The organism is Fibrella rubiginis, from assembly GCF_017353185.1.
Taxonomy (GTDB): Bacteria; Bacteroidota; Bacteroidia; order Cytophagales; family Spirosomataceae; genus Fibrella; species Fibrella rubiginis.
Genome location: NZ_JAFMYV010000007.1, coordinates 172,118 through 229,788 on the forward strand (window position 1 = coordinate 172,118; position 57,671 = coordinate 229,788).

Here is a 57,671-nt window from a genome sequence, read left to right on the forward strand (position 1 = left end):
TCAATTAAATAAATACCCTCAACTCAGAAATGAAAAGATAGGACATGGATATTCATTTGAAGATGATTTAGATTCTTGCATCAAGCTATTTAAGGATCTTATTACAGTTATCGAAGAACAGAATTATATGTTTTTTACAAATGAAAAGACGGATATTATACATGTCAAGGGTATTAGAGATAACCAGTATTACGGAATAAATTATAAAGCCGAAGGTTTTGATTATACCGTATGGCATTGTTCAAAAGAGGTTGATACATTTGAAATAGATTCTCTATATCTTTACGCAACAGACATGAATTATACTAAAATAGGTCCGTTCGTTTTGATTGAAGACGAAGATAATTTCTACACATTCTCTAACGTGCAGGATAAACTTACAGGACGATCCAAATTTAATAAACTCATAAAAACGGGTGTAACTTACAAAGATATATCAAGCTTTAGAAATCTTAATGTATTGAGCGATGGAATAAAAAAGCGTGCTTTAAACGGTACAGTCATTAATAACTTTTCCAACAATTTCAAAAGATATATTGATGTAGGAATAAAAGGTAAAATAAAGAATTTCCTGACAACTAACAAATCCTCAGTTTTTGCAACTCTCTGGGGCCACGGTGGTGTTGGTAAGACCGCGTCGATCCAAAGCCTCTGTGAAGACCTATCGAATCAAGACAAGAAGATATTTGACTACATCATTTTTTTATCAGCAAAAGATAGATACTATAACTATTACAAAGGCGTAGTTGAAAATATCGACGAAAAAAATATCTCTACTTTTGAAGAGATAATAATGTACATTAATAATGTTTTATTTTCAAATAAAACATTTGATCTTGAAGCAATTGTAAATTTCGAAGGATACATACTGCTCATTATAGATGATTTTGAAACTTTCGCAAAAGAGGAAAATCGTAAGATTAGCAAGTTCATTAGCTCACTCGATATAAACAGGCATAAGGTACTAATAACTACAAGAGCTGCTACGCTTATATCTGGTGAAGAGATCTCCACTAATGAGTTATCTGAAGATGAGACAGTTGTGTTTTTGAAAGAAGCAATTGGCATTGAGGTTCCGTCTTTTGTTATTGAAACAATATTGCCACAATTAACTAAAAGCACCGTAAAGACTAAGTTACATCAAGTAACGGGTGGAAGACCTTTATTTATTTTTCAATTTGCAATATTATTGGGTCAGAAAGGGAATTTAATGGATTCTCTTGAGCATGACATCAAGGGTAGTCAAGGAGCTAATGTATTTCTGTACGATAGATTGTATGATTACTTATCTCTAGATGCAAAGAATATGTTTTTAGCTGCAAGTTTATTAGTATCAGAAGATGATCTTTCGAATTTAGTGAGTAAGCTGAGATTTATTTTAAATAAAGAGGGGAAAGAAGCTGAGTTCAGAAATGCTCTTAACGAACTAATAAAATTAAAGATAATTGAAATAGAAGATAAAGACTTTTTTAAAGTATACTCGGTTGATATTTTGCGTATCATGAAAAAATATTATGATACAAAAGGTGAGGAGTACGATGGAAGTATTACAAGTAGATTTAACCTTGTCACGATTGATAAAAAGCTAAGTACTGATACTGCTTTGTTGGCTAACGCGGATGCAAGTAGACCTGTAAATACTGAGGCAGAGGTAGAAGGAAAGTATAGACACATATTAAACAGAGAAAAGTCTCCAACTGATGTTAAGTTAAGGGCAGCATTAAATTTTGGCGAATATCTTTTTTCAAACGCAGGAAAAATTGACAAAGCTCTAGACTTTTTAAAAGCTTACAACCATCTCTTTAGTAAAGAATGGCGCTATGTTATAATGTACGCTAGATACAGCTGGTCTGAAGGATCTAAAGAAAATCGTTTATATGCTATCAATTTGTTGCAAGATTCGATAACGCAAAAATTAGACATTACAGATGAAGCTAGAATTGAAATTTTGGGGACATTAATGGTATACGTAACAATACAAATAACAGACGAAAGGTACGAACTTAAAGAACAAAGGACTTATGGTGAGGTTACAGAATCTCAGTTCAGGGCTATATATCATACTCAAAAAGAACGTTTTGAAAAAATATATAAATTTCCAGGAAAGAAGCTTTACGATATAGCTAAATCTAGTGATCTAATGTTAATGAAACCTAGCGTAAGAAGTTACCTCATTGATGGAATAAATCAATTTGTCGAGGTATGTATTAGGATAAATAATTTTAACATGGCAAAGAGCGTTTGCACTTACATCATTAATACATTGCCACAAAATTTTCATGGAGCTTTTAAAAATAAAATGAATAGGATTAATAGAATACATAGTGACAAGAATAGAGTTAAGAAAAGTGACAAATTAGGTTTTAGCTCGCAAGATTCAGATCTGGCTATTAGACTTAAAGAAGCCATGAAAAATAATAAGGTATAATAACTCATCTGTCGATATAACCTGTTAATAATATGCATGATGCCATTCAATCCGCGTAAGACTATTGTGTAATTAGCGGAGATGACATCTCTGGCAACCCAGTTCGTCATGACTTGCGTAATCAGATCCTTGCGTTCAAAGCACTGTTTGACGGTTAGTCAATATGTAGCTTATCGTTTATGCGGCTACTATTACTCTGCAAGGATGCTATATAATTCCCGGTTGATGTAGTAATGGTTGCCGCCTACTGTTTTGCGTTCTAGTACGCCGATCTCGACTAGTTTATTGAGGTAATCACGGGCTGTGTTTTCGGCGTAGGTGCGGTCTTCGGTCAGGTGCCGGACGCGGGTGATGGGTTGGGTGAAGATTTTTTGTGTCAACTGATCGGGCCGACGAATGCGCTGCTGTTCTGCAATTACTTCGCCGATAGCGTTGCGGGCGGTCAGGATGCGGTTGATCTTTTCGTAGGTCAGACTAGCCGTTTCGGCTACCGCCCGTAGCATATAGAGCAGCCAATTTTGCCAGTCGCCGCGTTGGGTAACTGCCGCCAATGTGCTGTAGTACTCCTCTTTGTGTTCCAGGATATAACGGCTGAGGTATAGGATTGGGTAATCTAGCAATCCTTTTTGGGTTAGCACATGAATGTTGATCACCCGCCCCGTTCGGCCGTTGCCGTCGCGGAAAGGGTGAATCGCCTCGAACTGCGCATGACCGATAGCCATTTTCAACAATGGGTCAACGGGGTAAGTCTGATCGTCGTTCAGGAAGCTGGCCAGGTTCGTCAACTTGGCTTCCAGCACACCCGGCCCCCGGGGTGGTGTGTACACAGGCTTACCCGCGTTGGGGCCACTACCACCTTGCCGGATATAGACCTGAGAGAAAGCCGGGCGAATGCCTTCAGGTGACGACTGCTTGATTTCCTGAAAAAGTTGCACAAAATAATCTACGCTAAACTGCTGTTGCTCAGCCAGGTAATTGAATCCCTTCCACAACGCCTCCCTATATCGAAGTACTTCCTTAGTCGGTTCACTAGCCTGTTCAGTCGTTTGTTCGCTAAACGCTTTGTAGAGTTCATCGTCGGTCGTAAAAATGTTCTCGATGGCACTCGATGCTTTCGCCTCCTGAAGACTAATGGAATTGATCAATAAGGCCGGGTTGGGAATAGCTACACTCCGTCCCTGCAACCGCCCAAGTGCTTCTTTGGCATAAGCCAATTGCTCATAAACCGCCACAGACCGGTATAGATCGGGGTGAATAGGCAAGTCAGGCAGACCATTCCACGGCTTGTTCCGGTCTGGATTAATCGTGTATAGGGCGGTTTGAGGCATTAAAAACGCTGTGTTTTAAGGTTAGATTAATGTGATGGCCTCAAATATAGGTTGGTTTTCATAGCTAACCTTAAAATCAACTTGTTTTAAGGTCAGCTATGAAAACCAACCTTAAAACGGTCCTCTATCGTTTTGGCTGGTGGGTGAAATGGGTACGAAATAGGGCATGGTTGTCTTTACCACGTACCTAAACTTCTGCCTTCCTATGAACCACCTAGCTGCCGCAGATTATGCGGTATTCCTGACCTATTTCATCATCGTTGTCGGCTACGGCTACTGGATTTATCGCTCCCGGCGGGCGGGGGAGACCGATACCAAAGATTTTTTTCTGGCCGAAGGGTCGCTGACGTGGTGGGCCATCGGGGCCTCGCTGATTGCGTCGAATATCTCGGCTGAACACTTTATCGGCATGGCTGGGTCGGGGTTTGCCATGGGGCTGGCGATTTCGTCGTATGAATGGATCGCGGCGGCGACGCTGGTCATCGTAGCCGTGTTTTTCATCCCCATCTACCTCAAAAACCGCATCTCGACCATGCCGCAGTTTCTGGCGCAACGGTATTCCGACACCGTCAGCACGATTCTGGCCATTTTCTGGCTCGTAGTCTACGTGCTCGTCAACCTTACGTCGATTCTGTATCTGGGAGCCATCGCCATCGAGTCGCTGGCGGGGATTTCGTTTACCACCTGCACCATCGGGCTGGCCGTTTTTGCCATTTTCATTACCCTCGGTGGCATGAAAGTCATTGGCTATACCGACGTAATTCAGGTGGTGGTGCTCATCGTCGGTGGGCTGGTGGTAACCTACCTGGCCCTGCAACTCGTGGCCGACAAATCGGGGGTCGGTCCCGCGTCCGGGAACGGCGTCTGGAATGGGCTGCTGGCCCTCCGCACCCGCGCCGACGATCATTTTCATATGTTCTTCGCCGAAGGGCAACCGCACTACCAGGCCCTGCCGGGGATGTCGCTGGTGCTGGGCGGCATGTGGATCAACAACCTCTATTACTGGGGCTGCAACCAATACATTGTGCAGCGCGCACTCGGCGCCGACCTCAAGACCGCCCGTAGCGGCATCCTGTTTGCGGCGTTCCTGAAACTGCTGATCCCGCTGATCGTGGTCATTCCGGGCATCGCGGCCTATGTGCTCTATAAAGAAGGTACGTTCCAGGCGGCAATGACGGCGGGCGGGGTCGTGCGGCCCGACAATGCCTACCCCACACTGATGAACCTGCTGCCCACGGGCATGAAAGGCCTGGCTTTCGCGGCCCTGACGGCGGCGGTAGTAGCCTCATTAGCAGGCAAGTGCAACAGTATCTCCACGATTTTCACGCTGGATATTTACCGGAAGTTCGTCGACAAGAACGCGTCGGAACAGAAGCTGGTGAACGTAGGGCGCTGGGCGGTGGTGGTGTCGTTTGTGGTGGCCATTATCATCGCGCCCATGTTGCGGTCGTTCGATCAGGTGTATCAGTACATTCAGGAGTACACCAATTTCCTGACGCCCGGTGTGTTTTCCATTTTCGTGCTGGGCTTTTTCTGGAAACGTGCCACCAACCGCGCTGCCCTGACCGTGGCTATCCTGACGATTCCGCTCTCGATCCTGTTCAAATTCTGGCCCGAGATCAGCCACGTATTTGGTGGTCAGGCCGCCGAAATACCCTTCCTGCACCGCACCACCTGGGTTTTTGGCATCGACATGGCCCTGATGGTACTTGTATCGCTGACGGACCCGGCGAGTGTACAGAACCCCAAAGGCTTGGCTATTGACCAATCCATGTTCCGGGTGTCGCGGTCGTTTTTGGTAGGGTCAGTCGTAATCGCGGCGATTTTGATTGGGTTGTATGCGAAGTTTTGGTAGCGATTTAGGGTAATTGTTTCAGGGCGAGGGTCTACCCCACCCCCGGCCCCTCCCCTGAAAGGCAGGGGCCGGGGGTGGGGGTGGGGTAGACTCTCGCCCTGAAACAACTACGCCACAGAAACCACCTCCCGCTGCAAAATTGCCTCTCGCGCCTGTGCGGTGAGTTCAAATGAACGGAGCCGGGCGGCGTGGTCGAAAATTTGGGCGGTGATCATCAGCTCATCGGCCTGGGTTTGGTCGATGAAGTTGGTAAGGCCCTGTTGTACCGTTTCGGACGAACCAACGACGGCGTACCGGAGCATCTGGCCCGCACCCGTCTGCCGGAGGGCATAATCGAGCAATTCGGGTTGATCGACGGGGGGAGGCAATTGGCCCGGATTGCCGCTTCGGAGGTTGATAAACTGCTGTTGCGCCGAGGTAAATAGCCGTTTGGCTTCCTCGTCGGTATCGGCCGCCACGACGTTTACGCCCAGCATCACGTAGGGTTTCTTTAGCGTTTCTGACGGCTGAAACTGGGTGCGATACGTGTGCAGGGCCTGCATGAGCGCGTCGGGGGCAAAGTGCGAGGCAAAGGCGTAGGGCAACCCCAGCATGGCGGCTAGCTGCGCTCCAAACAGGCTGGAGCCTAGTATCCAGATAGGTACGTTCAGGCCCGCCCCCGGCATAGCCCGTACCGCCTGCCCCGGCTCGGCGGGTTGGAAATAGTGTTGCAACTCAACCACATCCTGTGGAAACGTATCTGGCCCGGTCAGGTTGCGGCGCATGGCGCGGGCCGTAACCTGATCAGAACCCGGCGCACGACCTACACCCAGGTCAATCCGACCGGGATACAGCGATGCCAACGTGCCAAACTGTTCGGCAATGACCAGCGGTGAGTGGTTGGGCAGCATAATACCCCCCGACCCCACGCGGATCGTGTTGGTGCCACCCGCAATGTAGCCGATCACCACCGACGTAGCAGCGCTGGCCACGCCGGTCATATTGTGGTGTTCGGCCAGCCAATAGCGGTTGTAACCCCATGTTTCGGCGTGTTGGGCCAGGTCAAGGGCATTGTTAAGTGACTGTTTGACGGTGTTCCCGGCGGCAACGGGCACCAGATCGAGTATAGAAAATGGAACGTTGTTCATGGCGTTGGAAAAGATAGCAGCCCAACCGAGTTGCTTACTGCATTACTTCTTCCCGTAACAAATTGGTCTGCTGAATAATTGCCCGGACAAAGTAGGGAGGTGCTGTCTGGCAGCTTTCTCAAATCGGAGTAATTATTGATGCCATCGCTCCAAGCGATGACATCAATGATCGATTGTCCAAAATCCAGCATCCAACATCCAGTATCTTAAAGCTTTACCCGTACTTTTGTTGGTCTATCGCGTTTATTCTTAAAGCATTATGCAGCAGCAAACACTTACTCAGCAGGAAACCAACCCCCTTGCCAGCCTTGAGCAGTGGGAAGACGACGTTTTGCTGCGCTATCCCGAGCCGGGCTGCGCTCAGCCGACGCACAAGGCGAAGGAAGCCTACCGCAACTACGACAGTCCGGAGCGCGATACTGTGCGGGAGTTTTACCGCCTCAATCACCGCTACCAGACGTTCGACTTTGTTCGGGAAAAGGAAAGCGAGTTTCTGAAGTTCGACAAGAAGGAAATGCCCGTCTGGAACGCGATGGAGTTTCTGAATACTCTCGTCGACGATTCAGACCCCGATACCGACCTCGATCAGCTACAGCACCTGTTGCAAACCGCCGAGGCTATCCGCGCCGACGGTCACCCCGACTGGTTTGTGCTGACGGGCTTTTTGCACGACATGGGTAAAGTGCTTTGCCTCTTCGGCGAACCGCAGTGGGCCGTGGTGGGCGACACCTTCCCCGTGGGTTGCGCGCATTCCGACAAGATCGTCTACCCCGAATATTTCGCTGCCAACCCGGATAGCTATGATGAGCGGTATAACACCAAATACGGCGTTTACAGCCACCATTGTGGCCTGAAGAACGTGCATATGTCGTGGGGGCATGACGAGTATCTGTATCAGATCACGAAAAATTACCTGCCCGAGCCGGCCTTGTACATGATCCGGTATCACTCGTTCTACTCGCAGCACCGCGAAAAGGCCTATGATCATTTGCTGGACGACCACGACCGGGCGATGTTCCCGTGGGTTGACAAATTCAACCCGTATGATCTGTATTCGAAAAGCCCAAAACCACCCGTGGTGAGCGAATTGAAGCCGTATTACGAAGACCTCATCGCCAAATATTTGCCTGCAACGGTTCGGCTGTAAGAATCTGACCCACAACTATAAGGGACTGTTGGAGTTTCAAAACGGGTTTCCTATCTTTGCGCTCCCGTTGAGAAAATCACATAGCCATGGCTAAGAAAGGTAATAGAATTCAGGTAATTTTGGAATGCACCGAGCAAAGGGCAGCGGGTGTTCCGGGTATTTCGCGGTACATCACTACCAAGAACCGTAAAAACACCCCTGCGCGTATCGAGCGCAAGAAGTACAACCCCTTCATGAAGAAGGTAACGTTGCACAAAGAGATTAAGTAATCAACTCATCAATGGCGGAACCCGTAGCGTAACAGCACCGAGGCACACGTCGAAACGTACACAGCACAATGGCTAAGAAGGTAGTTGCAACCCTGAAGACAAAAGATAACGGTAAGGCTTTCGCTAAAGTTATCCGCGCCGTGAAATCTCCCAAAACGGGCGCTTACACGTTCAAAGAAGAAATGGTGCCGGTTGATGAAGTGCAGAACGCGTTTAAAGCGTAATTGCCCGCCAACTAACACACATTACAATGAAGTCCCGATGAGGGACTTTTTTTGTATCAAACATAATCGTAAGTCGTAGCTTTTCAGACCTGCGACTTTCCGGACTTATGACTCACAGACTTACGACTTAATAGCCCATGGCCTTCTTCGGATTATTTGGTAAAGAGAAAAAAGAGTCGCTCGACAAGGGGCTGGAAAAAAGCAAAGACAGCTTCTTTTCCAAGCTTGGTCGGGCTGTAGTGGGCAAAACCACCATTGATGAGGAAGTCCTCGACGAACTCGAAGACGTGCTGATCTCCTCAGATGTGGGGGTAGAGACCACCGTAAAGATCATCAAGCGCATCGAAGCCCGCGTGGCCCGCGACAAGTACATGGGCACCGACGAGCTGGACAAAATCCTGCGCGAAGAGATAGCCAGCCTACTCTCCGACAGTGTCGGCACGGCCATTACACAACGCGCTGATTTTGAGCTGCCTGCTGATAAAAAGCCGTACGTCATTATGGTTGTCGGGGTGAACGGCGTAGGCAAAACCACCACGATTGGTAAGCTGGCATCACAGTTTCATAAGCGGGGCAAGAAAGTAGTGCTCGGCGCGGGCGACACCTTCCGGGCGGCAGCCGTAGACCAGCTCAAGCTATGGGGTGAGCGTGTAGGGGTACCCGTCATTTCGCACGGCATGAACACCGACCCTTCGGCGGTGGCCTATGACGCCGTGAAAAAGGCCACCGAAATGGGCGCCGACGTGGTCATCATCGACACCGCCGGACGGTTGCATACGAAGGTGAACCTGATGAATGAGCTATCGAAGATTAAGCGCGTGATGCAGAAATTTATCCCCGACGCCCCCCACGAAGTGCTGCTCGTGCTGGACGGATCTACGGGCCAAAATGCGTTTATTCAGGCTACCGAATTTACCCGCGTAACAGACGTTACAGCCCTGGCCATCACCAAGTTAGATGGTACGGCCAAAGGCGGCGTGGTCATCGGTATCTCCGATCAGTTCCGCATTCCGGTGAAGTATATCGGCGTCGGCGAAAAGATCGACGATCTGCAAACGTTTGATAAAATGGAGTTCGTGGATTCGTTTTTCAAGAAATGATTGGCCCTTCTACTATGCGATTCATCTTACTCTTACTCACTCTCCTGACAACCACCGCTGTAGCTCAACATCGTAAAAAAAGCGTAAGCAACAAGCAGGGTATCTGTGGTGTAGTGGTGGAACGGAAGGGTAATCAGATGCCCGGTCCGGGTGCCGGGCCATCACAAGGAGAACCCGTTTCGCGGGAGGTGCTGGTGTATCCGGCGCTGATGATGGATGCTGTGGAAGGCATGGAAGAAGGATTCATTACCTCGACTAAAGGCGTAGAGCCGATCCAGAAAGTGCAGTCAGGTAAGGACGGAACGTATTGCCTCTACGGCCTCCCCGCTGGCACGTATACTGTGCTGGTCCGTGAGCCTAAAGGGTTGTACGCCAGCTTGTTCGATATAAATGGGCGGCTTAATCCAGTGACGGTCCAGAAGCAAAAAGTGGCCAAGCACAACATTCAGATCACGTATCAGGCAGCGTTTTAAATGGGCCAGCTTTGGCGTACGTATCCGTATAGTTTCGCGCTCCAGGGGCTGACGCATAGCCCTTCGACAGGCTCAGGGTGACAGCCCATCTAAAGCAAATCAGGTAACTTGAATCTAGTTCCCTGTCACCCTGAGCCTGTCGAAGGGCAACCAGCGCGAAGCTACAGTTACCCGTTTAAAGACATCCCGTTCAACTGATCAATCATATTGCTTGAGCCAATAAACAGCGGGCTTCGCTGATGGAGGGATGTAGGGGCTACGTCCAGAATGCGTTGCTCACCATCGCAGGCGCGGCCGCCGGCTTGCTCGGCAATGAAGGCCATCGGGTAGCATTCGTAGAGCAGGCGTAGTTTTCCCTGTGGAGATCGGGCCGTTGGCGGATAGAGGTAAATGCCCCCCTTGATGAGATTTCGGTGAAAGTCGGCCACCAGCGAGCCAATGTAGCGGCCCGTCATGCGCTGCTGTTTGCAACGTTGCAAATAGGTCTGCACGGGGGCGGGGTAGTCGGCTACATTGCCGTCGTTGCACGAAAAGATCTGGCCTGTAGGAGGTTGTTTCAGGCTAGGCTGCGACAGGATGTATTCACCCAGTGATGTATCGTAGGTGAAGCCGCTCACGCCCTCGCCGGTGGTCAGTACCAGGATTGTGGAGGAGCCGTATAGGATATAGCCTGCCGCCACCTGCTGATCGCCACCCTGCAGAAAATCGGCCAGCGTAGCCTTGCTACCCACGGGTGTAACGCGGCGATAAATGCTGAAAATAGTGCCTATCGACACGTTGACGTCAATATTCGACGAGCCGTCGAGGGGGTCGATGGCCACCACATATTTGGCGTTGACGTTGCCGGTGTGGATGATGTCTTCGTCTTCTTCCGAAATAATGGCGCACACTTCGCCGCCGTTTTTCAAGGCTCGGATGAACCGGATGTTGGCCACCACGTCCAGTTTCTGCTGCGTCTCGCCCTGCACATTATCTGACCCCGCCGACCCGGTAATGTCCATCAGGCCCGCCCGGTTGATTTCGCGGTTGATGATCTTGCTGGCCAGCGCCATATCACGCAGCAACTGTGATAGTTCGCCAGTGGCGTAGGGAAACGCCGTTTGCCGCTGCATAATATACCGGTCGAGCGTGATGCCGACGGGCAGGGCCAGGTTTGCCAGCGCCATTGGTGGAATTGGAGACAGGGTGTTCATAATCAGCCTATTTCCTGCCGTTTTGCCTCGAAAAGTGACCAGACGTGGGCAGCTTGCTTATCATAGGCGACTGAGTCGGTCCAGGTGTCGCGCGGGTTGAGCAACGTAGCCGGAACCGCCGAACAACTGGTTGGCATGGCGAGACCGAAAATAGGATGACGCTGGTAGGGCACCACGTCGGGGTCGAGGGCACCCGTGAGCGCTGCCCGAATGAGCGCGCGGGTGTGCGTCAGGCTGATACGCTTACCAATGCCAAAGCCGCCGCCTGTCCAACCCGTGTTGACGAGCCATACTTCGGTGTTGTGTTCCCGGATTTTTTCACCCAGCAGGGCTGCGTATTGGGTAGGGTGGAGGGGCATGAACGCCGCACCGAAACAAGCCGAAAACGTAGCCTGTGGCTCAGTAACGCCCATTTCGGTGCCGGCCACCTTCGCCGTATAACCCAGCAAAAAGTAATCCATGGCTTGTTCGGGTGTGAGGCGCGAAATGGGTGGCAGCACTCCGAAGGCATCGCAGGTTAGGAAGAAGATCGTGTTCGGATGGCCCCCCACCGACGGTTCCTGCGCGTTGTCGATGAAGTGAATCGGGTACGACGTGCGCGTGTTTTCGGTCAGCGTGGTATCCGCGTAGTTCACCTGACTAGTGCCCGGAATGAAGCGCGTATTCTCTACGATAGCCCCGTAGCGGATAGCATCGAAAATCTGTGGTTCATGCTCATGGGTGAGATCAACGACTTTAGCGTAACAACCCCCTTCGAAGTTGAAAATACCCTCGTCGCTCCAGCCGTGCTCATCGTCGCCAATCAGACAGCGTTCGGGATCGGCAGAAAGTGTTGTCTTGCCTGTACCCGACAAACCGAAGAAAACCGCTACGTCGGGTTTGCCGTCGGGGCGGGCGTGACCAATATTGGCTGAACAGTGCATGGGCAGCACGTTTTGCTGCGGCAGCAGGAAATTGAGTGCCGAAAAGATGCCCTTTTTTATTTCGCCCGCGTATCCCGTACCACCGATGAGCAGTATCCGCTTCGACAGATTCAGGATGGCAAAATTTCCGTTTCGAGTGCCGTCTTCACCCGGGTTAGCCACAAAATCGGGCACGGCCAGAATCGTGAAATTGGGTTCAAACGTGCTTAATTCTTTGCCTGGCACCCGCAGGAACATGTTGTAGCAGAACAAGTTTTGCCAGGCCGACGTGGTCAGGATACACAGATTGAGTTGATGGTGTGGGTCAGCGCCGGCGCGGGCATAGCGCACGTAGGCCGTCTGGTATTCCAGAAAGTTCAGCATCCGCCGGTGCAGCCGGTCGAATTGCGCTTCAGCGAACGGGATGTTCACACGCCCCCAATCGACGGTGTCGGCAGTCAGGGCGTCATGAACAATGTACCGGTCCTTTGGCGACCGGCCCGTAAACCGGCCCGTAGCGCACATCAGCGCGCCGGTATCGGTCAGTTGCCCCTCACTCCGCAACACGGCATGTTCGATTAGCGTTGACGGCGAAAGCTGGAAAAATAACTCGGCGGGGTCGCGGAGTTGCAAAAAATCAATCGCCCTATCGGCGGGTGACTGAAGCCCAACGAGTTGGGCGAATGGCTGTCCCTGTTCAATGACCATGCGCGTGTATTGGTTTGTGCCACACTGATAGCACAAACCTACAGCGATTATTTTATAAATAGCGAACGTTCGCTGAAAATATTTAAAACGCTGATTTAATGGGATAAACTATCTTTGGCCGCATGACCACAGATCGGGAAAAAGTACGCCTCATTTTTGGCTTCAAACTAAAGCAACTCCGGCAGGAGCGTGGCCTGTCGACCTACGATCTGGCCGACAAAACAGGCTTGTCGCCGTCGTACCTCAACGAGATCGAAAAAGGCAAGAAGTACCCCAAAACGGAGAAGATCTTTGCCATTGCCAAAGCCCTCGAAACAGACTACGATGCGCTGGTATCACTGAAGGTAAGCAAGCAGCTGGAGGCCGTAGCTGAACTACTTAACTCAAACATTCTCAATGAGTTGCCATTAGAGTTGTTTGGCATTGAACCGGGCTATTTTTTGGAAATGATGGCCGCAGCACCTGCCAAACTGAGTGCCTTTATCAACACCCTGATCGAAATTGGCCGGAACTATGACCTGCGCGTGGAACAGTTTTATTACTCGGTGTTGCGCACGTATCAGGCCATGCACGACGCTTATTTCGACGATATCGAGCAACAGGCCGACCTCTTTCTGGCCAATCACCCCCTGCCCACCGCCCCCGTTGAGAGTCCGGCCTATTTGACGCAGGTGCTGGCAAGCGAGTACGGCTGTGGCCTTGTAACCTATGATGAAACAAGTTTGCCCGCCCTGGCTACACTACGTTCGGTGTTCATTCCCGAAACAAACAAGCTGCTGATTAATAAAGGGTTATCTGTAGGGCAGACAGCGTTTACGCTGGGGCGCGAGGTGGGCTACCGGCAGTTGGGCCTGACGCAGCGGCCACTGGAATCGTCGATGCTGGCAGCGGCATCGTTTGAGGAAGTGCTGAACAATTTCCGGGCATCCTATTTCGCGCGGGCTATCCTCATACCCCGCACACAGGTGCTGCCCATGCTGACCGACATCCTGGCGCAACCCACCTGGCGGCCCGACCGAATGTTGGCGGCGATGGCCTCCTTTGCCGTTACGCCGGAAATGTTTTTGTCACGGGTGATGAACCTGTTTGCCAGCCACTTCGGCCTGAAAGATCTGTTCTTTATCCGGTTTGATCAACCTACTGATCAACAGCGGTTTGTGATATCAAAAGAGCTGCATCTGAGCCGCCTTCATGCTCCTCACGGTGTTGCCCGCGACGAGCATTATTGCCGTAGGCAAGTGGCGCTGACCATGCTCAACGACATGCGTACGCAGCAAGCTGAAGGGCGCTGGAACGGGCAACCTTTTTGTCAGGCGCAGATCACGACCTATGCTCCCAATGGACAAGCGTATCTCGTACTGTCCATTGCCAAATCGTCGCCGCCCTCTACCACCAATAGTAGCATCAACATTGGCTTACCCATCACCGATGATCTTCGCCACGTCATCGCCTTTCTGGACGACCCCGCCATTCCCCGCACCGACGTCGGCGATACCTGCGAACGCTGCCCCATCACCGACTGCACCGTCCGCGCCGCCCCAGCCACGGTGTTGGCTAAAGGTGAGCAGGTTGAGCGTGTAAAATTGGCGATTGATGGGTTAAGAGAGAAAGGACTGGACAATGCACAATGAAGCATGCATAATGGTTGTCGAGGCGAACGTACCACGGACTTTAGTCCGTAAATAGTGTGTAGCACATACGGACTAAAGTCCGTGGTACGTTCGCCTCGACAACCATTATGCATGCTTCATTGTGCATTGTCCAGTCCTTTCTCCCGAACTTTGCTACCCAAAACCCTCGTTACCCTCTAGCGACGCTTACAACCGCGACTTGTTTTGAAAACCAAAGGCTTACTTAAGAATAAAATCAATATTGTCACGCTGGGCTGCTCGAAGAATCTGGTCGATTCGGAGACATTGTATACCCAATTGCGGGGCAACGGCATGGCCGTCACGCACGAGTCGAAGAAGGATGATGCCAACATTGTGGTGATCAATACCTGCGGCTTCATCGACAATGCCAAAGAAGAATCCATCAATACGATCCTGCGCTATGTCGATGCCAAAGAAGCGGGGGTGGTGGATAAAGTATACGTAACAGGTTGTTTGTCACACCGGTACAAGGATGAACTGGAAGTGGAAATGCCCACTGTCGATGCGTGGTTTGGTACCAACGAACTGCCCCGATTACTAAAAACCCTCCGCGCCGATTACAAGCATGAGCTAGTGGGCGAACGGCTGCTGACCACCCCGGCGCACTACGCGTATTTGAAGATCGCCGAAGGTTGCGACCGCCCCTGTTCGTTCTGCGCCATCCCACTCATGCGCGGTCATCACGTCTCGCGCCCCATGGACGAGCTGGTGATGGAAGCCAGATCACTGGCCCGGCGTGGCACCAAAGAACTGATTCTCATTGCCCAGGATCTGACCTATTATGGCCTCGATCTGGATAAAAAACGCAGCCTCGCCACCCTCGTAGACCGCCTTGCCGACGTGGAGGGCATCGACTGGATACGGTTGCAATATGCCTACCCGTCGGGTTTTCCGCTCGATGTGCTCGACGTCATGCGCGACCGGCCCAACGTCTGTAATTACCTCGACATGCCCCTGCAAACGGGGTCTACGGAGTTGCTGAAGCTGATGCGTCGGGGCATTACGCGCCAAAAAACGGAGGAACTGGTCCACACGATTCGCGAGAAAGTGCCGGGTATTCACCTGCGCACCACGCTCATTGTGGGCCACCCCGGCGAAACTGACGCGCTCTTTGAGGAAACCCTTGACTTCGTCGACCGGATGCGCTTCGACCGGCTGGGCACGTTTACCTACTCGCACGAAGATCAGACGCACTCATACTCCATGCCCGACGATATCCCTGCCGAGGTGAAACAGGAACGCGCCGATGCCATTATGGCCGTGCAGGAGGGTATTTCGCACGAAAAGAACCTTGCCAAAATCGGCCAAACCTACAACGTATTGTTTGACCGGAAGGAAGGCGGCTACTTCATCGGCCGCACTGAGTTCGACTCACCGGAAGTAGACAACGAAGTGCTGGTGCCCATCACCAAAAGCACCTACGTCCGCCTCGGCGACTTCGCCCCCGTCCGCATCACCGATGCACAGCCGTTTGATTTATACGGGGAATTAGCCGTCTAACGGAGTGGGGCGCATAGCCCGATTTGCTCCGTTAGACTATTCGCTCACCTAATGCCTCAAACAGCGGGTGTTCATTGGCCGGGGCCTTGCTACTGATCGGCCCTAGCAGCCTGCAGCAACTCGCGCTCAAGATCGGCTACGCTCGGTAATGTACCCCGCAGGTCGGTGGGAATGCTCTCTGTGAGGCGATACTCGGCAACACCGATGGGCTTGTTAATGTCTTTCAACGCATATTCGGCAACGACTTTGTCCTTGTCCTGACAAATTAACAGACCCACGCTGGGTTGGTCAGCGTCTGTTTTTAGCTGGTCATCCACAACCGACAGGTAAAAGTTTAGCTTACCGGCAAACTCAGGCTGGAACTTGCCCCGTTTCAACTCGACTACCACGTAGCAGCGCAGTTTCAAGTGGTAAAACAGCAAATCAAGGTAAAAATCCTGATCGCCTACTTCGAGGTGGTACTGCTTACCAACGAAGGCGAATCCGGCACCCAGTTCAAGCAAAAACTTGGTGATATGGCTGGTTAGCGCGTTTTCGAGATCCTTCTCCTGATAATCGTCCTGCAACGTCAAAAAATCAAACAGGTAGGGATCTTTAGTTAACTGCTGGGCAAGGTCTGACTGTAGAGCCAGCAAGCGATTATCGAAATTAGTGATCGCTTTACCTTGCCGTTCATGCAGCCCCGACTTGATTTGCAGACTGAGTATATCGCGTGACCAACCATTTTCGAGTGCTTTGGCAACGTAGAAGTCGCGCACTTCAGCAGACTTTACTTTGTCGAGCAGGATGACATGGTGTGCCCACGGCAATTGGGCAACGGGTCGTTGCCCAATTAAAAAGTCGGGATAAGTTGCCGCAAACTGCTTCATGTATTTAATGTTGCGGTGCGACAGGCCTTTCATTACAGGAAACTCCCGTTGTAAATCCGCTGCTAATTGAGCTGTCACCTTATCACCCCATTGCGCGGCTTGCTGTCGCTCAAGAATGGCTTTTCCTATGTGCCAGTAGAGGCGCAACAACTCTGTGTTGGCTACTACAATGGCCCGCAGGCGGGTTTGGCGGATGGTAGCTTTGAGGTCAGCCAGTAGTTGGCCGTATTCATCGGGTAGTGTTTGTGTCATGGCCACGCAATATAGGGCGTGCTAATCCTGGCTACTACTCCTCTACGCCACTTGCCCCCAGTGCCTCAAACAGCGTATGCCAGTACCGGGTGATGGTAGGCTTGTTCTCTTTAGCTGAGGCGGTGGCGGAAAAGGGTAATACCAGCCGGACGGCGGGCGAGCCAATGGGGTATTGTTCGCCCAAGAGCTTGGCGTCGGTTTTAGCCCATTCGTCGGCCTGGGCGGTGGTGGCGGGGGGTGTTTTATGAAAATCACGTCTGCCGGGGCCGGTCATGCTTTCGACCATATCGCTCAGATAATACGCCCACACCGTTCGGCCCGATTCGTTTGCCTGGGCCAGTACGTCGAGGCTACCCCACAGGTCGGTGTGCTGGTTGGAGGAGCCGGAATTGGGCTGGTCGAGTTTGGCGAGAACTTGCCGTTGCAGCGTGGCCTGTTCGCGGGTGAGTTGCAGTTCGTAGTCAGTTTGGGCAGCGTCGCGGTCGGTGGGGCTGGCTCCTTCCAGGTCGGGCAGCGGCGTCCGGGCGGTCAGCGATAAGGCGCGGGCTTTGGCGGTGTTATCGTGGACAAAATAGACCGCTACCCGATCTCCTTTCTGATGCACATGTTGAGTAATCGCCTCACGGATAACGCGTTCGTACCTGGCGTGCGCTTCGGTATCAGCCCCGCCGGGCTGGTTGCTCAGGCTTTTGTCGATGAAAAAAACGGTGTAGCTCGGTTCATCGGCGGCTACAGGGCGGTCTTTTTTGGACGAACAGGCGGTAAGCAGGACGAGCAGGAAAAGCAGAGGACGGGACATGCCGCAAAGGTAAGTTTCTCGCTGTAGCGCTGAACCTATAGAGTCTTGGAGACCTTGTATGTTTTTGTTTTTTCGCCCCCCCGCAAAAAGCGGAGTGCCGCCAGGAAACCCAGCGCACTGAAGCCAAAATTCACCAGCGTGATGATCGCGTGCGAAAACGTGGCCCAGACCGTACCGGCTACCAGCGACATGCCATAGGCAACCAATCCCCGGCTGGCCAGGAAATGGTACGAGCCAATATTGGCCTGCGTAGGAATGGTGAGGCTACCGAGCGAGGTAAGCGCAAAAACGGTCAACGCCGCCGAATCGGGCAGGTTTTCGGTGATGGGTAATGCCCGGAACAGCGACGCCAGCACCACCAGCGACAGGCCGTGAATGCAAAACGTGGTGAGCCAGTAGAGGCTGGGCCGTTCCACACTCCGGATGCTCATCAGCCCCCGGCGGAACCCGTCTACCCGTTCACGCAATCGAATTCGCTGAGCCAGGCGTTGTACCGATTGCCATCGAAATACACTCCGTAAGCCGATGATTGTCAAGGTTATACAAACTAAAAGGCCCGCTGCCAAGCCCGCCCAATGACCACCCGACATAGCTGAAAACCAGTCTGGTAGCTGCATGTATTGTTGCACATAGGTTAGCAGTCGCCCCGATTCGAGCAACAGCGTAAGTGACAGAAAAACAGCCGTAGCCAGCAGGTCGACCAGCCGTTCGGTGATGATGGAGCCGACACTTTCGGTAATGGGCACGTTGTCGCTTCGCTGGAGCAACGTACAGCGCAGCAATTCGCCCGAACCGGGAATAATGACACTGGAGGCACTACCCGCCAGCATCGCCGACAGGGCACGCCCCGCCGAGGGTGTGTGGCCTAGCCCCTGCAACAGCATCCGCCAGCGTACGGCCCGCAAAATGGTCTGGATGCCCATGACCAGAGCCGTAACGGCGATCCACCCGCGCGATGCTTTCTGAAACTGGTCGAGCAAACTAGCCAGCGGCATACCGCGCAACGCGTAGGCAAGCAGCGCAAAAGCCAGCAACACGGGGATGACCTGTTTCAGTAATTTCTTCATGGATGTGTTACTTCCTTTGCCTAAAACGGTGGTGCAAAATACGCAACCAGAGTATCAGGGGAGCTTTTTTGCTGTTCAAGTGCCAGGCTAAGGTCATTTCGCGGAGGCCCCGAAGTACACTTTGCCAGCCGTTGTTTGAGGCCCCGCCCGCCCGCATACGGACCAAAACCTCAGGGATGTAACGGGGCGTAAAGCCGGGTATGTGCAAGACGCGGAACATCAGTTCGTAGTCGGCGGCGAGGGTGAGTTCAGTGCGGAAGCCACCTGTTTGCAGAAGCAATTCGCGGCGAACAAAAAAGGCGGGATGGGCGGGCGCATGGCCCTGGTCAAAAAAACGGCTCGAAAACGGCCGCACCTGCCAGTACCGAGTTACCCGGTCCTGTGCATCGACGTAGACCAGGTCACCATAAACTGCCCCCACGGTAGGGTTAGCAAACTGAGCGACTACCTGCGCCAGCACTCGGTCATGGGCATAGATGTCATCGGCGTTGAGGAAAGCAACTACGTCGCCGGTGGCGCGGCCGACGCCTTTATTCATGGCGTCATAAATACCCTGGTCCGGCTCCGATGTCCAGCCCGACAGTTGGTTGTCATACCGCTTGAGCAAGTCGACGGTGCCGTCGGTAGAGCCGCCGTCCAGAACAAGATACTCCAGGTCGACATCTCGTTGCGCCAGTACCGATTGCAGGGTGCGTTCCAGTACAGATGCGGCATTGTAGGCGACGGTGATGACGGTAATTTTCATCAACAGCCGCTACGCCTGGTTCAGGGGCTTGGCCTGATTCAGCGTCATGTTGCGGATGATTTCGGTTTGGGTGCGTTCAATCCGCCTAATTTTTGAATAGAAGACGACCATCCCGATAAAGAATACAACCCCGCCAATGTAAATGACCAGGTCAACACCACGGCCAACACCTACCGCGACGGCAATCTGCGTCGACAGTTCGGGGAAGAGTACCAGTGCTACGCCCGCCAGGGCCACCACAATCAGCGAGAGGCGGTAGAAGGTCTGGTTTTGTAAACGGGTCAGAAATAGCAACACCAGCGCCAGCAAGGGCAGGGCAAGCAGAATTTTTATGGGCGTCATAACAGTAACTTCTTCAGAATGAGGTCGATCAGAATATTAAAGGCGTTCAGCGCACTTTGTCCTTTCTGTTTCGAATAGTCTGTATAGATAATGTGCACCGGCACTTCCCGGTAGCGCAGCCGATGTTGCCGAATCAGCGACAGAATTTCGGTGGCGTGGGCCATGCGGTTTTCCGTAATCTGAATGGCGGCAAGGGCGCGGCGGTTCATGGCCCGGAACCCATTGTGGGCGTCGGTGAGCCACAGGCCGGTAGTTACGCCATTAACGATGGTGGCTACTTTTAACAAGGCCCGGCGAAGCACCGGTACAGCTTCAACGTCGTTGGCCCGTTGAAACCGAGACCCCAGGGCAATGTCAGCCTCACCTACCTTCACGGGGGCGAGCAGGGTCTGAATTTCGCGGTGATCATGTTGCCCGTCGGCGTCGAAATGAACGACGTATTCGGCCCCCTGTAGTAGGGCATAGCGCATACCCGTTTGCAGGGCCGCTCCCTGACCCAGATTGATAGGGTGGCGGAGATAATGCAGGCTCAAATCCTGGATAGTGTCGAGCGTATTGTCGGCAGAACAGTCATCGATCACGACTACCGAATACCCCTCGTAGACCAGCGGCAGCAGCGTTTGGCGCAGTGCGGCGGCTTCGTTGTAGGTGGGCACGACCACAAAAGTAGAGGCATTTGACGTGGGCATACGGTAGGGGCGGCGGGGCGCGTTAGGGTCTTACGCCAAGCCTTACCAAAGATAATGCCAAAACAGACGTTTTGCCCCTTCCAGGACCACAAGACCGTAATTCTGGCATGGTATTCGTACTCAGCCAACGAAACTATTTTATCATTTTAACCTAGCCTACGTGCGTAAGACTGTAGTTTTATGGTGTAAACTCACCTGAGCGAACGTCTGATTGATTACCCATGTCAAAGAAAAAGCGGCCTGCTAACCCGGCAACCCCGGCGGCCCCCCCTAGCCCCAGAACCGTAAACGTATTGGCCGCAAACCCTGTTCAGGCCAGCAAACCACAGCCCGTTGCCCCCATTCTTCCCAAACCCGCCGACCCCAACGAACTGATTCGTTTCGACCGGCGCACCAACTGGACACTGGGCATCATCACGGGCCTGTTTCTGCTCATGGTGCTCGGTAAGATGCACTACGTGTCGCTCCCCATCTGGAACACGCTTATCCCCGACGGCTCACCGACTACGCGCGGGCTGGTATCGGGCACACCGAAACAGATCCGGATGGACGATTATGCGGTGGGGGCGCCCTGGATTATCTCGAATGTAAACAACGGCATGACCGACACCAACGAGGGGCTTGGCGGCTTAAAAACGCCGCTGCTGGTAGCACCCGTCAAGCATATCGTCACCATTTTCAAACCGGGCAACTGGGGCTACATGCTGCTTGATGCCGAACGAGGTTATGCCTGGGGCTACGACTTCAGTCCGTATGTGTTACTAATGGGGTCATTCCTGTTTTTCATGCTCATCACCCGAAGTCAGTACCTGCTTTCGCTGACGGGAGCGTTGGCCTTACTACTGTCGTCGGGTACGGTGTGGTGGTCATTCATCCCGTCTGGCATGGTCGGCTATTGTGGTTTAACGGCGGTAACGGCGGTGTATCTGATGCGCGAAAAAACGCCCTGGAAAATGGCTCTGCTGGCGTTCGGACTGGTGTATTTGGCCATCGTTTATTTGCTGCTGTTGTATCCGCCCTATCAGGTGCCCATGTCATACCTGTACATGCTGGTGCTGGGTGGGTTCATGTATAATGAGCGGAAACGACTGTTTCCTTTGCCGTTCTGGGCCATCAAGCTGGGCCTGCTCGTCGTGGCCCTAGCCATTTGTGGGGCATTGCTCTACCCGTTCTATAAAGACGTACAGGAAACGCTGGTTGCCGCCAGCAAAACAGTTTACCCCGGTCAGCGCAGCGAATCGGGCGGGTCAGGTTTTATAGCAAACTGGTATTCAGAATATTATAGCTGGATTACCAACTACCAGTCGTACCCCAAGAGCTGGCTGAACATCTGCGAAATGTCGCATTACCTGACCTTTGCCCCCGTGATTCTGCCCCTGACCGTCGTGCTGTTTGTTCAGCGGAAACGCATCGACTGGATGCTGGCAGGTGCGGCTCTGTTTACGGTGGCAATGGCCATTTATGTAGAATATGGCTGGCCGAAATGGCTGGCCGAAAAAACGCTGGTGAGCATGTCGCCCAGCCGCCGGGCGCAGATTCCGCTGGGAGTGGGCAGCATCCTGCTTACGGTGGTGTACCTCAATGCCATTCGCGACTACGTAAGGCAGGTGCCGGTTTGGGTTAACGCGGCGGCTATTGCAGCCATCCTGGGCTTCATGATTTACACGGCCTGGGTGAACGTCAACGATTCGGAGGGTATTATCACCTCGTCGCAGACGTTTTTGCCGGTACTGTTTTTCGCGGCCATGAATGCGCTGTTGCTGTTCACCATCCAGTCGAAATATAGGATTACCCTGTTTTGTATCGGACTGATTCTCTTTCTGTTACCCAACCTCGGCGCCAACCCACTCTCGAAAGGGCTGACGCCCATCACCGACCATTTGCTTTATCGGGCGGTGAAGCCTCTGGTAGATCAAAACCCTGATGCCCGCTGGATTGTTAATGGCAGTCAGTATGTGACTTACCTGGTCACCGCTACGGGTGCCAAGCAGATTACGGGTGTGAAATACCTGCCCGAGCGTAAGCAGGTTTTTAAGGTGCTGGACCCAACCATGAAGCGCGATTCGGCCTATAACCGTTACGCTCACGTCACGTTCCAGACGTATATCAATCCGCAGCAACCCGACACCACTATTCTGGCGCAACAGTTCGAGGACGGCTACATCATTGCCGGTGATCCCTGTTCGCCGAAGTTCAAGAAGCTGAACGTGAAGTATATGCTTTACGACCATGCCCCGCAGATTCCTTATGAAGTACGCTGCATGAAAAAAGCCGTTGAACTGGGGTCGATGACGATCTACGAACGGGTTGATTAACTCACCTCTTCTACCACGCCGCTAAACACCTTGTGGGTCAAAGCCCAGTTGAATTGGGCGGCGTGGTTGATGGCTCCGGCAGAAAGGCGTTGCCAGAGGGCTTCGTCGGTGAACAGACGCTGCAATTGATCAGCAAGGGATTGGTCTGATTCGTAATTGAAATATAAGCCCGACACCCCGTTAGTGACTGTTTCGGCGGTGCCACCCGTGCCGGTTACTACGGCGGGTGTGCCGCAGGCCATCGCCTCAATAGGCGACAAACCAAACGGCTCGTTATGCGCAGCGTGAACAAAGACCTGACTGCTACAGAGCAGGTTAGCTAGTTGCGTGGTATCGTAAAACGCGTCGATAAGATCTACTGCGTCAGTAAGTTGCAGCGACGTGGCCAGTTGTTGTAGTCGGTCTTTTTCTACCCCCCTGCCCTTAATCAGCAGCCTGACATCGCCACAGCCGGGTTGCTGCCGAAGCAACGCCAACGCCCGGATAACGGTATCGACCCGTTTAAATTTGTTGAGCGTACACACCATCACGATCTGTCGCTGACGAACCACATGGGGGCGGGGGTAAAACGTGTCGTGATCAATGCCGCAGTACACCAGCCGGAGCCGGGCCGGGTCGAGGCGCGGAAACGTTTGTGCAATGGTCCGTTCTGAATACTGCGAATTAGCCACCACCCGGTCAGTAACGGGCATCAGAGCAAACTCGATTTGGCGGAAGATGGGATTGAGCAGTTTCAGACCCCAACGCATGTAGTCGGGCTTGATCGAGTTGATCCAGGCATGTTCAAAAATGAAAGCCGTTGGTTCATGGCAAACGTACACCAACTGCACCGCCGGATTCAGTTTTTTGTAAAACCACCCCCACCAGTTGGCCGGAAACGGCTCCGACACCACCACCGGCGACCCAATCTGCCGCGCCGCCCGATGCACCCGCCAGTACATGAGCGGATACTGCAACCAAAACCAGATGGATGAGGATAGCGGTCCGCCTACATCCACAAACCGCACCCCTGCCGCGGCCGCTTCGCGCACAATAGCGGGGTCTGACTGGACAGACACCACATGCACCGGCCAACCCGCCAACACCAGCCGTTTGCTCACCTCCAGCAACACGGTGGTAGCCCCACCCGCCAGCATACAGTGCGGGTGCATAAAGGTGATAGACGGTTTAACGGTGGGCATCAAAACGGGCGTTTGGCAAACTTCTGAACGTGCAAAAATAGACCGTACATACCATTTAGCGTGGGTCTCGATAAAGCTTGCAAGGGTCTGCTCAACAGCAGTTGAACCAGTTTGGTAAAAGTGCCGGGTGGTGCTATCTGCTCAGCAACGCTAGCTAATGCGGCCTTCGCTTCAACCGCTGTACACCCCCCTGTGAAAAAGTCAATCAGGGCTGACAACTCCCACCGACGGGCCTGATAGCTACGCCAGGTAGCCAGGTCATCGGCAGATAAAAAGCCACGAAGCGTGGGCGAATGTTGGACAATTTGAATGCACTGTCCTGCATCTACGATATTCTTTATCAGTCGATTACCACCTAACTTACCATCCTTGGCGGTCCAGACCCGAAACTTGCCAATGTGTTCATCAACATACAAAATGCTTCCCGACTCATGCGCTTTCAAGAGCATGGCCACATCGAAGCCATAGGTGATGTGGCCATTCAGCACCTCGCGACAGTGCAAATACACATCGCGGCGGATCATGCCACCGGGAATCCAGGCGAAAAAGGGGCGTTGCTTTATCAGTTCGTTCAACGACTGGGCGGCAGTGCGCAGGCCGGTGGGTTTACGGTTGTAATAGAATTTGATCTGATTCAGATCCCGAAAGTTAACGCAGGCCAGTTCGCCATAAGCCACAGCGGCACTACCGTCGGCGGGGAGGTGCTTCACCAGCGTCTCCACGCAGGTTGGGTAGAGGTAATCGTCGGAGCAGAGATATAGAATCCAGTCGCCTTTTGCCTGATCCGCCGCAAATTGAAAATGCTCAACCATCGGCAAAAACTGGTCAGGACGCACTACCCGCAGGCGGGCATCAGTTTGAGAGGCCAGCCAGGCCGGAACGTCATTCGTGGAATGATTATCCGAAACAAGGATGTCGATAGTCCCGTATGTCTGTGCCAGTGCACTGCTTAGTGCCTCCTGAAAATAAGCCAACTGCTGGTTATACAGCGGAATAACGATACTGACGAGGGGACTTGTCGTTACCATAAAAAAGGGGCTTTAAGCAACTGCTCAAAGCCCTTAAAAGTAAGTAGTAAACGGCTACTTCACCCGCTTCAAATACCCTTCCGGCGCTACTGAAATGAGCAGCTTGTTGTCGATCTGATGGTCTATCTCGAAGTTGTCATTATGCTTCAGGTACTCCCAAACGGCCGTTTTAGGGTTATTGCCCACATCCCAGGGGCGGTCGTAAGCACCTTTCGGCATGTCTTCCACGATGGTATCAAACACAACGCAATACGAGCCGACAGTCACGAACGGGGCGTACAATTCCAGCTCGCGCAGGACGTGGTCGTGGGTGTGGTTCGAGTCGAGGCAGACCATGATGGTTTGTTTGCCTTCGGCCCGGCGGGCTACTTCGGCTACCAGTTCTTCGTCAATGGCCGATCCCTGGATCATCTGAATTCGCTTGAACATGGGGTGCGCCTCAATCTCGCGGCGGTTATGCTCACGGATGTCGATATCAATGCCCAATACCTCGCCCTTGCCAATCAGTTCCATCAGCGAGGCGTAGTAGATCAGCGAACCGCCGTGGGCAATGCCGGTTTCAATAATCAGGTCGGGTTTAATATCCCAGATCAGTTCCTGCATGGCCATCATGTCCTGCGGGTACTGGATGATGGGGCGGCCCATCCACGAAAAATTATAGGAATACTGGTCGCGGTTCGAGACTACGTTGAAGGCGTCGGCGGCGGCTTTCAGATCGGCGCGGTGGGCGTAGGAGGCTACACGCTCGGCACGTTCCTGCTTAAATGCTTCGACGGGGTTGTTGGCTGTTGTGGTCATTGTTGGGTTATTTTTTTCAGTTTCGTGTTGTCGCCCCAGAACGCCATCGGTTCATAGTCGGGGTAGGGGTAATGGCCCAGATTCAGGCTTATCTGAGCATTCAGTTTTTTTATGTGGTCTTCTACCAGCCGCCGCACCGAGATGGGTTGGCCACTGCAACAGTTGATTGCCCCTGTCACCTGCGTCTGTTCAACGATCTGGCAGAGGTACATCGCTACAGTCTCAACCGGCAGGTAATCACGCAGTTGCTCCCCACCCGACATGTTAAACACTGGCTCACCCGCCGCCACGGCCTGCTCCAGCAGGGGCAGCAGTGAGTTAGGACTTTGACCGGGGCCGTACATGTAAAACAGGCGTGCCCATTTCAAAACGAACGTTCGTTCATGTTGAAACATTTCCAGAAACCGCCGCAGCGAGTCCTTTGCCAGGGCGTAGGCATTGGCGGGAAATGTTGGTGCCTCTTCCTGTAAACAGCCACTTTGCATACCGTACTCAAAACACGTGCCAGTTACATTAATGTTTGTCAAGCCGTTGGTAATCAGATTTTTAAGAAAATGGTAATGTGGAAATAAGTTCTGGTCGAGGTGGAATGATGCCTTGTAATTGGGTAGCCCCTGCCAGGCCAGGTGTAGCAGTGCGTCGGGCTGTCCGAAGAACGTGAACAGGTCGCGCTCGTCGGGTTGCGGTGTCAGCATGTAGGGTACAACCGTCACCCGATTACGCCAGTCGATTTGATTAAAGCTGCCCGCTTGCGTAGCCGAAACCGTGACGCGGTGCCCGCGCGCCAGTAGCGCCCGCACTACGTGCTGACCCACAAACCCCGAAGCCCCGGTAACGAGAATATGCATCTACTGATTTACGATTTACGAAGTACGATTTACGGTGTGCAGCCAAGTTGGAAGAATTGACTGCACATCTACATACAGCAGATTAAATCACCTTTACCTCCGGGATGGGCACCAAAAACTGCCCGCCCCATTCCTGAATATACGACAACTGCTTCGTGATCTCGTCGCGGAGGTTCCAGGGCAGGATCAGGACGAAATCAGGTTGGCGGGCCTTCAATATGGCTTCAGTGACGACTGGAATATGACTGGCGGGCATGAATTTGTCCTGCTTGGCCGGATTAGCATCCACCACAAAGTCGATGAGGTCGCTTTTGACGCCGCAATAGTTCAGAAGGGTATTGCCCTTCGCCGCCGCGCCATAGGCCGCAACGGTCTTACCAGCGCGCTTTTGCTTCGTCAAAAAATCGAGCATATCCAGTTTCACGGTGAGGGCGCGTTGCTGAAAACCTTCGTAATAAGCCATCGTGGTAAGGCCCGTTTCGGCTTCTTTCCGGAGCATCGCGGCCACGGCAGGTAGCACAGGCTTTGTTTCGTCGGCGGTGTGCCGGGCGAAAATGCGCAGTGAGCCGCCGTGGGTTGGCAGTTCGTCTACGTCGAATAGCGTAAGGCCCTGTGCCGCAAAGATTTGCCGGACGGTGGTGAAGGATAAGTACGAAAAATGTTCGTGATAGATCGTATCGAACTGGTTGTGTTCTACCAGCTGCAACAGGTGCGGAAACTCCATCGTGACCACGCCCGTCGGCTTGAGCGCAATGGCCATCCCCGCCACAAAATCGACGATGTCGGGTACGTGGGCCAGTACGTTATTGCCTAACAGCAAGTCGGCTTGTTTATCCTCAGCCGCTAGCTCTTTAGCCAGTTCGGTGCCGAAAAAACGGGTGATCGAGGGCACCCCTTTGGCGATGGCCGCCGCCGCCGTATTGGCCGTAGGTTCGATGCCCAGCACCGGCACGCCTTTTTCCACGAAATACTGCAACAGATACCCGTCATTGGAAGCCACCTCGATCACCTGCGACTGTGCATTCAGCCCAAAACGCGTGGTCATAGCCTCGACATATTGCTTTGAGTGCGCCAGCCAACTGGTTGAGAATGACGAGAAATAAACATAGTCGCTGTCGAAAATGGCGTCCGATTTCTTGTACTCATCTACCTGCACCAGAAAGCAGGTGGGGCAGGTGTAGACTTTCAGCGGGTAAAACGTTTCCGGCTCATTCAATTGCCCGGCGGTCAGAAACGAGTTCGACGCGGGTGAGTTGAAGAGGTCAATAAAGACGTGGCTCAGGGGCGTATGGCAGAATCGACAGTTCATAGTTTTGAATGTACAATGAACAATGAACAATGTACAATGCACTCCGACGAGTCGGCTTCGCGCTCTACTTCAACTAACTGTGTACGAAGCTGATCCATCGAGGTGCATTGTACATTATTCATTGTTCATTGTACATTAATAAACCCCAGATCCCGTTCGGAGATGTCCGTAACGGGGAGGGGCCAGGTGATGTTGATTGTTGGGTCGTTGTAACGGATGCCGTCTTCGTGTTCGGGGGCGTAGGCGGCACTGTGGCAATAGACTAATTCGCAGTTGGGTTCGAGGGTTTGAAAGCCGTGGGCGCAGCCTTCGGGAATGTACAGCATCTGCCCGTTTTGGGCCGACAGTTCGGTGCCAAACCACTGCCAGCGCGTAGCCGAATTGGGGCGGAGGTCAACCAGCACGTCGAATACGCGACCAGCCACGCAACGCACCAATTTTACTTCGGCGGCGGGTGTGTGCTGAAAATGCATCCCCCTGATGCTACCCGGTTGGGTGGTCATGGAATGATTCATCTGCACCCAGTTTCCGCATAAGCCGCTGGCAATGAATGTGTTTTGATCGAACGTGCGCATGAACCACCCCCGGCTGTCGCGGCGTGGCGCGGGCGTAATGACGAACGCGCCCGCAATGGGTGTTTCGGTGAAGATCATACGGTCCAGGGCAGGTTAGCGGCTTCGGCCTCGGCCACGTAGGCCCGCAGGTCGGCGTCGGTGTGGACGGCTCCGTTTTGGTAGTAGTCGCGGTACCAGGCAATGCTGCGCAAAATGGCCGTTTGGGTGTTCCAGACGGGTTTCCAGCCCAGCTTTTCGTGGGCTTTGGTGCAATTCAGACTCAACAAATGCGCCTCGTGCGGATTGGCATCTGACGGGTATTCATGGCATTGAATAGCGCTCCAGGTGGCCTTGGCTTCACGCACCACGTCACGCACGGGCAGCACGTCGGCCACGTCGGGGCCAAAATTCCAGCCCTCGGCAGCGGTTAAATCGCCAGCCATAAGCTGTTGACCAACAAGCAAATAGCCCGACAACGGCTCCAGCACGTGCTGCCACGGACGCACCGCCAGCGGGTTTCGAATCTCGACCGGTTGGCCGTTGCCAGGAGCAGCACTGCCCAACGCTCCCTCCTGCGTGCTGCGAATGAGGTCGGGAATGAGCCGGTCAGTAGCCCAGTCGCCGCCACCGATGACGTTGCCCGCCCGGACACTGGCTACCAGCACGTGATGCGTTTGGCCATACTGCGCCAAATTGAAAAACGAGTTGCGGTAACTGGCCGTGATCAGTTCTGCCGCCCCCTTCGAGACACTATACGGATCGAAACCACCCATCGGATCGGTCTCGCGCAAGGGGCGACCGTCTTCCGGATTTTCGTAGCATTTATCGCTCGTCACAATCACCACCGCCCGCACCGACGACGTTTGCCGAACGGCTTCCAGCAGCCGCGCCGTGCCCAGAACGTTCGTTTCCAGCGTTTCCAGGGGGGTTCTGTACGATTCGCGCACCAGCGGTTGCGCCGCCATGTGAAACACAATGTCGGGCTGAGCGGCCTGCATAGCCTGCGTCAGTGTGCCCAGATCGTTTAGGTTCGCCAGTGTTTCAGCTTGTCCAAGTCCAAGCAACGCATGGTGGCTGGGCACGGTGGGTGCGGGCAGCGAATAACCCACCACCGTAGCCCCCAACTGCCGCAGCCAATAGGCCAGCCACGAGCCTTTGAAGCCCGTGTGCCCGGTCAGAAAAACGGTCTTGTTGCGGTAGGTGTCTTGAAACATGGGCAGTGGCGGTTCAAGGTTATTCGCTTTAATGTAAACCTTAAATGAATTAGATGATGGGATGGGATAGTGGGGGGCTTTCTTTGTCATCCCGACGACAGGAGGGATCTAGCGTCCTAGCACTCGATTCTGCATTAGGACGCTAGATCCCTCCTGTCGTCGGGATGACAAAGAAAGCCCCCCACTATCCCATCCCATCATCTAATTCGCTTAAACGTTAAACTCATTTTTACCATACTTTCCACTCGGCGTGCCCTGTGGTCCAGGCGGTTTCGAGTTCGGTTTTGTCGCGGAGGGTGTCCATCGGTTTCCAGAAACCATCGTGGCGGAAGGCCATTAGCTCGTTTTGGGCGGCAAGGGTTTCCATTGGATAACGTTCCCAGGTGGTATCGTCGCCTTCGATGAGGTCAATGACCGACGGATCGCAGACGAAAAAGCCGCCGTTGATCCAGGCGCCATCACCTTTGGGTTTTTCCAGGAATGACCGTACCCCGTCGGTAGCATTCACATCCAATGCCCCAAAACGGGCCGAGGGTTGCACGGCCGTAAGGGTGCATTTTTTGCCGTTGGCGCGGTGGAAGGCTACTAGCTTCGTAATGTCAATGTCGCCTACACCATCGCCGTAGGTCATCATAAACGGCTCATTGCCAAGGTGATGACGCACCCGGCGTAGTCGTCCGCCGGTCATGCTGTCGCGGCCGGTATCAACCAGCGTCACCTTCCACGGTTCGGCCTGCGAGTTGTGCACGTCGATCTGGTTGGTACTCAGATCAATGGTTACATCGGACTGGTGAAGGAAGTAGTTCGCGAAAAATTCTTTGATGATGTACCCCTTGTAGCCCAGGCAGACGATGAACTCGTTGTAGCCGTGGGCAGAGTAAATTTTCATGATGTGCCAGAGGATCGGCATGCCGCCAATCTCGACCATCGGTTTGGGCCGGAGCACCGTTTCTTCGCTGAGGCGGGTGCCGAGGCCACCGGCCAGAATCACAACTTTCATGGGTGCGCGGGCTACGCAGTGGGTTAGTTCGGGCAAGATAACGCCATCTGCCCGATGGTTGAGTAGGGGTTGTCAATTTCCGTGCCAGGGACTTAACAGTATACAGTGAAGGACAGTATGCAGTGGCTTCGCGCTGTAGTATAGCTTCGCGCTGCGTGCCCTTCGACAAGCTCAGGGTGACAGGCAAGTTGAATCAGGTTTACTGAACTGCATTAGATGGGCTGTCACCCTGAGCCTGTCGAAGGGCACGCAGCGCGAAGCTGTACTACAGCACCATCAGCTTACTGCCACTGCCCACTCCCTTCCGTCGCACGTTTTGGCGTACCTTTGGGTTTTCAAAAAAACACTGCGTTTAATCACTCTATGAACCTAACGCTTCAGCAAACAGACCGTTTTGAAGACCGCCATAACGGTCTAGTTGATGCCGATTTCGACCAGATGCTCAAGGCCGTCGGCGTTACGTCGATTGACGAATTGATTGAGCAAACCGTACCCGCTAACATCCGGCTACCGCGTCCGCTCAATCTGCCACAGCCCAAGGGTGAGCAGGCGTTTTTGAGCGATTTCAAGAAACTCGCTCAGCAGAACAAAGTAGTTACGTCCTACATCGGGCAGGGGTATTACGACACCATCACGCCCAACGTGATTCTGCGGAATATTCTGGAAAACCCCGCCTGGTATACCGCCTACACGCCCTATCAGGCCGAAATTGCCCAGGGTCGCCTGGAAGCGCTATTGAATTTCCAGACCGTAGTCTGTGATCTGACGGGCATGCCCATTGCCAACGCGTCGCTGCTGGATGAAGCCACCGCCGCCGCCGAGGCCATGACGATGCTGCACAGCCAACGTTCGGCACAGCGCAAAAAAGCTGAAACATTCTTTGTATCAGACCGTTGCCACCCCCAGACCATCGAGGTGGTCCGCACCCGCGCTACGCCCCTGAACATCCGCGTGGTGGTGGGCGACCACCGGCAGGTTGACCTTACGTCGGGCGACGTGTTTGCCCTGCTCCTGCAATATCCCGCCACCGACGGCGAGGTGTTCGACTATACCGATCTCATTGCTGCTGCCCACGAACTGGGTGTGAACGTGGCTGTGGCCGCCGATCTGCTGGCCCTGACCATGCTTACCCCCCCCGGCGAAATGGGTGCCGACGTAGTGGTGGGTACGTCGCAGCGATTTGGCGTACCCATGGGCTTTGGTGGCCCCCACGCGGCCTTTTTTGCTACGAAAGATGCTTTCAAACGGCAGATTCCGGGTCGCATCATCGGCGTATCTGTCGATGCACAGGGGCACCCCGCCCTGCGGATGGCCCTGCAAACGCGGGAGCAGCACATCCGCCGCGAAAAGGCCACGTCCAACATTTGTACGGCGCAGGTTTTGTTGGCCGTTATGGCGGGCAGCTACGCCGTGTATCACGGTCCGCAACGCCTCCGCGCCATTGCCGAACGCACTCACGGCCTGACCAAGCTATTTGCCAAAGCCGCCCGCCGCGCCGGGTATAGCATTGTTTCAGAGAATTACTTCGACACGCTCACCCTGCGCGTTGACGATATTGACTCGCTGAAGAAATCGGCACGGGCGGCACAAATTAACGTACGCTACCATGCTGACGGTGAGCGTATTAGTATTTCATTCGACGAGGCCAAAACCCTCGACGACGTGAAGACGCTGTTTGATGTGTTTGGTATTCAGGTGGGCGAAGACGACCTCACGGGCATGATCGACAGCCTTGAGCTAAGCTGGCCGGAGCGGCTGGTCCGGCAGTCGGAATACCTGACGCACCCGGTGTTCAATACGCACCACACCGAACACGAAATGCTCCGGTACCTGAAGTCGCTGGAGGAAAAAGACCTCTCGCTCGTGCACTCCATGATTTCGTTGGGGAGCTGCACGATGAAACTCAACGCCACCGCCGAAATGATTCCCGTGACGTGGCCGGAGTTTGGCAAGTTGCACCCCTTCGCACCGAAAGATCAAACGCTTGGCTATCAACAACTTTTTGCTGATCTGAACGCCTGGCTTTGTGAAATTACGGGCTTTGCGGCCATGTCGTTACAACCCAATTCGGGGGCGCAGGGCGAATACGCGGGCCTGATGGTGATTCGGGCATACCACGAAAGCCGCGGCGACACCCACCGCAACATTGCCCTCATACCGCAGTCGGCGCACGGCACCAACCCCGCCTCTGCCGTAATGGCCGGGATGAACGTGGTGATCGTAAAATGCGATGAGCGCGGCAACATCGATGTGGCCGATTTGAACGCCAAAGCCGAGCAATACGCCGAAAACCTGGCCTGTCTGATGGTGACGTACCCCTCGACGCACGGCGTTTTTGAGGAAAGTATCATTGCCATGTGCGCCAAAATTCACGAGCACGGCGGACAAGTGTACATGGATGGGGCCAACATGAACGCGCAGGTGGGTTTGACCTCACCCGCTACCATTGGTGCCGACGTTTGCCACCTGAATCTGCACAAAACGTTTTGTATCCCGCATGGTGGTGGTGGTCCCGGCATGGGTCCCATCGGTGTGGCCCAGCAATTGGTGCCGTTCCTCCCGGCGAATCCTAACGTAAGCCATTCATCTCAAAATGAGGGCATCCGGTCGGGGGCGGTGTCGGCGGCGGCGTATGGGTCGGCGAGCATCCTCACGATCTCATACGCCTATATTGCTATGATGGGTGGTGAGGGGCTGACCAACGCCACGAAGCGGGCCATCCTGAACGCGAACTACATCAAATCGCGCCTCGACGGGCATTTTGAGACGTTGTATGCGGGTGCTAATGGCCGTGCCGCCCACGAAATGATCATCGACTGCCGTCCGCTGAAACAGTCGGTGGGTATTGAGGTGGAAGACATTGCCAAGCGGCTGATGGACTACGGTTTTCACGCGCCCACGGTGTCGTTTCCCGTAGCTGGTACGATGATGATCGAGCCAACCGAATCGGAGTCGAAGGCCGAACTCGACCGTTTCTGCGATGCCATGATTGCCATTCGCAACGAGATTCGCGAGATCGAAAATGGCGAAGCTGACCGTACCGAAAACGTGTTGAAACACGCGCCACACACCGCCAACGTGGCCCTGGCCGATGATTGGAACCGGCCTTACAGCCGCGAAAAGGCCGTTTTCCCGTTGCCTTACGTCCGCGCCCGCAAATTCTGGCCGAGCGTCAGCCGCATCGACTCGGCCTACGGCGACCGTAACCTTGTGTGCTCATGCGTTCCTACAGACGCCTACGCCGATGAGGTCGTTACGTCGGAAGAGCGCATGGTGGTGACTGATGGGGGAGGGTACTAAACTAAGTTTGAGGTTTAAAGTTTAAAGTCTAACGTTGCTTCGCGCTCCAGGGGGCTGACGCATAGCCCTTCGACTGGGCGTCCCCGACAAGCTCAGGGTGACAGGCAAGTTGAATCAGGTTTACTGGACTGCATTAGATGGGCTGTCACCCTGAGCTTGTCGGGGACGCCCAGTCGAAGGGCTATGCGTCAGCCCCCTGGAGCGCGAAGCAACGTTAGACTTTAAACATTACATTAGACGTTGAACTCATTTCCATGCAAGACATAGAACCTTTCTATGGCTGGGAGAAGTACTATGCCGCCTCTGACGATGAGCGGTCTCCGTTTTATGAGCGGACGTATAATACAACCCAGTACGAGAACGATATCTACGGCTACTACATCCACCCTTATTGGGACGAAATAGGCTCAGAGACGCTGTATTGCAAGATTCTCTACGCCAACTACGACCGACAGGCCGTTGTCATCGAGTTGTTCGGTGAGTGGAACGATACCCTTCACAACGACATCATGTTTTTGAAACGGCAGGTCATTGACCCGCTTGTGCATGAGGGGGTGAAATACTTTCTGCTCATCGGCGAAAACGTCCTGAATTTCCACGGCTCCGACGACAGCTACTACGAAGAGTGGTTCGACGACGTGGAAGATGGCTGGATTACGGCGATCAACTTCCCCGAATTTGTGGAGACCGAGTGGATAAAATTCCGCCTCGACTACTACATCAATTTCGGCGGTACCCTCCACATTCCCAATTGGCGCACCTTGAAACCGATGGCACTGATCGAACTGGTGAACGGATTGGTGGTGAGACGTTTAGGTTAATGTACAATGTATAATGAACAATGGCTTCGCGCTCAGATGTTCCAGCGCGAAGCCATTGTTCATTGTACCGCATCGGCGGACCGATTATACATTGTACATTCTTAACCTATCTTTCGCCCTTCAAAAAACCATTCATGGAGACGAAAACAACCACCGAACAAGTACAGGCCGCGAAAGCCGTTGCCGCCGAAAAATTAGATGCCATCCGTACCGAGGCTGGTCAGCAACTAAGTGCCGCTGCCGCAAAACTGGACGAACTGAAAGATCAGTTGGTAGCCAGGGCACAGGAAATGGGCAAGGACATCGACGTGGAAGACCTGAAAGTAAAAGCTACTCAGCACTTCGAAACCGCCAAAGCCGCCACCGCCGAAACGCTGACCCACTTGCAGGGGCAGGCCGAAACGGCCTACGCCGCTGCCGCCGCTAAAGCCGACGAACTTCAGGACCTGGCCGAAGATAAATTCGACGAGCTTCGTATTGAGGCTGCTGTGCAACTCGCTGATGCTCAGGTAAAACTTGACGAAATTAAAGCCGAAGCCGCCCAACAAGTAGACGCCGCCACCGCCAAAGCCAAAGCGATGTGGAGCGAGTTGTTTGGTTAGCGAAGAGAAGGTTAATGTACAATGCATAATGTACAATGTATAATGTATAATGGCTTCGCGCTCGGAACCCCCAGAGCGCGAAGCCATTATGCATTGTACATTAACCTTTCAGTAACCCCAAATACACCCCATTCGTCCAGCCGAAGCCGTCCTGGTTGGGGTATTCGCCGCCGCCGGTGGTGAGGGCGGCATCAACTACGTTGTATTTCTCGGTCATCTTGCCCGTGGCTTTGAAGACCTTGTCGTTCAGGGCGAGCCAGCGGTTGCGCCCTTCGTTGGCGGTTTCTACGTAGCCGTAGTTCAGCAAGCCTTTGTAGACGACCCACTGCAGCGGTGCCCAGCCGTTGGGCCAATCCCACTGTTGGCCGGTTTGTTCCAGCGTTGTTACCCAGCCACCTGCCTGTAAGAAATCAGCTTTGAGCCGGTCATGCACGCGGCGGGCCTGTTCGGGCGTGGCCATGTTCATAAACAACGGAAATGCTCCTGCCAGTGTCAGGGAAGGGGTTTTTAGGAACGTTTTGGCATCGTAATCATGGAAAAAGCCGGTCTCGTCGTTCCAGCAATGGTCCACGATGGCAGTTTTGCGTTGGTCGGCGAGGTAGCTGAAATCAACGGCCTGCGCCTGATTGCCGGCCAGGGTGTAGGCTTTTTGCAGTGTCTTTTCCAGCGAATACAGCAGGCAGTTCAGGTCAACGGGCACAATGTTGGCAGTATGGATCGTAGCTAATACGTGCGGGTCGGCGCACCAGCGGCTGCTGAAATCCCAGCCCGATTCGCAGGCAGCGCGGATGTGGTGATACAGCGTTTCGGGAGCAATAGCCGATGCTTCGGCCTCTGGTGCCAGCTCCAGTTCCTGTCGGTAGGCTTCAGGCCGTGGCGTGGCCAGATCGTCGGAATACGTGTTAAGCGACTGGCCGCTTAACAAGCCTACCCTGCGTTGGTAAACGGCTTTGCCAGAGCTAGTTCTGATTGTTTTGTGCATCCAGAAATCATATTCTTTCTGCAGCTGCGGTAGGTACTTGGTTAACACGGCTGGCCCGTCGATATCGGCCAGAAGCTGCACCATCAGGGCAAAAAATGGGGGCTGCGACCGGCTCAGAAAGTACGTCCGGTTGCCATTGGGCACAAACCCGAACTGATCAATCAGATACGCGAAATTGGCGAGCATCCCCCGAATTAGATCGACCCGTCCCGATTCGCGGAGGCCGAGCATGGTGAAGTAGCTGTCCCAGTAAAATATCTCGCGGAACCGGCCGCCCGGCACCACATACGGATGGGGCAGCGCTACCCGCGAATCGTAGGGTACGGGCACGTCGGCCACGCGTGTGAGACTGTTCCACAGGCCGTTAATGTGTTCGGCACTGGATAGGGTGGTATCACTCACATAGCCCGACGCGACCTGTTCGGGCAGTGTAAAGTGTTCATAGACAAATGCTTTTAAATCGAAATCAGGCTGTTGCCGCTGTTGTTCATACAAGGCCTCAATTGCTACCGGGTCCTGTTTCGGCACACAGTCGGGAAAGGTTTTAGAATCGGCGAAGATGCCGCTAAGCTGCACATCGTGAAAAAGCAGAGTCATACTTAAGAGTGGATTAGCGAAAGGGTAAATGTATGGTGGAGCGTTGCTCCGGTGGGCCGTCAGACCAATTCTGCACAAATTTATCCATTACCACTGGCCTGACGGCCTACCGGAGCAACGCTCCGCCGTACATTCGCTTTTCACTCCTCCGCTCCTTAACCTATGCTTCGCCTAAAAATCTCCCTTTTCCTAAACTACATCGTTTTTGCCATCCTGCTCAACAGCGTCGGCATTGTCATTCTACAGGTGCAAAGCAGCTACGGCGTTTCCAAAACCGATGCTTCTGTGTTGGAAGCGTTTAAAGACCTGACCATCGCCGTGGTCTCGTTTCTGGTGGCCTCCTACGTCACGCGCATCGGCTACAAGCGGTCCATGCTCATTGCCCTCGCTATGGTAATGCTGGCCTGCCTGCTGATGCCGCAGCTACCCGCTTTCTGGACTACGAAACTGCTTTTCGCCACCGTGGGAGCTAGTTTTGCGCTCATCAAGGTGTCGGTGTTTGCCACCATCGGCCTGTTCACCAAAGACGCCAACGAACACGCCAGCTTCATGAATTTTCTGGAGTCGATGTTCATGCTCGGCGTCATGTCGACCTACTTTCTGTTCGCCTCCTTTGTAGACGATGCCCATCCCGGTTCCACAAGCTGGCTCGCTACCTACTACGTGCTGGCGGGCATTGCCGGGGCGGCGTTTCTGCTCCTGCTCACCACCCCCCTCGACGAATCCAACATACAAAGTCAGGACGAAGCGGTGGGCCTCAACAACATTGCCGACATGCTCCGGCTTGCCGCGCGACCGCTGGTGCTGGTGTTTATTTTCACGGCTTTCACCTACGTGCTCATGGAGCAGGGCATCATGAGCTGGCTACCCACGTTCAACAAAGATTACCTGAAGCTACCCTCGTCGCTGAGCATTCAGATGGCGAGTATTCTGGCTGCCAGCACCGCCCTGGGACGGCTTCTGGCTGGTTTTGCGCTGAGAAAAGTGACGTGGTATGCCCTGCTGATGATCTGCCTGGTTGTGGCTGCCGGGCTGGTTTTCCTGGCCCTGCCCCTCGCCGAAAAGGCCAGCAACGCCGCCATTGCCGGTGCCGACTACGGCTGGTTCGATGCCCCGGTGGCGGCGTTCCTGTTTCCGCTCATCGGCCTGTTCATTGCCCCCATTTACCCGGCTATCAATTCGGCCATTCTGAGCAGCTTACCCCTGAAGCAGCATGGTCCCATGGCGGGCCTGATTGTGGTGTTTTCGGCCCTCGGCGGCACTACCGGCTCCATTATCACCGCCCGCATCTTCGAAACCTACGGCGGCCAAACCGCCTTCTACGCCTCGCTGGTGCCCATTACGCTGCTGCTAGTGCTGCTGACTCTGTTTAGAAGAATGCAAGGACGAATAGCGGCGTAAGAGAAACTGATTAGGCAGCAGCACTTTAGCAGTGAGACTGGCGGTGAACCCATCCGGAGCGTAACGTACCTGCAACTGCTGCTAAACCTTATTGACATCAGCCAAGGGCAGGTCGAAGAAATTGGCGACGTGCTTCTTGGGCGTATTTAACGCGTGGCCTTTGCTGACTGTCTGGTAGACATTCTTGCCCTCGACGGTCTGAAACTAGTACGGAACCGCCCCTAGGCTTGTATTAGAGGATCTAAGCCAATCTCACCACATACAATGCAACTACAACAAAAAAGCCAGTCACGATCTAACGTAACTGGCTGATTATCAAGGAGCCTCCTATAGGACTTGAACCTACGACCTATTCATTACGAATGAGCAACCGGACTTATTTTTCTCTTAGCCCTCTCTTTATATATATTCCTTAATACTACTGTAAAACAGATAGTTAAGTCTAAAATTATCCCTTATATCACCTTGACTTTTATCGCTGTTATGCGTTATGTATGTATATTTACATTGCACAACGCATTGCACACTGTCCTATCTGTGCAATGCGTTTTAACCCGCAAGACAGATGCAAGCCGCAACCCCTACCCTGTTCCATGATACCCGCCGTAGTACCGGGAATCTAAGTTTTGTCCGGTTATCAGTCTATGCCGACCGTAAGCAAAAACTGTTCTCAACAGGTACAAAAGTCACCCCCGACGATTGGAAGTTTCTGGAACGCACCAAAGGTGGTTTACCTGGAACGGTGAAAGATGAGGAACGCCGTAAACTATGGCAACGGTTCTACGGGCGTTTTACTGATGAATCCGGCAAAGAACAGGACGGGTTTTTGGTGCGAGCGCAAAACATCATTGCACAGTTGGGAGACGGGTTCAGCTTTGATGCCTTTGCCGATGCACTTGATAACTACGGTAAAGCGCAGGAACTCCCCACCGGGCAAACCGACGTTATTCAAGCTCTAATGAACATGGGTGCCACGATGCGAAAGACTGACCGGATCGGCAACGGCCAACTTTTCGAGTTCGCTGCAAGATCATTGCGCCGGTTTGTGGATTCGTTCACCGATGAGGAACGTAAAGAGTTTCTGAACATCCCTGTTCCCCGTGGGGGCAAAAAAATCCGCCCCGTTGCTACGTTGGAGTTTGCCCAACTAAATAGTAGTTTCCTCACTACGTATGAACAATGGATGTTGCATTATGGCCGCGCTGCTAAAAGCCCCGGTAAGCCCAATACACCTGCCAGCCTGACCACCGTAGGCTTCTATATGGGTAGGGTTCGGGTCGTGGTCAACGATGCCATACAGGCCGGAATATTGCCCGTTGCTGCTTACCCGTTCGGGCCGGGTCGGTACGTAATACCAGCTGGGGCAAACACTAAAAAAGCATTATCTAAAACCGACATTGACCGAATTAAGGGCGTTGATTGTCTACCCGGCACGATGGAGCAACGTAGCTTGGATTTGTGGCTATTCTCCTACTACTGCAATGGAGCTAACCTAACCGATATTTGCCATTTGACATGGGGTAACGTCGATTTGAAGGGCAATAAACTAACCTTCGTGCGGATGAAAACGGCCCGGAGTACCAAGCAGAAGCAAAGCAGTATTACAGCGTACCTACGGCCTGAAACAGTAGCAATTCTCAACCGCTGGGGAACGGCTGACAAGCAAGCAACTAGTTACGTTTTCCCTTTTCTTACATCCGATATGGATGCCGACCGACGTAAACGCGAAGTGCAACAGGTTACGAAAGTCACGAACAAATGGATGAACCGAATAGGCGAAAGGTTGGGCATTGATGCCGATATGAATACCTACGCTGCCCGTCACTCATTTGCTACTGTTTTGCTTAAGTCGAATGCTTCTTTGGCTTTTATTTCTAAGTCGCTTGGACATACCAACCTCAAGACGACGGAAAGTTATTTAGGCTCCTTCGATGATGAGGAAGCTAAAGCATTTCTAAACGCCCTGTAAGCTAACCTCAACAAATGGAGAAGGAAGAACAGCCAGCCGCCGAACTAACAAAAGAAGAACGAATAGAAGCCCACTTTACAACCCCAAATGACCACTGGAACAAATACACGTTCGAGATTTATAATACGGCCACTGACAACGGATTGTTTTTTGATGTAGAGGTGCCTTTAGATGCGTTTACTCATGCTGAGGGGTTTCTTTTCACCAACCGGACTAAACCGTTAAGCGCGGTAAAGGCCCTGATGAATGACTTTGACGAACAAGGCCCGCCGTTTGCTGATGAGCAAAAAAGGTTCATGCTTACTCACCTGATTAGCTACTTTTCAGGGACAGTTTACAGCGATAACGACGGGAAAGAAATATCACTGAAAAAAATAGAGAGCTTACTGAAAAGAGAGAATGATAAATTGCACAGATCAGAGGTTGATAATTCTATTAACACTAGTTTCGACTGGCAAGCTGCTAAAACACACCTTGCTACCTTACCCGATACTACTGCCAAAATTGCTTATCTGATAGAGCAAAAAGCAGAGTACGAACAACGGGGTGGGGACGGCCTTATAATTGAGTGGTTTGGACCGGAATATGATAAGAAGTGCCAGACCGAAATAAACAAGCTAAAAGCCCTTGCTCAACTGGAACAACAAGAGCAAGCCGCCAAAAGTCCGTTCAAGGTCGCTGGTAAGAAAGGCTCAAAAACTGACCTTATCCGAGTGTTGAACGCTCTGTATGAGTTGCATTTGATCGAACTGGAAAATGGCCAGCGTCTGACCAAAAAACAGTTCATGCAACAGGTAGGCGGCTTTTTAGGCATTGATATGAAAAGCTATGAACAAACGTTAAGCAAGGCTTTAGAACAGCCTATAGAAGCGAATGCGGGGGTATTTGAGAAACTGCAACAGATTTCTCAAGCTCAAGTGGTAGCCCGTGGAGAGAATAGCCGCAAATGATTACTCAATATTCAGTACCCAAGCCCCCTAACCCGATGCCCTGACCTTTGGCAAAAGATTAAACGCCAAAGGTTATGGTCATTATTCAGCTTGACACTGAACAGTTAAAAAGTCTGATACAGACTGAATTTCGTAAGGTCTTAAACGACCAACCCCCCGCCGAATACCGGCCCGGCCCGAATGAGGAAAGACCCCTGAACGTGGGGCAAACTGCCGAATTTCTAGGTATATCAGAGCAAACGGTATATCAGAACATCAAGAAGATACCGCACAAAAAGAGGTTTGGTCGGCTGTACTTTATCAAAAGTGAACTGGTAGCCTATCTGGAAGCCGGAACACAGAAAACGGCGTAGGGAAGCATGAACGCCGAAACATACGCAACCGATGGGCCAAAGACGGGCAATAAACAACAGCCACCCATAATGGATATGCCTAACGAAGAGTTAGGCGAATTGCCCGATTATGACGACGATGACCCGCCGCCCCCTCGACCCGATCAGAAAGAGGGTATCAGTTATGCTGCTCTGTTGGACGAAATGGCCGTTTCGCCAACCGAAGATATTGGCCCCCCGCCTATCTGTATTACTATAGACAATGGTGAGACTACGGCAGTGCTGGGGACGTTGGGCAATCTGTCCGTAGCCATTGGTAAAGCTAAAAGCCGGAAAACGTTCTTGGTTGGTGCCGTTGTGGCCTCCCTTCTACAAGATTCGCCCGTTATCAACCGGATCAAAGGCCATGCACCAACAGACCGTGCAGTAGTCTTATACTTTGACACCGAACAAGGCCGCTACCATGTGCAACGCTCGATAAAGCGTATCTGTGCGTTGGCAAGCGTTACCGACCTCCCCAACCTAAGAGCCTACGGGTTACGGTCGGTGCCTACCCAGGAACGCCGCGCCGCTATCGAGTGGGCAATCTATAATACCCCCGGCGTGTTCTTCGTGGTCATTGACGGTATCCGGGATTTGGTCTTTGACATCAACAGTCCCGAAGAGGCCACGGCCACAGCCACGCGTCTACTTCGTTGGACGGATGAGCGGCAAATTCATATCCTGACCGTGTTGCACCAAAACAAAGGTGATCAGAATGCAAGGGGGCATTTGGGTACGGAGTTGGTCAATAAGGCCGAAACGGTCCTCAGCGTGACGAAAGATCCCGATAATAAGGCCGTATCAATCGTTGCCGCTGAACAATGCAGGGACATGGATTTTGAGCCGTTCAGTTTCTCAGTTAACAGTTATGGCCTCCCCTGTTTTGTCGATGAACCCGACAACCCCAAACCATCCAAAAGGGATAAGAAGAATAAGTCAGAGGCTATTTCCCCTGAAGAGGTGGACACTATTTTCAGCCGGGCGTTCACAATCGACACGCACTTAGGATACGGCCAACTACGCACCAACGTTTTAGCAGGTTCGCTATTCATCGGCAAGCCATTGTCCAAAAACGATGCTGAAATGCTGGTTAGTGAATCCCTCGCCAGTGGCCGACTAGGGAAAGAAAAGCCTGAAGGAAAAGGCCACGAAAAGTACTACCTCACCTCAAACAAAGACTGTCCTGATAAACTGTCCTGAACGCCTATTCATATATAGGCGTCAGGACAGTTAGGACAGTTGTTTTATAGTGTCCTGAAAGAGTGTCTTAGGACAGTCAGGACGGTTAGGACACTCTTACCCATGCAACCCGCAGAGCAACCCGCACAACACCGCCCGAACTGGCTAGACCTGCCAATCAGCTTCTTTGAGTACGATCAGCAACGGGGCAGCTTCGCTACCATACCCACCCAGCAAACGACCTTACGGCGTATTGCCACAACGGGGTATTACCGTCCCCTCATTGAAGCTATTCGCAACGAAGCCAATGCCACTGAACAGAGTGAATTGAAAAAGCAGTTACCGGCCATTAGCCCGGTATCGTTGATGTACCACCGCCGCCGTGATACCAGTTTTGCCCAAAAGATCAAACAGCAATGGCCGCTGTTGATGGGTGATATTGACCGTAAAGAAAACCCCGGCGTAGATATGGCTCAACTTAAAAGCCGCCTCACCCTACTGCCTTACGTATTGGTTTGCGCTCATTCAGTACGAGGTGGAATCTGGTTTGTTATTCGCCTACCTGATGAACAAACCCCGGACACGTTGGCGGCTCATTTCCGCTATCTACAACGGCTGTTCCGGGAACGGTTTGGTATTGAACTCGATAAGAGCAAAGGCGGCAACCCCACAGACTTGCGCTTTGTCTCCTATGACCCGGCCCCCTACCTTAACGACGGTGCAACGGTAATGTACAAGACATACACCTCGCCCAAGCCTCAGCCCGGACGTGGGACCGCCCGCCCGGTCGATTACAGCCGCTTTCGTGGGCATGATGAGGGCGAACTACTAACCCGGCTAGTTCGGCGTGTAGGAGCAGCCGCAGAGGGCAACAGGCATGACACGCTGTTAAAAGAATCCCGTTTGGCCGGTGGGTACATTGCCGCGGGCCGGATGAATGAACAAACCACTGTATGGGCATTGGAGACAGTAGCAAGTGAATGGCCTACGTTTACCAAATCACAAAAGACAATTCGGGACGGTATACGCTACGGCATGGCAAACCCGATCTACGCTGATGAAGCCCCACACCCCCCCCCAGCACCCACAAAACCCGCCCCCCTAGTCGTGCGAACATTTGCGGAATGGGGAGCTAACCCCGGCTCCATTTTACGGCCTGATGAATGCCAGTTAGAACGACTATCGGTTGAACCATGCGATCACTACCCGGCTGAGTGGGACGGTTAAGTTTGCCCTGCCTACATACCCTCGAACTCCGTGCTTTTTGAATTACAACGAAACGCAAAAGGCCGCTTGTTTCGGCACTTCTTTTTGATTTCCCGCCACCGCTTCACTATCTGTTCTACCTGTTCCCAATAGGTATAGCCGGTTTTTGAAGGCGGGTTAAAGAAGAAAATACCAACGCCGTGTTCCTGAAACAATTCGCGTTGCCGCCTTATGCGCTGAATATTATAATCTGACGTGATAACAACGCCTTGTTCAGCGCCAACTTTTGGTATCCAATCTTCATCTTGCGCACCCCGCCCAAACTCTTTACCAATAGCTAATACTTCAAATCCTTCATTCGCGTGAGTTTCTAATATATTGAGGGCTTCAGCTATTTGCGGGGGTAAATTCTCATCAATGTAAATTTTGGTCATGCCGCGATCCGATGAAAATTAATGGCGTCCTCAACTTGGTCGGGCGTCAGTTCATAAATACGACCAATGAAATCAGCCGATTCGCCACCCCGGTATAAATTAAAGACTGTTTCGGTCAATATGTTGGTGTCACCTACTACGGGTTGCCCAAACTGCCTACGGGGGTCAATAACAACGGTGTGTTTGCGGTCTAGCGGGAAAAAGCGGTTAGCCAACGACTGACGGTCAAAGTCAATCTTTTCACAGAAGGGCGTCAGTATTTCCGTGATCGTAATTTGAAGCGTCTGATCGGCTTGAATAATGTCGCCTACCTCACCCGTAAACAGCACGTCTTTACCGTCTGTGAGGATGTTTGATGTAGCAAACGGGTAGGCCGTTTTGAACACGTCTTCCAAAACCTTGTGTGCCTTAACAATCCGTTGGGCGGTAACGCCCCGGTCACGCAGTTGGTAGAAGGTAAAAAACTCGATCAGGGTATAGAAGTTCGTAACCAATTCCCGGCCTGTTCCATCCGAAAAAACGGTTTGGTCTGCTTTACCAAAGTGAACATTCCAGTATTCGCGCAGCCAACGCCGTACTTTGGCCTGTGGCAGACCAAGTATAGCGGCCACATCGGGCATTGTGTAAATGCCTGTGCCTAAGCTGAATACGTTTTTCTTCTCTACGACCACCCTGTTCTGTTTTGCGTAGGCAAAAATACAAATTCTGTACCACCTTAACCCACTTATAAACCCCCTCTACCTAAATATCAGCATCCTCCGCATACTCTGTATATTCCTCTAAAACGCTGTCGGTCATGTACTCAAGCCGCTTTTCTTGAGAAAGCTCTATGACCGATTCGTAGGAAATAAAGGTGCATGATTCCGATAATGGCCCCTTTTCCAGGAAAGCAAAAACGGGTCTTGATATTTCTTGCAACACCTTTTCTTTCCTGTCGATAGGGGCAACAATATGGGCTTCGATGGATAGGTTTGGTTGCAGAGCCATTAAATCAGCCATTCGCAAAATCCCTGAATAGATTGAGGTGGTATGTTCAACCTCAAAAGCCCTCACGATTGACCGCCCTTTTATCCACAACACATCAATATTTTCGATAGTCTTCAGCGTTGCACTATCATAGTTCAGGGGGAGTTGTTCGAGCAAGCATGTTGTTTTTGGTTGCCAGACATCTAAAACCCGTTGCCTATCGCTACGGGGTATCCATATTTTCAGGTTCATGCGTTCGCCTATTTCGGCTAGTAGTGCCTGAATCCTGATGGAATCCCGTTGCGTGTTTTGTTGCTGACTAGTATTGAGTAAGGCTACCTCATTGTCTGGTATTGAGACGGTTACTTGCTTGTTATCTTGGGTCTTTACCGTTGGCGTTTTGAGTACTTTATTATCTCTTTCGCTGAGTGGGTAGGTGACAGTATTAGCCGGTTGGCCAATCAATAGCTTTTCGAGATATTGCCCGTCTTTATCGTCAATCTTACGCAAACTCCCCCGTACCATGCCGGTCCAAGCCAGGCTTTTCTTAGGGAGCTTCTTAGTAAATGACAGATGGTTCCAACAAATATCAGCCTCAATTGGCGGGCTTTTATCAAGGGGCAGCCAGACCGTTGGGCCGACGTTGAAGCGAACGATGAACGGATCATTAACGGGTGTAAAAATTGGGCTGTCGTCTATGAAAAAGCTGCTTTTGATGTCGAGTACACCGACCCACCGGGACAATTTGGTAACGTAGCAAATGAGCTTGTCACCTACCTTGACGTTTGTAGCAATACTCCTTTGTCTTTCACGGAAACCAGATACCGACTGATCGGAGATGGTAAACGCTGCATACGTTTCTGGCGAAAACAGGTCTATGTAATATGCCATTTTCAGTTGAGTAATTGGTCAGTGAATAACTACGCCCGCCCCTCCACAATCGCTATTTCGGCGTCTGTCAACCCATACAGCCCGTAAACCAGCCGATCTATTTCGGTCTCTAATGCTGAGGTATCAGCAGTTGGGTCTACGGTTTTAGTATGTTCTATTTTCATTACTATGGTCTCAATTGATAAAGCATAACTATCACTTACTTTTAAAGGGAAGCTCTCTACATAATGAGCTGGAAACTGAGCAAACGCTTTGTTCTCCCCTGTTGTAAGCGATTTGTGTATATAATCGAATAGTTTAGAGTTCAGCTGAGCTAGGAAAAGAGAAATGTACTTTTCCTGGTGAGGAATTATCAGATAAAGATTTTTTAGAGCAATTAACATATTATCATCTGAGCAAGCAATTATTGAATTGCCTGTTCGTCTCATCAATATCTTTTTGCGTTTATATAAGTCTATATTGGCATTACTCTTTAATTCCTTCGGAAGAAACTTGACATAAGTACCACTATGAGCATAGGTATACTTGTTCACATCTCTGCCTAATAATATTGGCAACCATTGATCATCTTCTTTAACTGTGGAAAGCCATTTAGCGTTATCTCTTGTTTCAACGCCTCTGTAAACAATACATTGATCGCGAATTTTACTTTCTCGACTTAATATATCAGTTACCAATGTTGAAGCATTATTTTCAAATGGATTTTTGCCCCAATCCCAAAGCCTATCAATATCTCGAAAATTGTTATTGCCCAAATATTCTTTCAAATTTGGCAATTCTTTTTCTGTACTGTTCTTAGTGGTTAAAATGACTGTTTCAACAATTACATCAAAAGCTTCGTCTTTTAAATTTATTAATTCTAGATTTTTGTACATTGAAAGGTAACCTCTCAAATTAGTAAAATACCGGCCATTAAGCCAAGAATTAGGTATGATTAAAGAAACTATTCCATTTTTTCTTGAAAGCTTGCCTAACGACAACTCTACAAATAAGGAATATAAATTTGGATTATATTCGGCGGTTGTATAATACTTGATCATTAGGTCAACCATTTGTTTTCCATGCGTCGATTTAATAAGAACTAAATATGGAGGATTGCCAATAATTGCGTCAAACCCTATAAAGTCTCCTTTGTCATTGAGCACTTCAGGAAACTCAAACCGCCATTCAAACGAGCCACGATACAGGGCGTTGTTTTCAATGTCGGCAATTTCCCCTTCGATTTGGTCAATCAGTTTATCGAGCCGTTTCTTCTCTACCTCAACGAGTTTCGGGTCTTTGATGGCCGTCCCGAATACGTCAATGTTGTTATCTAACAGGATGCGTTGCCCCCGTAGCGTAGCGATGCGTTTACGGCGGGGGTCGCGGTTGTAGACCGTTTCGCGGAACTGGCTTTTGATCTCGTTAATGAACTGTTGCAGATCGGCTTTAGCCTCTTTGGTCTTTGCTTCTTTGTAGGCCGCTACGGCGTCTTTGTAGGTGCGTAGCGTAAACCGCTGCTTTTTGAATACGTCGCTGAGGTCTTCGGTTAAGCTGAATTTGCTCAACAGGCTGTTCCCCTGCTTAATGTTGATGTCGATATTAGGGAGCGTTTCCAGTTCACTAAAGCCTGATTCGTCAGTGTAGTAGGCATTCTTCAGTAGTTCAATCCAGAGCCGCAACCGGCATATCTTCACCGAGTTGGGGTTAATGTCAACGCCAAACAGGCAGTTTTCAATGATCGTTTGCTTTTCGTGAAACAGCGTCTTTTGCACCCGTTGGCGTTCAGGGGTAGGCTTGTCGGTGGACCCCAACACATACTGAAAGGGCGTTTCGTCCTCATCCTGTAGAATTAGTTCATCGTTGAGAATGCTCACTGTATAGTCTTTGATTCGCTTCCCCGTCGCGTCCTGCAAGACGCCCAAATCAGACTTCACGGCAATCAGTTCGTTGAGGGCCGATACCAGAAAATGGCCCGACCCTACGGCGGGGTCACAGATGCGTATGTCATTGATGAGGGCGTTAGCCTCAGCCCGGTCCAGGTCTTTGTTTTCCAGGGCCGCAAAGTCGGCACAGTTCCAGCCTTTAGCCTCATTAAACTTTTGCACCACCGCCTTACGGATGGTCTCCCGGCACATGTATTCCGTGATGAAGCCCGGCGTATAGAACGACCCGTCTTTGTAGCCGTTGATCTTCTCAAAAATCAGCCCCAGTACCGAGGCGTTAATGAGCGTCCGATTCTTTTCCTGAAGTACTTCCCGGCTTTCTGATGTGAAGTCATACGCCTCTAAAAAGGCGAACAGGTAAGCCAGGGTTGGTACGGCTTTCCCATTACGGTACGCTGAGTTCTCCAGTAATACGCTGTTGCGCAGCAGGGGAAGGTGTAAGCTGTTGTCTAATTGATTGATGCTAACGGTATCGTTTTCCAGGTCGGTCAACTCAAAGAGCGAACTGTTGAGGTAAGGCACCCGCCCAAACTTGGCCTGTATTGAGGCTTGCCGGTCGCTAGGCTTTTTGGCTAACACCCGAAAGAACAGCTTGTTGAGTTCGTCAAAATCGGGTATGGTAGCGTGATTCAGAAAGGCGAAGGCCTTGTTATCGTTGTGGTAGGTCACTACCTGCGATTCCAGCAACTTGAGAAACAGCACCCGGTTTACCCACGTAATGCATAGTTCGAGGGCCACGTTGAAAACCTGCTCGTCGGTGGTGGTGCCATATTGCCCCCGGTCGGTCAACCGGTTGAACTTACCCGATGAATCAAGCTCCAGTATCGTATTTTCCAGTAGTGACCCCTCATCCCGTTTACCGCTTTCCTTGCGCCGAATGACTTTCTTACCCCCGTCCTTAACCTCTTCTAAGCCGATCAGGTGTAAGAGTTCGGCGTAGAACTTAGGGTTCAGGCGGTTGCTATCCGTGGCCGTGGGCAGCTTCAGCAGGTGGGTAGGTGAGAGTACTTTGTAGAGCGGTAAAAGAGCCTTATCATTGGCCATGTTACCATCGGTAACAATGGTTTCAAAGCTCCGTAGGTCGAAATGAGCAAACCGAATTTCTTCCTCTAAATCCGCTAAAAACGGCTTAATGATCTCGCTATAGAACAGCTCATTGTTCTTACTGACTTTTCGCCCCCCGGCCCAATCTCGATACTCTTTGATGAGGTGGGCATTCCGAAAGAACAGCCGGTCAATATCTGCCGCGTCGAAGATGAACCACTCGTAGACGTTGGTAATGACACAATATCGGATGTCGTTGTTATGGGCGTCGAGCCGTTCCCGGAAGTAGTATAACAGCAGTTCGTGAAAGGCTTTGGCGTTGAGGTTGTGCAGGGTAATCATTTCGCCCTTGTTGGCGGGCCGCTTCACCTCAAAGAGCACCCCGGCGGGTGTAGTGGCGTCTTTGCCGTTGTGAATGACAAAATCGGTTTTGCCCTTTGGGGCTACAATGTAGGCTTCACCCAGGGCCGTACCATTGTAGTAGACTTCCTTGAGAAAGTCCATTAGATGCCCCTTTACGTTTTCCTCACTCTCCTTTTCATTGATGAGACCCATCAACTTGATATAGCCATGCCGGAAGCGGTCAATCTGTTCGCGGTTGCCTGGTTGTAAGCGGTAAGCCTTTTCGAGGGATTGCGTAGGCGTAATGGGTGTAAGCTGCATTTTCCGTAACTTTAAGAGTAGCGAAAGTAACGTAAGATTAACGTTCTAACTAGCTCACAACCGTTCTATTTGTCAAGTGGTCTATTCGCTGAAACAACGTTCTTAATCAGTCGCTACCTAGTACAGCCCAACATCCCATGAAAACTAAAGACAAAGCCTTGCTAGGCGACTTGCGCGAGACATTGAAAGCCCTGATGCAGAAAGAAATCGAGAACCTACCCCACCTGTTGGAAAGCCTTGAACCCAAAGACCGGCTGAACATCGTTTGTAAGATGCTGCCTTACGTCTTCCCTAAAGTCGAGGCAGTTCATTCGGCTCATGGCGAACCAGACAGTTGGACTTAGCCGCCAATATTGGTGCAGGGAGAGGATATTTTATAACCCTTGCCGATACGGTTTTCATGTTATTATCTATGAAGTTCTTTAACGATTTAGGTTTGTTGAAAAAAATCATGGCGAAGTCACCCACCTACCCGCCCATCTACAGCGAACTCCAAATACTGGATATAAATAGCCTTGTTGGCTGGGGGTGCCTGACCAATTACGGTTATAAAGGCGGTCAGGTAACATGGCGTATGAGTGGGGAGATTACGGGCCAAATTGATTATGCCGTTCAGTATGGTCCCGATGAGGTGTATTTACTGGTAAGCTATCGTTATCAACAACAGCCCCGCACATACCGGATAGCGATAGAGCCAAAAGCCAGTAACTTAGGCAAGGGTATTGTCTGGTACTTCCGTTGCTCCGTTACTCAGCAGCGATGCCGAAAGCTGTATATGCATCAGGGTTGGCTAACCCACCGCGAGGCCATACGGGGTATGTACAAGGCGCAAACACACTCCAAGCGATGGAGACAAGAGAAGCGGGTATATGATGCTGTCTTGGACCGGGTCGACGTTGTAGACGAACTATATAAGCCTCACGCCAAACAGACGTATCGAGGCAAGCCTACCCGCCGTTTTACCCGGATAGAAAGCAAGCTGATTCGGATGGGAGCGATAGCGGCCAATGACTTCCATTTGATACTTCGCCGTTGAGCCCCGGTCATGTATCGGGGCTTTTTTGTTGAAATAGAAACCTAATTCTGTATATCTATACGGAGCCTAGCGGTATAGATTCGAGAGACCTAGCCACGCTTATTAGACAGGACATTGCTAAGGCGTTGCGGAAAATGCCCGCCCCCGTTGTGGGGGGTGCATGAGACTACGAGGGATCAGAATCGGGTGGTGGTGCAAGAGTAATCGAATCGGTTTTAGGTACCCACCGATTAAAGGTATGGAGTAGTGAGGGCGTAGAACAGTAATAGTCTGAGTGACTTGTGTTTAACATCATCGGAGTGGCCTACGAAAAGGCTGCTAACCATTGGGATGGCTCGTTTTTTGCTCTGAAAATTATACCTGTGTCATTTTTTTACTTTGTGGAGTATATAGGAATTCTGCAATACTTGTATTGCTCAAAAATAAGGTATATATATAACATATATATTGCTGTTTCCGAATATCGCTCAATCTTGAAATAGTACAACGGAAGGCGACACTGATCATGCCCATTTTAGTCGGATAGTACAAATTTAATTGGTTCTAAAAACGATAATTGCTTGCTTTACGTTTCTCTTACGGGTTGTGACACAACTTAAATTCAAACAAACGATCAACTTAAAATGAAATTTGTAACCAACACAGAAACCAAGCCTGTGGTGGGTAAACAGGCCCAGCGATTGCACGACGCAATTACGACGGGCACTTCTGTCTCAAACGAGAAGGCCCAAGCAACAGCCCAGCGCATTTTTGATCGGCATACAAAGCCGAAGCAAGTGTAATATGGTGAGAGTTAGCCGTTTTGATGGTGCAGACTTCGCCAACATTGAACCAATACAGATAACCCCCGACCTAACCGAGTCATTAGGCGGGGGTTATCGCTGTATTAGGGGAGAGTTTGTTACTTTCTTAAAGCAGGGAAGAATCAAACGAGAAATAGAGTCTGAGTTGTGTCGCTGCTGGGGGTTGACCCACAATGGCAAATTAGCAGGCTACATCACTCTCCTAACCGATAAACTTACGCTAGACTATGAACGTCTTGCCGAAGAGAATATTCGATACACGACATACCCAGCGGTTAAAATTGGCCTGTTGTGTGCCGATGAACGCGCAAAGGGGGCAGGTCGCAGGTTAGTGGATTGGGCATTATTTTACGTCGCAACCGAGGTAGTACAAAAGATTGGCGTTCGTTTTATAACTGTTGATGCCTTCTACGATTTAGATAAGCCGCACTATGACGCTTCGGGTTTTTACGAAAGACTAGGCTTCGAATTTGTTGACCCCGATGAACCCGTGCCCCCCGCCGTGCCTTACCGATCTATGTTTTTTGACTTGATGCCACTCATCGCACACTTCAAAAACGCAGTTATACAAGAAGAAGCCTCTACTTAACGGATAGGGGCTTTTTTGTTATTACCAATCCGTATTGGCTACCCGTACTCACTGTTAACAAAGTGCGACATAGGTGGGTACCGTTGAGGGGCAGTATGGTAATAGTTTAAGCAACTTGTATACCTTTAAAGCCTAGATAAACTATTATGCCCCGTTTATTACTCCCGTCTGTTTTGGCGCTGTTGATGGCAGTGGCTATTATCAGTTGCAATCAAACCCCCTTGAGTAAGGTGAATAAAGCCGACCTCAACAGTTACGTTACCGCAAAAATTAAGGCGATAGATGCCGCCGCCGTGCTGGAATCACTGGAACCTGTTCGCATTGATACGATGACGCAACAGGATCAATACAACCGGCTATTTAACCTGTTGACCAGTAAACATGCCGAAGAGACGGCTGGTGTTAAACGGCTTTTGGAGCGTTCAAAGTTAAACATCCAAATGTTGTCTTTTTCGGATGAATACCGGGATGAGGTCAACGACGATACAAAAAAAATAGACGTCGCTTTCGGCAATACAAAGCTAATGCTAAAAGATATGCGGGCTGTCAATGAGCTTATAATCAAGGCCGATAGTATTAAGCCTGTCGCCTATGTTGCCTATTGCGCCTATCGTGTCAAGTTAAGCGACAAGTCAACCACGAAAGACACAACGGAGGTCATACTAGACACTGATTACTCAATCATAAGCAAAGAAGATTTTGCCCGAAGGCTCCAGAAAATCTATAAACCTAAGTCCAACTTCATTCCTAAATGAATCGCTATACAACTATAGGAAGTCGGTTTGGTATCGAGCGATACAAAGACCATGGACAACTGTTTAAACAGTAAACAGACCAAAGTTGAACAGTGGGACAAGGGCCGTAATTGGCCTTTTTTTTATGCTTTTCCCTCAATTTATGTAAACGCATTGCACAAAGCATTGCACAGAATACAAAAAAGCCAATCACGATTTAACGTAACTGGCTGATTATCAGGGAGCCTCCTATAGGACTTGAACCTACGACCTATTCATTACGAATGAATTGCTCTACCAACTGAGCTAAGGAGGCGTGGTACTGCATTTGAGGACGCAAATATAGGGCCAATCTTCACACTGACGCAATGACGAGGGGGCGTTTTTTCGTAAATTTGCGGCATGATTTCCATTACCAACCTCTCGTACTTCCTGGGCAGCCGTGCCCTCTACGATAACGCCTCGCTGCACATCAAACCCGGCCAGAAAATTGGCCTGATCGGGCTGAATGGCACGGGTAAATCAACCCTGCTCCGCATCATCGACGGTGAGTACCAGCCCGACGGTGGCACCATCTCGAAGGCGGGCGACGTCACCATTGGCTTTCTTAATCAGGACCTGCTTTCCTACCAGACGCACGACTCTATCCTGAGCGTGGCGATGCAGGCGTTTGAGCGGCAAAACGCCCTCCAGGCGCAAATCGATGCCATTTTGCACCAGATGGAGACGGATTATACCGATGATCTGGTCGATAAATTAGGTAAGGCGCAGGAGGAGTTTGAGGCCCTCGATGGCTATTCGGTGCAGTCGAAAGCAGAAGAGATTATGGAAGGACTGGGCTTCAGCACCGAAGACCTCCAGAAACCACTACAAACGTTTTCGGGTGGGTGGCGGATGCGCGTGATGCTGGCCAAACTGCTGCTGCAAAAACCGTCGCTGCTCATGCTCGACGAACCGACCAACCACCTTGACCTGCCATCCATTCAGTGGGTAGAGAAATACATTCAGAACTACGAAGGTGCCGTGATCGTGGTGTCGCACGACCGCGAATTTCTGGATAACGTAATCGATACGACGGTGGAGGTGTCGCAGGGGAAACTGAATTATTACCCCGGCAATTACTCGTTCTATCTGGAGGAGAAAGCCCAGCGTAACGAGATTCAGAAGGGTACTTACGAGAACCAGCAGGCCAAAATCAGGCAGACAGAGCGGTTTATTGAACGGTTTAAGGCCACGGCGTCGAAAGCCAAACAGGCGCAGAGCCGGGTGAAACAACTGGCCCGGATGGACGTGGTCGACGCGGTCATCGACGAGTCGGCGCGGGTGAATTTCAAGTTCCAGTTTACCACCCAGCCGGGGCGGCATATTCTGCACCTCGACGATGTAACGAAGGCATATGGCCCTAAACGCATCCTGACCAAAGCCGACATCCGGCTGGAACGGGGCGATAAAGTGGCGCTTATCGGGGCAAACGGTAAAGGAAAGTCAACGCTGTTGCGCATCATCTCGGGTTCTGAACCGCTTAACGAAGGAAAGCGCCAACTAGGTCATAATGTGTCGTTTAGCTTCTATGCGCAGCACCAGTTAGAGTCGCTGAACATCGAAGATAATATGCTCGAAGAGCTTAAATCGGCCAACACCACCAAGTCGGAAGGTGAGTTGCGGGGGGTATTGGGCTGTTTTCTGTTTTCGGGCGACGAAGTGTTTAAAAAGATCAAGGTGCTGTCGGGGGGAGAAAAATCGCGGGTGGCCCTCGCGAAGGTGCTGCTCTCGCAGGCCAACTTCCTGCTGCTCGACGAACCGACCAACCACCTCGACATGCAGTCGGTGAATATCCTGATTCAGGCCCTCGACCAGTATGAGGGCACCTACGTGGTGGTCTCGCACGACCGGTTTTTCGTTTCGCAGATTGCCAACAAAATCTGGTATATCGAAGACGAACAGATCAAGGAGTACCCCGGCACGTATGACGAGTATGAGCTGTGGATGAGCGAACGGGCCGAGAGCGGAGAAACTGGTACGCAGAGCAAGACCGCCCCTGCTCCCAAGCCGGCGGCAGTGGCTCCATCGGTGAACAGTGTGCCCAAGAACAGCTCCGACGCGCAACGTAAAGAATGGCAACAGGCGTTGAAAAAGGCCACTCAACAGGCTACAGAGGCCGAAGCGCAGATTGGCACGCTGGAAGTGAAGAAGCGTAAACTCGAAACGGAACTGGCCGACCCCGCAACATACGGCACCAATGGGGCGTTACAAACCCGACAAACAGACTATCAAAAGCTCACCAAAGACCTCGAAAGTCTTCAGCAGCAATGGGAAAATGCTATGCTGGAAGCCGAAGAGCTAGAGGCTAGGCTGAAGTAGCCGGAATGAATAATGTAAAATCGGTCCGCCGATGCGGAACAAGGTAAAATGAAGATACGTCGGCGTATTGCTACTGAACAGAGCCAGGGCGTAGTGAGATCATTTTTGCGCGTAGCCCAGTTTACATGCTTCATTTTACATTTTACATTTTCTTCCGCCCAGCCCACCGTTGATACCATCATCGACCCAAAGCTGGCTACGGTGCTGCTTTACCCACAAATTGGCAGTACCGTTGATAACGCCGCCCGGACGCTGAATGTACCCGTTCTGAACATCGACGATCAGGTAAATACGCCTCTGGTGCTTGAATTCGACGATTTGACGGCTGTGTACCGCAACTTCCGCGTGAAGGTAATTCACTGCAACGCCGACTGGAAACGCTCGGTACTTAATGATGTGGAGTTCACCTACGAGTATAACGATAACCCGATTACCGATTACCAGCTCTCTATTTCTACCAAAATACCCTACTACCACTATCGCTACACTGTGCCCCGGATGAAGTTGCCGGGCAACTATGTGCTGGTGGTGTATAATGAGCAAAACCGCGAACAGATCCTCTTCACGCGTCGTTTCCGGCTCTATGCGCAACGAATTGGTATTGCGGCGGGGGTACGGTTTTCAACAGACATTAGTCGTCAGTACAACGACCAGCAGATTGAACTGTCGCTCGATTACCGGGCGTATCAGGCGCAGGTGACCTCGCCACAGGATGATTTTAAGGTGGTTATCCGCCAAAATTTCCGCGACGACCGGGCCGTGACCGACCTGCACCCTACCAACGTGCGGGCCTTTGATCAGGTGCTTGAATACCGCGCCCTCGATTTGCGCAACACATTTCCCGGCGGCAACGAATACCGTTATTTCGACACCCGAACGCTGTTTTCGCGGGCCAATTATGTCGAAAAAATCAGCCGCCTTGCCAACCGGAACGTGGCCTATGTACAGGCCGGACGCCCGCGCAGCACCCAGGCTTACACCCAGTTTGATGATTTCAACGGCCTGTTTGTCATCGACCACCTCGAATCGCATAACGGGGCTATCGAGGCTGATTACGCCGAAACGATCTTTACGCTGCTGATTGACGAACTGCCCGGCGTGTCGGTCTATGCCAACGGGGCGTTTAATTTCTGGGCGCTGAATGACCGTAATCGCCTCACCTACGATGCCGCCCTGGGCGGGTACCGGGGCACAATCTGGCTTAAACAAGGCGTGTATAACTATAATTATGCCGTTACAGGTGTGGTGCCGCCTATCAGCCGCTCAGGTGTAGGACCAACCATTGGCAATGAAGCCCTGGTTGAGGGCGACTTTTCGCAGACAGAAAACGACTACGAAATTTTCGTTTATCAGCGTCCACCTGCCGCCCGTGCCGACCAACTTATTGGCTACCAGCGCATTAATTACGGTAAACGGAAGTAGCGGATGACAACGTACTCATGCGGAATTGACTTTGGCACGTCAAACTCAAGCATCGCTATTGATAAAGCTGGCGAAATCAGCCTGGTGGCCGTCGACAATGATTCGGTAACCGTTCCCAGCGCCATATTCTTTCAGCAACACAGCAACAAAGCCTTTTATGGGCGCCAGGCCATTGAGTTATTTCTGCATCGGGAGCCGGGCCGGTTCATGCGGTCGTTGAAGCGGGTGCTGGGCACATCGGTCATGAAGCAGGGCACCCTGGTCAATGGGACGGCTATGTCGTTTTCTACCATCATTGCGGGTTTCCTGCGCGAGCTAAAACAGAAGGCAGATGCCTTGGCGGGGCAGGAAATCAGCAGTGTGGTGATGGGTCGGCCTGTCCATTTTGTCGATAACGACCCGTTGGCAGATGGCCGGGCGCAGGCTGAGTTAGCGGCTATTGCGCAACGAATTGGCTTCAAGCACGTCGACTTTCAATTTGAGCCCATTGCCGCGGCCTTTGCGCA

At 51.7% G+C, this 57,671-nt stretch carries 49 protein-coding genes and 1 tRNA gene (2 of these 50 running past the window's edge); 26 read left to right on the forward strand and 24 right to left on the reverse strand.

Annotated elements, in window-relative coordinates; translation table 11 throughout:
• Positions 1 to 2,428, forward strand: the 3' portion of a protein-coding gene (locus tag J2I47_RS15030; RefSeq protein ID WP_207365410.1) for an NB-ARC domain-containing protein. It extends 281 nt beyond the left edge of the window; the window shows 2,428 of its 2,709 coding nt (coding positions 282-2,709); its start codon lies off the left edge, out of view; the stop codon is at positions 2,426 to 2,428.
• Between the two features lie 191 nt (positions 2,429 to 2,619).
• Here J2I47_RS15030 and J2I47_RS15035 read toward each other — a convergent pair whose 3' ends face one another.
• Positions 2,620 to 3,756, reverse strand: coding sequence for a Fic family protein (locus J2I47_RS15035; protein ID WP_207365411.1), 1,137 nt, complete (start codon positions 3,754 to 3,756; stop codon positions 2,620 to 2,622).
• A 205-nt stretch (positions 3,757 to 3,961) separates the two neighbouring features.
• On the opposite strand from J2I47_RS15035, the gene J2I47_RS15040 reads away from it, so the two are divergent.
• Entirely contained in the window at positions 3,962 to 5,611 is a 1,650-nt protein-coding gene (locus J2I47_RS15040; protein WP_207365412.1) for a sodium/sugar symporter, read from the forward strand.
• 107 nt (positions 5,612 to 5,718) lie between these two features.
• On the opposite strand, the gene J2I47_RS15045 is transcribed toward J2I47_RS15040, so the two are convergent.
• The gene (locus J2I47_RS15045) at positions 5,719 to 6,738 is read right to left on the reverse strand and encodes an LLM class flavin-dependent oxidoreductase (RefSeq protein ID WP_207365413.1); all 1,020 of its coding nucleotides are present in this window, start codon (positions 6,736 to 6,738) and stop codon (positions 5,719 to 5,721) included.
• Positions 6,739 to 6,997: 259 nt separating this feature from the next.
• On the opposite strand from J2I47_RS15045, the gene J2I47_RS15050 reads away from it, so the two are divergent.
• The 5 genes from J2I47_RS15050 (at position 6,998) to J2I47_RS15070 (ending at position 9,951) form a co-directional block, all read left to right on the forward strand.
• Complete coding sequence (locus J2I47_RS15050) at positions 6,998 to 7,885, forward strand: inositol oxygenase family protein (RefSeq protein ID WP_207365414.1); 888 nt, start codon at positions 6,998 to 7,000, stop codon at positions 7,883 to 7,885.
• A gap of 86 nt (positions 7,886 to 7,971) precedes the next feature.
• Entirely contained in the window at positions 7,972 to 8,154 is a 183-nt protein-coding gene (rpmG, locus tag J2I47_RS15055) for a 50S ribosomal protein L33 (protein WP_207336688.1), read from the forward strand.
• A 68-nt stretch (positions 8,155 to 8,222) separates the two neighbouring features.
• Positions 8,223 to 8,378 carry a DUF4295 domain-containing protein gene (locus J2I47_RS15060; protein WP_207336689.1) on the forward strand — a complete coding sequence of 52 codons (156 nt, stop codon included), beginning with the start codon at positions 8,223 to 8,225 and terminating at the stop codon, positions 8,376 to 8,378.
• 137 nt (positions 8,379 to 8,515) lie between these two features.
• Entirely contained in the window at positions 8,516 to 9,478 is a 963-nt protein-coding gene (gene ftsY, locus J2I47_RS15065) for a signal recognition particle-docking protein FtsY (RefSeq protein ID WP_207365415.1), read from the forward strand.
• Positions 9,479 to 9,492: 14 nt separating this feature from the next.
• The gene (locus tag J2I47_RS15070) at positions 9,493 to 9,951 is read left to right on the forward strand and encodes a carboxypeptidase regulatory-like domain-containing protein (RefSeq protein ID WP_207365416.1); all 459 of its coding nucleotides are present in this window, start codon (positions 9,493 to 9,495) and stop codon (positions 9,949 to 9,951) included.
• 167 nt (positions 9,952 to 10,118) lie between these two features.
• Here the strand turns inward: J2I47_RS15070 and fbp are convergent, their stop codons facing one another.
• Positions 10,119 to 11,144 (reverse strand): class 1 fructose-bisphosphatase, encoded by a 1,026-nt coding sequence (fbp, locus tag J2I47_RS15075; RefSeq protein ID WP_229374623.1) that lies wholly within the window; start codon positions 11,142 to 11,144, stop codon positions 10,119 to 10,121.
• 2 nt (positions 11,145 to 11,146) lie between these two features.
• Positions 11,147 to 12,754 carry a phosphoenolpyruvate carboxykinase (ATP) gene (gene pckA, locus J2I47_RS15080; protein WP_207365417.1) on the reverse strand — a complete coding sequence of 536 codons (1,608 nt, stop codon included), beginning with the start codon at positions 12,752 to 12,754 and terminating at the stop codon, positions 11,147 to 11,149.
• 122 nt (positions 12,755 to 12,876) lie between these two features.
• On the opposite strand from pckA, the gene J2I47_RS15085 reads away from it, so the two are divergent.
• Positions 12,877 to 14,385 (forward strand): helix-turn-helix domain-containing protein, encoded by a 1,509-nt coding sequence (locus J2I47_RS15085; RefSeq protein ID WP_207365418.1) that lies wholly within the window; start codon positions 12,877 to 12,879, stop codon positions 14,383 to 14,385.
• A 204-nt stretch (positions 14,386 to 14,589) separates the two neighbouring features.
• Entirely contained in the window at positions 14,590 to 15,906 is a 1,317-nt protein-coding gene (rimO, locus tag J2I47_RS15090; RefSeq protein ID WP_207365419.1) for a 30S ribosomal protein S12 methylthiotransferase RimO, read from the forward strand.
• Between the two features lie 89 nt (positions 15,907 to 15,995).
• On the opposite strand, the gene J2I47_RS15095 is transcribed toward rimO, so the two are convergent.
• From J2I47_RS15095 to J2I47_RS15120, 6 genes are read right to left on the reverse strand one after another with little or no spacing between them, the layout of a single operon-like run.
• A complete protein-coding gene (locus tag J2I47_RS15095) occupies positions 15,996 to 17,027 on the reverse strand; it encodes a PDDEXK nuclease domain-containing protein (protein WP_207365420.1) in 1,032 nt (343 codons plus the stop codon).
• A gap of 34 nt (positions 17,028 to 17,061) precedes the next feature.
• Positions 17,062 to 17,826, reverse strand: coding sequence for a hypothetical protein (locus J2I47_RS15100; RefSeq protein ID WP_207365421.1), 765 nt, complete (start codon positions 17,824 to 17,826; stop codon positions 17,062 to 17,064).
• A gap of 35 nt (positions 17,827 to 17,861) precedes the next feature.
• Positions 17,862 to 18,893 carry a lysylphosphatidylglycerol synthase transmembrane domain-containing protein gene (locus J2I47_RS15105; protein ID WP_207365422.1) on the reverse strand — a complete coding sequence of 344 codons (1,032 nt, stop codon included), beginning with the start codon at positions 18,891 to 18,893 and terminating at the stop codon, positions 17,862 to 17,864.
• A gap of 7 nt (positions 18,894 to 18,900) precedes the next feature.
• Positions 18,901 to 19,638 carry a glycosyltransferase family 2 protein gene (locus tag J2I47_RS15110; RefSeq protein WP_207365423.1) on the reverse strand — a complete coding sequence of 246 codons (738 nt, stop codon included), beginning with the start codon at positions 19,636 to 19,638 and terminating at the stop codon, positions 18,901 to 18,903.
• A gap of 9 nt (positions 19,639 to 19,647) precedes the next feature.
• On the reverse strand, positions 19,648 to 19,980 hold the full coding sequence (locus tag J2I47_RS15115) for a DUF2304 domain-containing protein (RefSeq protein WP_207365424.1): 333 nt from the start codon (positions 19,978 to 19,980) through the stop codon (positions 19,648 to 19,650).
• On the reverse strand, positions 19,977 to 20,669 hold the full coding sequence (locus J2I47_RS15120; protein WP_207365425.1) for a glycosyltransferase family 2 protein: 693 nt from the start codon (positions 20,667 to 20,669) through the stop codon (positions 19,977 to 19,979). Before J2I47_RS15120 ends, J2I47_RS15115 begins: the two co-directional genes overlap by 4 nt.
• A 221-nt stretch (positions 20,670 to 20,890) precedes the next feature.
• Between J2I47_RS15120 and J2I47_RS15125 the strand changes: the two genes are divergently transcribed.
• Complete coding sequence (locus tag J2I47_RS15125; protein WP_229374625.1) at positions 20,891 to 22,984, forward strand: DUF7657 domain-containing protein; 2,094 nt, start codon at positions 20,891 to 20,893, stop codon at positions 22,982 to 22,984.
• Here J2I47_RS15125 and J2I47_RS15130 read toward each other — a convergent pair.
• The 8 genes from J2I47_RS15130 to rfbF form a co-directional block, all read right to left on the reverse strand.
• On the reverse strand, positions 22,981 to 24,165 hold the full coding sequence (locus J2I47_RS15130) for a glycosyltransferase family 4 protein (protein WP_207365426.1): 1,185 nt from the start codon (positions 24,163 to 24,165) through the stop codon (positions 22,981 to 22,983). The genes J2I47_RS15125 and J2I47_RS15130 overlap by 4 nt on opposite strands.
• Complete coding sequence (locus J2I47_RS15135; protein ID WP_207365427.1) at positions 24,165 to 25,193, reverse strand: glycosyltransferase family 2 protein; 1,029 nt, start codon at positions 25,191 to 25,193, stop codon at positions 24,165 to 24,167. Before J2I47_RS15135 ends, J2I47_RS15130 begins: the two co-directional genes overlap by 1 nt.
• A 54-nt stretch (positions 25,194 to 25,247) precedes the next feature.
• Positions 25,248 to 25,991 carry a cephalosporin hydroxylase family protein gene (locus J2I47_RS15140; protein WP_207365428.1) on the reverse strand — a complete coding sequence of 248 codons (744 nt, stop codon included), beginning with the start codon at positions 25,989 to 25,991 and terminating at the stop codon, positions 25,248 to 25,250.
• A complete protein-coding gene (locus J2I47_RS15145; protein WP_207365429.1) occupies positions 25,988 to 26,839 on the reverse strand; it encodes an NAD-dependent epimerase/dehydratase family protein in 852 nt (283 codons plus the stop codon). The genes J2I47_RS15140 and J2I47_RS15145 overlap by 4 nt, the downstream gene beginning before the upstream one ends.
• Before the next feature lie 82 nt (positions 26,840 to 26,921).
• Positions 26,922 to 28,148 (reverse strand): class I SAM-dependent methyltransferase, encoded by a 1,227-nt coding sequence (locus J2I47_RS15150; protein WP_229374627.1) that lies wholly within the window; start codon positions 28,146 to 28,148, stop codon positions 26,922 to 26,924.
• Positions 28,149 to 28,273: 125 nt separating this feature from the next.
• Positions 28,274 to 28,801, reverse strand: coding sequence for a dTDP-4-dehydrorhamnose 3,5-epimerase (gene rfbC, locus J2I47_RS15155; protein WP_207365430.1), 528 nt, complete (start codon positions 28,799 to 28,801; stop codon positions 28,274 to 28,276).
• Complete coding sequence (gene rfbG / locus J2I47_RS15160) at positions 28,798 to 29,916, reverse strand: CDP-glucose 4,6-dehydratase (RefSeq protein WP_207365431.1); 1,119 nt, start codon at positions 29,914 to 29,916, stop codon at positions 28,798 to 28,800. The genes rfbC and rfbG overlap by 4 nt, the downstream gene beginning before the upstream one ends.
• Positions 29,917 to 30,145: 229 nt before the next feature.
• Positions 30,146 to 30,916: a glucose-1-phosphate cytidylyltransferase gene (gene rfbF / locus J2I47_RS15165; protein WP_207365432.1), complete on the reverse strand. Its 771-nt coding sequence runs from the start codon at positions 30,914 to 30,916 to the stop codon at positions 30,146 to 30,148.
• 363 nt (positions 30,917 to 31,279) lie between these two features.
• Here rfbF and gcvP point away from each other — a divergent pair, with 363 nt between their 5' ends.
• The 3 genes from gcvP to J2I47_RS15180 all read left to right on the forward strand — a co-directional run bounded on the left by gcvP (position 31,280) and on the right by J2I47_RS15180 (position 35,639).
• Positions 31,280 to 34,216 carry an aminomethyl-transferring glycine dehydrogenase gene (gcvP, locus tag J2I47_RS15170; protein WP_207365433.1) on the forward strand — a complete coding sequence of 979 codons (2,937 nt, stop codon included), beginning with the start codon at positions 31,280 to 31,282 and terminating at the stop codon, positions 34,214 to 34,216.
• A 254-nt stretch (positions 34,217 to 34,470) separates the two neighbouring features.
• Positions 34,471 to 35,037, forward strand: a complete 567-nt coding sequence (locus J2I47_RS15175; protein ID WP_207365434.1) for a hypothetical protein — start codon at positions 34,471 to 34,473, stop codon at positions 35,035 to 35,037.
• Positions 35,038 to 35,171: 134 nt separating this feature from the next.
• On the forward strand, positions 35,172 to 35,639 hold the full coding sequence (locus tag J2I47_RS15180; RefSeq protein WP_207365435.1) for a hypothetical protein: 468 nt from the start codon (positions 35,172 to 35,174) through the stop codon (positions 35,637 to 35,639).
• A gap of 100 nt (positions 35,640 to 35,739) precedes the next feature.
• Here J2I47_RS15180 and treF read toward each other — a convergent pair whose 3' ends face one another.
• Positions 35,740 to 37,218: an alpha,alpha-trehalase TreF gene (gene treF, locus J2I47_RS15185; RefSeq protein ID WP_207365436.1), complete on the reverse strand. Its 1,479-nt coding sequence runs from the start codon at positions 37,216 to 37,218 to the stop codon at positions 35,740 to 35,742.
• Between the two features lie 162 nt (positions 37,219 to 37,380).
• Between treF and J2I47_RS15190 the strand changes: the two genes are divergently transcribed.
• The 6 genes from J2I47_RS15190 to J2I47_RS15215 all read left to right on the forward strand — a co-directional run bounded on the left by J2I47_RS15190 (position 37,381) and on the right by J2I47_RS15215 (position 44,318).
• On the forward strand, positions 37,381 to 38,619 hold the full coding sequence (locus tag J2I47_RS15190; RefSeq protein WP_207365437.1) for an MFS transporter: 1,239 nt from the start codon (positions 37,381 to 37,383) through the stop codon (positions 38,617 to 38,619).
• Between the two features lie 565 nt (positions 38,620 to 39,184).
• Positions 39,185 to 40,588 carry a tyrosine-type recombinase/integrase gene (locus tag J2I47_RS15195; protein ID WP_207365438.1) on the forward strand — a complete coding sequence of 468 codons (1,404 nt, stop codon included), beginning with the start codon at positions 39,185 to 39,187 and terminating at the stop codon, positions 40,586 to 40,588.
• Between the two features lie 14 nt (positions 40,589 to 40,602).
• Positions 40,603 to 41,538 (forward strand): hypothetical protein, encoded by a 936-nt coding sequence (locus J2I47_RS15200; protein ID WP_207365439.1) that lies wholly within the window; start codon positions 40,603 to 40,605, stop codon positions 41,536 to 41,538.
• A gap of 74 nt (positions 41,539 to 41,612) precedes the next feature.
• Positions 41,613 to 41,891 carry a helix-turn-helix domain-containing protein gene (locus J2I47_RS15205; protein WP_207365440.1) on the forward strand — a complete coding sequence of 93 codons (279 nt, stop codon included), beginning with the start codon at positions 41,613 to 41,615 and terminating at the stop codon, positions 41,889 to 41,891.
• A 6-nt stretch (positions 41,892 to 41,897) separates the two neighbouring features.
• Positions 41,898 to 43,112 (forward strand): AAA family ATPase, encoded by a 1,215-nt coding sequence (locus J2I47_RS15210; protein ID WP_207365441.1) that lies wholly within the window; start codon positions 41,898 to 41,900, stop codon positions 43,110 to 43,112.
• Between the two features lie 102 nt (positions 43,113 to 43,214).
• Entirely contained in the window at positions 43,215 to 44,318 is a 1,104-nt protein-coding gene (locus J2I47_RS15215) for a BT4734/BF3469 family protein (RefSeq protein WP_207365442.1), read from the forward strand.
• 11 nt (positions 44,319 to 44,329) lie between these two features.
• Here the strand turns inward: J2I47_RS15215 and J2I47_RS15220 are convergent, their stop codons facing one another.
• From J2I47_RS15220 to J2I47_RS15235, 4 genes are all read right to left on the reverse strand, one after another.
• A complete protein-coding gene (locus J2I47_RS15220) occupies positions 44,330 to 44,731 on the reverse strand; it encodes a PIN-like domain-containing protein (RefSeq protein ID WP_207365443.1) in 402 nt (133 codons plus the stop codon).
• Positions 44,728 to 45,342, reverse strand: coding sequence for a DUF433 domain-containing protein (locus tag J2I47_RS15225; protein ID WP_207365444.1), 615 nt, complete (start codon positions 45,340 to 45,342; stop codon positions 44,728 to 44,730). Before J2I47_RS15225 ends, J2I47_RS15220 begins: the two co-directional genes overlap by 4 nt.
• Before the next feature lie 130 nt (positions 45,343 to 45,472).
• The gene (locus J2I47_RS15230; protein WP_207365445.1) at positions 45,473 to 46,588 is read right to left on the reverse strand and encodes a type II restriction enzyme NmeDI-related protein; all 1,116 of its coding nucleotides are present in this window, start codon (positions 46,586 to 46,588) and stop codon (positions 45,473 to 45,475) included.
• A gap of 29 nt (positions 46,589 to 46,617) precedes the next feature.
• The gene (locus tag J2I47_RS15235) at positions 46,618 to 50,220 is read right to left on the reverse strand and encodes a type IIG restriction enzyme/methyltransferase (RefSeq protein ID WP_207365446.1); all 3,603 of its coding nucleotides are present in this window, start codon (positions 50,218 to 50,220) and stop codon (positions 46,618 to 46,620) included.
• Between the two features lie 137 nt (positions 50,221 to 50,357).
• On the opposite strand from J2I47_RS15235, the gene J2I47_RS15240 reads away from it, so the two are divergent.
• The 4 genes from J2I47_RS15240 to J2I47_RS15255 all read left to right on the forward strand — a co-directional run bounded on the left by J2I47_RS15240 (position 50,358) and on the right by J2I47_RS15255 (position 53,403).
• Positions 50,358 to 50,564 carry a hypothetical protein gene (locus J2I47_RS15240; protein WP_207365447.1) on the forward strand — a complete coding sequence of 69 codons (207 nt, stop codon included), beginning with the start codon at positions 50,358 to 50,360 and terminating at the stop codon, positions 50,562 to 50,564.
• A gap of 68 nt (positions 50,565 to 50,632) precedes the next feature.
• The gene (locus J2I47_RS15245; protein ID WP_207365448.1) at positions 50,633 to 51,256 is read left to right on the forward strand and encodes a hypothetical protein; all 624 of its coding nucleotides are present in this window, start codon (positions 50,633 to 50,635) and stop codon (positions 51,254 to 51,256) included.
• A gap of 750 nt (positions 51,257 to 52,006) precedes the next feature.
• On the forward strand, positions 52,007 to 52,648 hold the full coding sequence (locus J2I47_RS15250) for a GNAT family protein (RefSeq protein ID WP_229374631.1): 642 nt from the start codon (positions 52,007 to 52,009) through the stop codon (positions 52,646 to 52,648).
• A 146-nt stretch (positions 52,649 to 52,794) separates the two neighbouring features.
• Entirely contained in the window at positions 52,795 to 53,403 is a 609-nt protein-coding gene (locus tag J2I47_RS15255) for a hypothetical protein (RefSeq protein ID WP_207365449.1), read from the forward strand.
• 222 nt (positions 53,404 to 53,625) lie between these two features.
• Here the strand turns inward: J2I47_RS15255 and J2I47_RS15260 are convergent.
• A tRNA-Thr gene (locus tag J2I47_RS15260) sits at positions 53,626 to 53,698 on the reverse strand.
• A gap of 86 nt (positions 53,699 to 53,784) precedes the next feature.
• Here J2I47_RS15260 and J2I47_RS15265 point away from each other — a divergent pair.
• The 3 genes in view from J2I47_RS15265 to J2I47_RS15275 are tightly spaced (at most 48 nt apart) and all read left to right on the forward strand, a layout consistent with a single transcriptional unit that may run on beyond the window.
• Complete coding sequence (locus J2I47_RS15265) at positions 53,785 to 55,743, forward strand: ABC-F family ATP-binding cassette domain-containing protein (RefSeq protein ID WP_207365450.1); 1,959 nt, start codon at positions 53,785 to 53,787, stop codon at positions 55,741 to 55,743.
• Between the two features lie 48 nt (positions 55,744 to 55,791).
• Positions 55,792 to 57,165, forward strand: coding sequence for a type IX secretion system plug protein (locus tag J2I47_RS15270; protein ID WP_207365451.1), 1,374 nt, complete (start codon positions 55,792 to 55,794; stop codon positions 57,163 to 57,165).
• A gap of 3 nt (positions 57,166 to 57,168) precedes the next feature.
• Positions 57,169 to 57,671 carry the beginning of an Hsp70 family protein gene (locus tag J2I47_RS15275; protein ID WP_207365452.1) on the forward strand. The gene runs 808 nt beyond the window's last position, so only the first 503 of its 1,311 coding nucleotides appear in the window; it begins with the start codon at positions 57,169 to 57,171; its stop codon lies beyond the right edge, outside the window.

What these genes read in the sequence shown, in the direction of transcription:
- fbp (WP_229374623.1), bottom strand. Translation starts at nt 11,144, where the DNA reads ATGAACACCCTGTCTCCAATTCCACCAATGGCGCTGGCAAACCTGGCC.
- J2I47_RS15200 (WP_207365439.1), top strand. Translation starts at nt 40,603, where the DNA reads ATGGAGAAGGAAGAACAGCCAGCCGCCGAACTAACAAAAGAAGAACGA.
- J2I47_RS15145 (WP_207365429.1), bottom strand. Translation starts at nt 26,839, where the DNA reads ATGCATATTCTCGTTACCGGGGCTTCGGGGTTTGTGGGTCAGCACGTA.
- J2I47_RS15120 (WP_207365425.1), bottom strand. Translation starts at nt 20,669, where the DNA reads ATGCCCACGTCAAATGCCTCTACTTTTGTGGTCGTGCCCACCTACAAC.
- J2I47_RS15270 (WP_207365451.1), top strand. Translation starts at nt 55,792, where the DNA reads ATGAAGATACGTCGGCGTATTGCTACTGAACAGAGCCAGGGCGTAGTG.
- J2I47_RS15215 (WP_207365442.1), top strand. Translation starts at nt 43,215, where the DNA reads ATGCAACCCGCAGAGCAACCCGCACAACACCGCCCGAACTGGCTAGAC.
- J2I47_RS15035 (WP_207365411.1), bottom strand. Translation starts at nt 3,756, where the DNA reads ATGCCTCAAACCGCCCTATACACGATTAATCCAGACCGGAACAAGCCG.
- J2I47_RS15240 (WP_207365447.1), top strand. Translation starts at nt 50,358, where the DNA reads ATGAAAACTAAAGACAAAGCCTTGCTAGGCGACTTGCGCGAGACATTG.
- rfbC (WP_207365430.1), bottom strand. Translation starts at nt 28,801, where the DNA reads ATGATCTTCACCGAAACACCCATTGCGGGCGCGTTCGTCATTACGCCC.
- J2I47_RS15190 (WP_207365437.1), top strand. Translation starts at nt 37,381, where the DNA reads ATGCTTCGCCTAAAAATCTCCCTTTTCCTAAACTACATCGTTTTTGCC.
- J2I47_RS15100 (WP_207365421.1), bottom strand. Translation starts at nt 17,826, where the DNA reads ATGTCCCGTCCTCTGCTTTTCCTGCTCGTCCTGCTTACCGCCTGTTCG.
- J2I47_RS15050 (WP_207365414.1), top strand. Translation starts at nt 6,998, where the DNA reads ATGCAGCAGCAAACACTTACTCAGCAGGAAACCAACCCCCTTGCCAGC.
- J2I47_RS15220 (WP_207365443.1), bottom strand. Translation starts at nt 44,731, where the DNA reads ATGACCAAAATTTACATTGATGAGAATTTACCCCCGCAAATAGCTGAA.
- J2I47_RS15140 (WP_207365428.1), bottom strand. Translation starts at nt 25,991, where the DNA reads ATGACCACAACAGCCAACAACCCCGTCGAAGCATTTAAGCAGGAACGT.
- J2I47_RS15060 (WP_207336689.1), top strand. Translation starts at nt 8,223, where the DNA reads ATGGCTAAGAAGGTAGTTGCAACCCTGAAGACAAAAGATAACGGTAAG.
- J2I47_RS15045 (WP_207365413.1), bottom strand. Translation starts at nt 6,738, where the DNA reads ATGAACAACGTTCCATTTTCTATACTCGATCTGGTGCCCGTTGCCGCC.
- J2I47_RS15235 (WP_207365446.1), bottom strand. Translation starts at nt 50,220, where the DNA reads ATGCAGCTTACACCCATTACGCCTACGCAATCCCTCGAAAAGGCTTAC.
- J2I47_RS15230 (WP_207365445.1), bottom strand. Translation starts at nt 46,588, where the DNA reads ATGGCATATTACATAGACCTGTTTTCGCCAGAAACGTATGCAGCGTTT.
- J2I47_RS15150 (WP_229374627.1), bottom strand. Translation starts at nt 28,148, where the DNA reads ATGAACTGTCGATTCTGCCATACGCCCCTGAGCCACGTCTTTATTGAC.
- ftsY (WP_207365415.1), top strand. Translation starts at nt 8,516, where the DNA reads ATGGCCTTCTTCGGATTATTTGGTAAAGAGAAAAAAGAGTCGCTCGAC.
- rpmG (WP_207336688.1), top strand. Translation starts at nt 7,972, where the DNA reads ATGGCTAAGAAAGGTAATAGAATTCAGGTAATTTTGGAATGCACCGAG.
- J2I47_RS15105 (WP_207365422.1), bottom strand. Translation starts at nt 18,893, where the DNA reads ATGAAGAAATTACTGAAACAGGTCATCCCCGTGTTGCTGGCTTTTGCG.
- J2I47_RS15110 (WP_207365423.1), bottom strand. Translation starts at nt 19,638, where the DNA reads ATGAAAATTACCGTCATCACCGTCGCCTACAATGCCGCATCTGTACTG.
- J2I47_RS15210 (WP_207365441.1), top strand. Translation starts at nt 41,898, where the DNA reads ATGAACGCCGAAACATACGCAACCGATGGGCCAAAGACGGGCAATAAA.
- treF (WP_207365436.1), bottom strand. Translation starts at nt 37,218, where the DNA reads ATGACTCTGCTTTTTCACGATGTGCAGCTTAGCGGCATCTTCGCCGAT.
- J2I47_RS15135 (WP_207365427.1), bottom strand. Translation starts at nt 25,193, where the DNA reads ATGGTAACGACAAGTCCCCTCGTCAGTATCGTTATTCCGCTGTATAAC.
- J2I47_RS15205 (WP_207365440.1), top strand. Translation starts at nt 41,613, where the DNA reads ATGGTCATTATTCAGCTTGACACTGAACAGTTAAAAAGTCTGATACAG.
- J2I47_RS15040 (WP_207365412.1), top strand. Translation starts at nt 3,962, where the DNA reads ATGAACCACCTAGCTGCCGCAGATTATGCGGTATTCCTGACCTATTTC.
- rfbG (WP_207365431.1), bottom strand. Translation starts at nt 29,916, where the DNA reads ATGTTTCAAGACACCTACCGCAACAAGACCGTTTTTCTGACCGGGCAC.
- J2I47_RS15245 (WP_207365448.1), top strand. Translation starts at nt 50,633, where the DNA reads ATGAAGTTCTTTAACGATTTAGGTTTGTTGAAAAAAATCATGGCGAAG.
- J2I47_RS15195 (WP_207365438.1), top strand. Translation starts at nt 39,185, where the DNA reads ATGCAAGCCGCAACCCCTACCCTGTTCCATGATACCCGCCGTAGTACC.
- J2I47_RS15255 (WP_207365449.1), top strand. Translation starts at nt 52,795, where the DNA reads ATGCCCCGTTTATTACTCCCGTCTGTTTTGGCGCTGTTGATGGCAGTG.
- J2I47_RS15180 (WP_207365435.1), top strand. Translation starts at nt 35,172, where the DNA reads ATGGAGACGAAAACAACCACCGAACAAGTACAGGCCGCGAAAGCCGTT.
- J2I47_RS15175 (WP_207365434.1), top strand. Translation starts at nt 34,471, where the DNA reads ATGCAAGACATAGAACCTTTCTATGGCTGGGAGAAGTACTATGCCGCC.
- rfbF (WP_207365432.1), bottom strand. Translation starts at nt 30,916, where the DNA reads ATGAAAGTTGTGATTCTGGCCGGTGGCCTCGGCACCCGCCTCAGCGAA.
- J2I47_RS15115 (WP_207365424.1), bottom strand. Translation starts at nt 19,980, where the DNA reads ATGACGCCCATAAAAATTCTGCTTGCCCTGCCCTTGCTGGCGCTGGTG.
- J2I47_RS15265 (WP_207365450.1), top strand. Translation starts at nt 53,785, where the DNA reads ATGATTTCCATTACCAACCTCTCGTACTTCCTGGGCAGCCGTGCCCTC.
- J2I47_RS15085 (WP_207365418.1), top strand. Translation starts at nt 12,877, where the DNA reads ATGACCACAGATCGGGAAAAAGTACGCCTCATTTTTGGCTTCAAACTA.
- J2I47_RS15125 (WP_229374625.1), top strand. Translation starts at nt 20,891, where the DNA reads ATGTCAAAGAAAAAGCGGCCTGCTAACCCGGCAACCCCGGCGGCCCCC.
- J2I47_RS15095 (WP_207365420.1), bottom strand. Translation starts at nt 17,027, where the DNA reads ATGACACAAACACTACCCGATGAATACGGCCAACTACTGGCTGACCTC.
- J2I47_RS15070 (WP_207365416.1), top strand. Translation starts at nt 9,493, where the DNA reads ATGCGATTCATCTTACTCTTACTCACTCTCCTGACAACCACCGCTGTA.
- J2I47_RS15130 (WP_207365426.1), bottom strand. Translation starts at nt 24,165, where the DNA reads ATGCCCACCGTTAAACCGTCTATCACCTTTATGCACCCGCACTGTATG.
- gcvP (WP_207365433.1), top strand. Translation starts at nt 31,280, where the DNA reads ATGAACCTAACGCTTCAGCAAACAGACCGTTTTGAAGACCGCCATAAC.
- pckA (WP_207365417.1), bottom strand. Translation starts at nt 12,754, where the DNA reads ATGGTCATTGAACAGGGACAGCCATTCGCCCAACTCGTTGGGCTTCAG.